Origin of the sequence: Rhizobium sp. R339 (genome assembly GCF_002211395.1) — a bacterium.
Classification (GTDB): Bacteria; Pseudomonadota; Alphaproteobacteria; order Rhizobiales; family Rhizobiaceae; genus Rhizobium.
Window position 1 is genome coordinate 562,798 of the sequence record NZ_LOKV01000001.1, and the last position, 57,053, is coordinate 619,850.

The 57,053-nt window shown below is 62.2% G+C and carries 50 protein-coding genes and 1 other RNA gene (1 of these 51 running past the window's edge); 40 read left to right on the forward strand and 11 right to left on the reverse strand.

The features are described from left to right. Nucleotides 1-200 precede the first annotated feature (200 nt). From ATY76_RS02720 to murB, 18 genes are all read left to right on the forward strand, one after another. Nucleotides 201-908, forward strand: a complete 708-nt coding sequence (locus ATY76_RS02720; RefSeq protein WP_088673226.1) for a DnaJ family molecular chaperone — start codon at nt 201-203, stop codon at nt 906-908. After that, nucleotides 905-1,666 carry an N-acetylmuramoyl-L-alanine amidase gene (locus ATY76_RS02725; protein WP_088673227.1) on the forward strand — a complete coding sequence of 254 codons (762 nt, stop codon included), beginning with the start codon at nt 905-907 and terminating at the stop codon, nt 1,664-1,666. The genes ATY76_RS02720 and ATY76_RS02725 overlap by 4 nt, the downstream gene beginning before the upstream one ends. 262 nt (nt 1,667-1,928) lie before the next feature. Beyond that, nucleotides 1,929-2,549, forward strand: a complete 621-nt coding sequence (locus ATY76_RS02730) for a lytic transglycosylase domain-containing protein (RefSeq protein WP_088673228.1) — start codon at nt 1,929-1,931, stop codon at nt 2,547-2,549. Between the two features lie 75 nt (nt 2,550-2,624). Then, nucleotides 2,625-3,812, forward strand: coding sequence for an FAD-dependent oxidoreductase (locus tag ATY76_RS02735; protein WP_088673229.1), 1,188 nt, complete (start codon nt 2,625-2,627; stop codon nt 3,810-3,812). A gap of 114 nt (nt 3,813-3,926) precedes the next feature. Further along, nucleotides 3,927-5,102, forward strand: coding sequence for an FAD-dependent oxidoreductase (locus ATY76_RS02740; protein WP_088673230.1), 1,176 nt, complete (start codon nt 3,927-3,929; stop codon nt 5,100-5,102). A gap of 55 nt (nt 5,103-5,157) precedes the next feature. Continuing rightward, nucleotides 5,158-5,555: RNase P RNA component class A (rnpB, locus tag ATY76_RS02745), an RNA gene on the forward strand. 415 nt (nt 5,556-5,970) lie between these two features. Further along, complete coding sequence (gene mraZ, locus ATY76_RS02750) at nt 5,971-6,408, forward strand: division/cell wall cluster transcriptional repressor MraZ (RefSeq protein WP_245309651.1); 438 nt, start codon at nt 5,971-5,973, stop codon at nt 6,406-6,408. A gap of 17 nt (nt 6,409-6,425) precedes the next feature. Beyond that, nucleotides 6,426-7,451 (forward strand): 16S rRNA (cytosine(1402)-N(4))-methyltransferase RsmH, encoded by a 1,026-nt coding sequence (gene rsmH, locus ATY76_RS02755; RefSeq protein ID WP_088673232.1) that lies wholly within the window; start codon nt 6,426-6,428, stop codon nt 7,449-7,451. A gap of 1 nt (nt 7,452) precedes the next feature. After that, complete coding sequence (locus ATY76_RS02760) at nt 7,453-7,944, forward strand: hypothetical protein (RefSeq protein WP_088673233.1); 492 nt, start codon at nt 7,453-7,455, stop codon at nt 7,942-7,944. Further along, entirely contained in the window at nt 7,944-9,701 is a 1,758-nt protein-coding gene (locus tag ATY76_RS02765; protein ID WP_088673234.1) for a penicillin-binding protein 2, read from the forward strand. Before ATY76_RS02760 ends, ATY76_RS02765 begins: the two co-directional genes overlap by 1 nt. 6 nt (nt 9,702-9,707) lie before the next feature. Next, nucleotides 9,708-11,228 carry a UDP-N-acetylmuramoyl-L-alanyl-D-glutamate--2,6-diaminopimelate ligase gene (locus tag ATY76_RS02770; protein ID WP_190233571.1) on the forward strand — a complete coding sequence of 507 codons (1,521 nt, stop codon included), beginning with the start codon at nt 9,708-9,710 and terminating at the stop codon, nt 11,226-11,228. Continuing rightward, a complete protein-coding gene (locus ATY76_RS02775; RefSeq protein WP_088673235.1) occupies nt 11,225-12,664 on the forward strand; it encodes a UDP-N-acetylmuramoylalanyl-D-glutamyl-2,6-diaminopimelate--D-alanyl-D-alanine ligase in 1,440 nt (479 codons plus the stop codon). Before ATY76_RS02770 ends, ATY76_RS02775 begins: the two co-directional genes overlap by 4 nt. 21 nt (nt 12,665-12,685) lie before the next feature. Continuing rightward, complete coding sequence (mraY, locus tag ATY76_RS02780; protein WP_085737793.1) at nt 12,686-13,786, forward strand: phospho-N-acetylmuramoyl-pentapeptide-transferase; 1,101 nt, start codon at nt 12,686-12,688, stop codon at nt 13,784-13,786. Nucleotides 13,787-13,793: 7 nt separating this feature from the next. Continuing rightward, nucleotides 13,794-15,206 carry a UDP-N-acetylmuramoyl-L-alanine--D-glutamate ligase gene (gene murD, locus ATY76_RS02785; RefSeq protein ID WP_088673236.1) on the forward strand — a complete coding sequence of 471 codons (1,413 nt, stop codon included), beginning with the start codon at nt 13,794-13,796 and terminating at the stop codon, nt 15,204-15,206. 1 nt (nt 15,207) lies between these two features. Further along, entirely contained in the window at nt 15,208-16,362 is a 1,155-nt protein-coding gene (gene ftsW / locus ATY76_RS02790) for a putative lipid II flippase FtsW (RefSeq protein WP_088673237.1), read from the forward strand. A gap of 6 nt (nt 16,363-16,368) precedes the next feature. Beyond that, nucleotides 16,369-17,493 carry an undecaprenyldiphospho-muramoylpentapeptide beta-N-acetylglucosaminyltransferase gene (gene murG / locus ATY76_RS02795; protein WP_088673238.1) on the forward strand — a complete coding sequence of 375 codons (1,125 nt, stop codon included), beginning with the start codon at nt 16,369-16,371 and terminating at the stop codon, nt 17,491-17,493. Further along, a complete protein-coding gene (murC, locus tag ATY76_RS02800) occupies nt 17,490-18,905 on the forward strand; it encodes a UDP-N-acetylmuramate--L-alanine ligase (protein ID WP_088673239.1) in 1,416 nt (471 codons plus the stop codon). The genes murG and murC overlap by 4 nt, the downstream gene beginning before the upstream one ends. After that, nucleotides 18,902-19,876 (forward strand): UDP-N-acetylmuramate dehydrogenase, encoded by a 975-nt coding sequence (gene murB / locus ATY76_RS02805; protein WP_088673240.1) that lies wholly within the window; start codon nt 18,902-18,904, stop codon nt 19,874-19,876. Before murC ends, murB begins: the two co-directional genes overlap by 4 nt. 3 nt (nt 19,877-19,879) lie before the next feature. On the opposite strand, the gene ATY76_RS02810 is transcribed toward murB, so the two are convergent. Next, nucleotides 19,880-20,809 (reverse strand): SDR family oxidoreductase, encoded by a 930-nt coding sequence (locus ATY76_RS02810; protein WP_088673241.1) that lies wholly within the window; start codon nt 20,807-20,809, stop codon nt 19,880-19,882. Between the two features lie 447 nt (nt 20,810-21,256). Between ATY76_RS02810 and ATY76_RS02815 the strand changes: the two genes are divergently transcribed. From ATY76_RS02815 to ligA, 9 genes are all read left to right on the forward strand, one after another. Beyond that, nucleotides 21,257-22,183: a D-alanine--D-alanine ligase gene (locus ATY76_RS02815; protein WP_088673242.1), complete on the forward strand. Its 927-nt coding sequence runs from the start codon at nt 21,257-21,259 to the stop codon at nt 22,181-22,183. After that, complete coding sequence (locus ATY76_RS02820) at nt 22,171-23,103, forward strand: cell division protein FtsQ/DivIB (RefSeq protein WP_088673243.1); 933 nt, start codon at nt 22,171-22,173, stop codon at nt 23,101-23,103. Before ATY76_RS02815 ends, ATY76_RS02820 begins: the two co-directional genes overlap by 13 nt. Next, nucleotides 23,100-24,431, forward strand: a complete 1,332-nt coding sequence (ftsA, locus tag ATY76_RS02825) for a cell division protein FtsA (RefSeq protein WP_011426086.1) — start codon at nt 23,100-23,102, stop codon at nt 24,429-24,431. Before ATY76_RS02820 ends, ftsA begins: the two co-directional genes overlap by 4 nt. Before the next feature lie 56 nt (nt 24,432-24,487). Continuing rightward, nucleotides 24,488-26,206 carry a cell division protein FtsZ gene (gene ftsZ, locus ATY76_RS02830; RefSeq protein ID WP_088673244.1) on the forward strand — a complete coding sequence of 573 codons (1,719 nt, stop codon included), beginning with the start codon at nt 24,488-24,490 and terminating at the stop codon, nt 26,204-26,206. A gap of 261 nt (nt 26,207-26,467) precedes the next feature. Next, nucleotides 26,468-27,424, forward strand: a complete 957-nt coding sequence (gene lpxC / locus ATY76_RS02835) for a UDP-3-O-acyl-N-acetylglucosamine deacetylase (protein ID WP_088673245.1) — start codon at nt 26,468-26,470, stop codon at nt 27,422-27,424. A 268-nt stretch (nt 27,425-27,692) separates the two neighbouring features. Beyond that, a complete protein-coding gene (locus ATY76_RS02840; protein ID WP_190233572.1) occupies nt 27,693-28,562 on the forward strand; it encodes an outer membrane protein assembly factor BamD in 870 nt (289 codons plus the stop codon). 5 nt (nt 28,563-28,567) lie between these two features. Further along, the gene (gene recN / locus ATY76_RS02845) at nt 28,568-30,241 is read left to right on the forward strand and encodes a DNA repair protein RecN (protein WP_088673247.1); all 1,674 of its coding nucleotides are present in this window, start codon (nt 28,568-28,570) and stop codon (nt 30,239-30,241) included. A 378-nt stretch (nt 30,242-30,619) separates the two neighbouring features. After that, nucleotides 30,620-31,147 carry a DUF6886 family protein gene (locus ATY76_RS02855; RefSeq protein ID WP_088673248.1) on the forward strand — a complete coding sequence of 176 codons (528 nt, stop codon included), beginning with the start codon at nt 30,620-30,622 and terminating at the stop codon, nt 31,145-31,147. A 421-nt stretch (nt 31,148-31,568) separates the two neighbouring features. After that, complete coding sequence (ligA, locus tag ATY76_RS02860; RefSeq protein ID WP_088673249.1) at nt 31,569-33,725, forward strand: NAD-dependent DNA ligase LigA; 2,157 nt, start codon at nt 31,569-31,571, stop codon at nt 33,723-33,725. A 131-nt stretch (nt 33,726-33,856) separates the two neighbouring features. Here the strand turns inward: ligA and ATY76_RS02865 are convergent, their stop codons facing one another. Next, entirely contained in the window at nt 33,857-34,393 is a 537-nt protein-coding gene (locus ATY76_RS02865) for a GNAT family N-acetyltransferase (RefSeq protein ID WP_088673250.1), read from the reverse strand. A gap of 270 nt (nt 34,394-34,663) precedes the next feature. On the opposite strand from ATY76_RS02865, the gene ATY76_RS02870 reads away from it, so the two are divergent. Further along, complete coding sequence (locus ATY76_RS02870; protein WP_088673251.1) at nt 34,664-35,254, forward strand: 3'-5' exonuclease; 591 nt, start codon at nt 34,664-34,666, stop codon at nt 35,252-35,254. Between the two features lie 108 nt (nt 35,255-35,362). Further along, the gene (locus ATY76_RS02875; RefSeq protein WP_088673252.1) at nt 35,363-35,854 is read left to right on the forward strand and encodes a CreA family protein; all 492 of its coding nucleotides are present in this window, start codon (nt 35,363-35,365) and stop codon (nt 35,852-35,854) included. Nucleotides 35,855-36,108: 254 nt separating this feature from the next. On the opposite strand, the gene ATY76_RS02880 is transcribed toward ATY76_RS02875, so the two are convergent. Both ATY76_RS02880 and ATY76_RS02885 read right to left on the reverse strand, forming a co-directional pair. Beyond that, the gene (locus tag ATY76_RS02880) at nt 36,109-36,576 is read right to left on the reverse strand and encodes a chemotaxis protein CheW (protein WP_088673253.1); all 468 of its coding nucleotides are present in this window, start codon (nt 36,574-36,576) and stop codon (nt 36,109-36,111) included. Between the two features lie 2 nt (nt 36,577-36,578). After that, nucleotides 36,579-38,543 carry a HAMP domain-containing methyl-accepting chemotaxis protein gene (locus tag ATY76_RS02885; protein ID WP_088673254.1) on the reverse strand — a complete coding sequence of 655 codons (1,965 nt, stop codon included), beginning with the start codon at nt 38,541-38,543 and terminating at the stop codon, nt 36,579-36,581. 491 nt (nt 38,544-39,034) lie between these two features. On the opposite strand from ATY76_RS02885, the gene ATY76_RS02890 reads away from it, so the two are divergent. Further along, on the forward strand, nt 39,035-39,637 hold the full coding sequence (locus ATY76_RS02890) for an SCO family protein (RefSeq protein WP_088673255.1): 603 nt from the start codon (nt 39,035-39,037) through the stop codon (nt 39,635-39,637). A gap of 54 nt (nt 39,638-39,691) precedes the next feature. Then, on the forward strand, nt 39,692-40,570 hold the full coding sequence (locus tag ATY76_RS02895) for a 50S ribosomal protein L11 methyltransferase (protein WP_088673256.1): 879 nt from the start codon (nt 39,692-39,694) through the stop codon (nt 40,568-40,570). Between the two features lie 358 nt (nt 40,571-40,928). On the opposite strand, the gene ATY76_RS33575 is transcribed toward ATY76_RS02895, so the two are convergent. After that, entirely contained in the window at nt 40,929-41,102 is a 174-nt protein-coding gene (locus ATY76_RS33575; protein ID WP_190233573.1) for a hypothetical protein, read from the reverse strand. Nucleotides 41,103-41,380: 278 nt separating this feature from the next. Between ATY76_RS33575 and ATY76_RS02900 the strand changes: the two genes are divergently transcribed. Further along, nucleotides 41,381-43,216 (forward strand): aminopeptidase P family protein, encoded by a 1,836-nt coding sequence (locus ATY76_RS02900; RefSeq protein ID WP_088673738.1) that lies wholly within the window; start codon nt 41,381-41,383, stop codon nt 43,214-43,216. Nucleotides 43,217-43,241: 25 nt separating this feature from the next. Here ATY76_RS02900 and ATY76_RS02905 read toward each other — a convergent pair whose 3' ends face one another. Both ATY76_RS02905 and ATY76_RS02910 read right to left on the reverse strand, forming a co-directional pair. Beyond that, on the reverse strand, nt 43,242-43,550 hold the full coding sequence (locus ATY76_RS02905) for an AzlD family protein (protein WP_088673257.1): 309 nt from the start codon (nt 43,548-43,550) through the stop codon (nt 43,242-43,244). A gap of 3 nt (nt 43,551-43,553) precedes the next feature. Further along, a complete protein-coding gene (locus ATY76_RS02910; RefSeq protein WP_088673258.1) occupies nt 43,554-44,285 on the reverse strand; it encodes an AzlC family ABC transporter permease in 732 nt (243 codons plus the stop codon). Between the two features lie 131 nt (nt 44,286-44,416). On the opposite strand from ATY76_RS02910, the gene ATY76_RS02915 reads away from it, so the two are divergent. Continuing rightward, on the forward strand, nt 44,417-44,662 hold the full coding sequence (locus ATY76_RS02915) for a DUF2164 domain-containing protein (protein ID WP_088673739.1): 246 nt from the start codon (nt 44,417-44,419) through the stop codon (nt 44,660-44,662). A 39-nt stretch (nt 44,663-44,701) separates the two neighbouring features. Here ATY76_RS02915 and ATY76_RS34030 read toward each other — a convergent pair whose 3' ends face one another. Next, on the reverse strand, nt 44,702-44,944 hold the full coding sequence (locus tag ATY76_RS34030; RefSeq protein WP_245309652.1) for a hypothetical protein: 243 nt from the start codon (nt 44,942-44,944) through the stop codon (nt 44,702-44,704). Here ATY76_RS34030 and ATY76_RS02920 point away from each other — a divergent pair. Next, entirely contained in the window at nt 44,834-46,348 is a 1,515-nt protein-coding gene (locus ATY76_RS02920) for a hypothetical protein (RefSeq protein WP_348627504.1), read from the forward strand. The genes ATY76_RS34030 and ATY76_RS02920 overlap by 111 nt on opposite strands. Nucleotides 46,349-46,396: 48 nt before the next feature. Here the strand turns inward: ATY76_RS02920 and ATY76_RS02925 are convergent, their stop codons facing one another. Beyond that, nucleotides 46,397-47,062, reverse strand: a complete 666-nt coding sequence (locus tag ATY76_RS02925) for a dihydrofolate reductase family protein (protein WP_088673260.1) — start codon at nt 47,060-47,062, stop codon at nt 46,397-46,399. A gap of 86 nt (nt 47,063-47,148) precedes the next feature. After that, complete coding sequence (gene pncA / locus ATY76_RS02930; protein ID WP_088673261.1) at nt 47,149-47,775, reverse strand: bifunctional nicotinamidase/pyrazinamidase; 627 nt, start codon at nt 47,773-47,775, stop codon at nt 47,149-47,151. Nucleotides 47,776-48,029: 254 nt separating this feature from the next. Between pncA and ATY76_RS02935 the strand changes: the two genes are divergently transcribed. Next, nucleotides 48,030-48,377, forward strand: a complete 348-nt coding sequence (locus tag ATY76_RS02935; protein ID WP_088673262.1) for a hypothetical protein — start codon at nt 48,030-48,032, stop codon at nt 48,375-48,377. A 30-nt stretch (nt 48,378-48,407) separates the two neighbouring features. Here the strand turns inward: ATY76_RS02935 and ATY76_RS02940 are convergent, their stop codons facing one another. Beyond that, a complete protein-coding gene (locus ATY76_RS02940) occupies nt 48,408-50,891 on the reverse strand; it encodes a UvrD-helicase domain-containing protein (protein WP_088673263.1) in 2,484 nt (827 codons plus the stop codon). A gap of 223 nt (nt 50,892-51,114) precedes the next feature. On the opposite strand from ATY76_RS02940, the gene ATY76_RS02945 reads away from it, so the two are divergent. The 5 genes from ATY76_RS02945 to ATY76_RS02965 all read left to right on the forward strand — a co-directional run. Then, on the forward strand, nt 51,115-51,591 hold the full coding sequence (locus ATY76_RS02945; RefSeq protein WP_088673264.1) for a VOC family protein: 477 nt from the start codon (nt 51,115-51,117) through the stop codon (nt 51,589-51,591). A gap of 386 nt (nt 51,592-51,977) precedes the next feature. Continuing rightward, a complete protein-coding gene (locus ATY76_RS02950; RefSeq protein WP_088673265.1) occupies nt 51,978-53,921 on the forward strand; it encodes a PrkA family serine protein kinase in 1,944 nt (647 codons plus the stop codon). A 12-nt stretch (nt 53,922-53,933) separates the two neighbouring features. Beyond that, nucleotides 53,934-55,208: a YeaH/YhbH family protein gene (locus tag ATY76_RS02955; protein ID WP_088673266.1), complete on the forward strand. Its 1,275-nt coding sequence runs from the start codon at nt 53,934-53,936 to the stop codon at nt 55,206-55,208. Continuing rightward, on the forward strand, nt 55,205-56,755 hold the full coding sequence (locus ATY76_RS02960) for a SpoVR family protein (protein WP_088673267.1): 1,551 nt from the start codon (nt 55,205-55,207) through the stop codon (nt 56,753-56,755). The genes ATY76_RS02955 and ATY76_RS02960 overlap by 4 nt, the downstream gene beginning before the upstream one ends. 77 nt (nt 56,756-56,832) lie before the next feature. After that, nucleotides 56,833-57,053 carry the 5' portion of an AbrB/MazE/SpoVT family DNA-binding domain-containing protein gene (locus ATY76_RS02965; protein WP_088673268.1) on the forward strand. The gene runs 43 nt beyond the window's last position, so the window shows 221 of its 264 coding nt (coding positions 1-221); it begins with the start codon at nt 56,833-56,835; its stop codon lies off the right edge, out of view.

Consider the following 57,053-nt stretch of genomic DNA (forward strand, 5'->3'; position numbering starts at 1 on the left):
GTTAAGCATTGAGCGAAGATGGCGACGGCTGTCCCGCTCACGCCAGATCAGGCGAAAGCGACCGATCGCTTGCTGCGGCGCAATAATTACCGAATCGTGAAAACTGTTTTCGCTCCTACGACCAATAGCCGCCTTGCAAAGGCTACGATTCTTTGGTCAAGCTGATTTCTCATACTTGACTAGCGTGCGAGAGATTTTCGATGTCCTTCTGGGAAAAACTGTTGAATGCCATTGGCAATACCGCGGGCAACGCGCTCTCCGCGGTGGTCGAGGCTATCCGGACGGTTTTCGAAGGCGATCCGGAAACCCGCCGCAAGGTGGCTTTTTCGGTGGCGATCATCGCGCTTTCGGCCAAGATGGCGAAGGCCGACGGCATCGTGAGCGAGAAAGAGGTCGAGGCCTTCCGCGAAATCTTCGAATTTCCCGAGGATCAGGCCAAGAACGTCGCAAGGCTCTATAATCTCGCACGCCAGGACGTCGCCGGCTACGAAGCCTATGCCGAGCGGCTCTCCACGCTCTGCGTTACCTGCGCGGCCAATTGCCCGGTGTTGGAAGACGTGCTCGACGGTCTCTTCCACATCGCCAAGGCCGATGGGCTGATCCATGAGAAGGAACTGAATTTCCTCGCTCATATCGCCGAGATCTTCCAGATGAGCGAGACCCGCTTCGAGCAGATCGCCGCCCGCCACGTCTCGTCCGGCGGCGATCCGTACAAGGTGCTCGGCGTATCGCCGTCGGACGATTTTCCGACGATCCGCCGCCGCTACTACGGCCTGGTCAGCGAACATCATCCGGACCGGCTGGTTTCGCGCGGCGTACCGAAGGAGTTCCATGTGATCGCCAATGAGCGCATGGCGGCGCTGAACGCCGCCTATGCGGCGATCGAGAAGGAACGCCGCGCCGCATGACCTCTTTCGAGGCCGATTACCGTGGTGCCCGCGTGCGGCCGTCGCCCAATCACGGCGAGCGGGCGGACGGACGCCGTCCCGACATGATCCTGCTGCACTATACCGGCATGCCGACGCCGGAGGGCGCGCTCGACTGGCTCTGTTGGGACGAGAGCCAGGTTTCCAGCCATTATTTCGTGCACGAGAATGGCGAGGTGATCCAACTCGTTCCGGAGGCGCGGCGCGCCTGGCATGCGGGCAAGAGCAGCTGGCACGGCGAGAGCGACATCAACTCGCTGTCGATCGGCATCGAAATCGCCAATGCCGGCCATCCCGGCGGCCTTCCCGACTTTCCGAAAGAGCAGATCGCCGCGGTGATCGAATTGTGTCGCGACTGTGTCAAACGTTGGTCGATCGCGCCGGAAAGGGTGCTCGGGCATTCCGATGTCGCCCCGATTCGCAAGGTTGATCCGGGTGAAAAGTTCCCCTGGGCGGAGCTCCACCGGGCGGGCATCGGGCACTGGGTCGAGCCGGCAACGATCACTGGCGGACGCTTCTTCCAGTGCGGCGATGCCGGCCAACCCGTCGAAGCACTGCAGTCGATGCTGTCGCTCTATGGTTACGGCACTGAAATCACGGGGCAATTTTCCGAAAAGACGGCAGGCGACGTGGAGGCTTTCCAGCGGCATTTTCGGCCCGAACGGATAGATGGCATCGCCGATTTCTCAACGATCGACACGTTGCACCGGCTACTGTCGGCTTTGCCGCGTTATTCTTGATTCCTCGGCAATTACTGAAACGCCGAATTTCGCACTGCAGCGCGAAATTCGGCCTGCCACATCATTTCCCTATTATCTCCTCATTGCGATGGTCTAAGAACCTCCGCCAAGCGGTACTCGGGGCTGTTTTCGAGTTAAACCACGGGCGCTATGTGAAACGATAAGAATTGCCGCGAATCCAGATCGGTAATTGATCTGGTATTCATTGTGACAGCGAGGCGCGCCGTCCGGAAATTCTTTGGGTCGGAGTGTTCAAGACTACATGAGAAAACTGATTGTTGTTGCTGCAACATGCGCTGGCATGATGCTGGCCGGAAATAGCTTTGCCTTTGCGAATGATTGGGGTGTGCGAGCTGATGCGCCGGTGAAGAAAGTCGAGCGTCCTTCGAAGAATACAGAGCGTCCGTTGAAGAAAGCGGAGCGTTCGGTCAAGCCGGCGAAGCGTCCGCTCAAGACGGCGGAACGCACACTGAAGACGGTCGAGCGCCAGAGCGGTTATCCCGTTGCCAATGTTTCCGGCAATTCCTATTCCGCACTGATCAGCAAATATGCGAACCAATATAATGTACCGGTTGCACTTGCGACCGCTGTCATCCGTATCGAAAGCAATTTCAATCCGAATGCGCGCGGCAGCCACGGTGAAATCGGCCTGATGCAGATAAAGCCTGCAACTGCCCGCATGATGGGCTATTCTGGCAGCGCCAAGGGCCTGTTCGATCCGGAAACCAACATTAAGTACGGCATGAAGTATCTGGCTGCCGCCCATGATCTCGGTGGTGGCGAGACCTGCAACACCATCCTCAAATACAATGCCGGTCATGGCGCCACGCGCATGAATCCGGTGTCCAAGTCCTATTGCGGCAAGGTTCTCGCAATGCTCTGAAGCGCTTATTCCTGACAAGAGCTGGATGATTCAAGACGATTGCCATGGTATCGCTGGAATTTAGCGAGGTGGGATATGGCAGTCGATTTCAGGTTCATCATCATCGGACGCGGCATGATGGGTGCCGCGGCCGCCCGGCATCTCTCTGCGATGGCCGACGGCATCGCGCTGATCGGCCCGCCGGAACCCGAGGAACGCAAGGCCCATCATGGTGTCTTTGCCAGCCATCATGACGAAGCGCGCATCACCCGCACCTTCGATGGCAATCTCGCCTGGGGCAGTTTCGCCGACCGGGCGCTCGACCGCTACCGGGACATCGAGGCGAAGAGCGGCATTTCCTTCTTTTCGGAAGTCGGCTGCCTCTTTGCCGGTCCGCCGCCCAGTGACGAGCAGGACTTTCTTCTCCGGGCGCAGACCGTCAGCCGGACGCTTGGCAGCAATATCGAGATCGTCGCGCCGGCAGACCTCCGTCGGCGTTTTCCCTATCTTAATGTCGGTTCCGATTTCAGCGGATATTTCGAGAGCAAGCGCGCCGGGCATATCAACCCGCGGGCGCTGGTGCGCGCGCAGGCGAGGCTTGCCGAACGGGGCGGCGTTTCCCTGATCGAAGAGACCGTGACATCGGTGCGCGACGCGGGTTCCCATGTCGAGGTGACGGCTGGCGATATTCGCTACACCGCCGAACGCGTGCTGGTCGCAGCCGGCGGCTTCAGCAATTTTCACGCCCTGCTGACGCGTCCCCTCGATCTCACCGTGAAGGCGCGCACGGTCGTCTTCTATGAAATCGGCGAGCGCGAGATGGCTGTGTTCGGTGACATGCCGTCGACGATCGTGCTCGGCGACCGGGAGGAGGACCACATCTATATCCTGCCGCCGGTGCGTTATCCCGATGGCAAGACCTATCTGAAGCTCGGCGGCGATACCGAAGCGCTTACCTTCGGCCGGCTGGAGGATGCCGGCGCGTGGTTCCGTTCCGAAGGCAGTGCGGCCGAGCGCGATCATCTCTCGGCAATCGCCCTGCAGCTGATGCCGGAGCTTGCCGGCTGCCCGGTCACCTCGGGGCCGTGCGTCGCGAATTTCACGCCGACCGGCTATCCCTATGCCGGATTCACCCAGTCGCCGCGCATCGCGGTGCTGACCGGCGGCAATTTTGTCGCCGCCAAATCATCCGACGAACTCGGGCGTCTGGGCGCCGTGCTTCTCAGGGAAGGGCGGCTCGGGGACGAGGATTTCGGCCGCGAGCTGGCTCCAGTCTTTGCCTAAAGCGCATCACGATCTTTCAGATTCGCTCGTTGCGCTTTAGCTTTTGTTTTTTCACGCATGTCCCTGCCGCAAAACCGCTGCACACTTTTGCGCGACATGCTCTAGAGGAATATCATGGCAGTCGATTTCAAATACATCGTCGTCGGCCGCGGGCTGATGGGAGCTGCCGCCGCGCGGCATCTGGCGCGCCAAGCGGAAGGCGTCGCGATCATCGGCCCGGACGAGCCCGATGATCGCAAGGCGCATGACGGCGTCTTCGCCAGCCATTACGACGAGGGCCGCATCACCCGCACCATCGATCCCGACCGCAACTGGGCGCTGCTCGCCAATCGTTCGATCGCCCGTTACGGCGAGATCGCGCGCGAGAGCGGCATCGATTTCTATCGCGAGGCCGGCTGCGTCGTCGTTGCGCCTGTTGGAAGCGATTATCTCGAAAGGACGGGGCGGGCCGCCGTTTCGCTCGGCGTCGAGACCAGCCTTCTCGACGAGGCCGGATTGAAGGCCGCCTTTCCTTTCTTTGCCTTTCCCGGCGCAAGTGCTGGTGTGTTCGAGGCGAGGGGCGCCGGGCATATCAGTCCGCGCAAGTTGGTCAAGGCGCAATCTATGATTGCGGAAAGGGCAGGCGCCGCGGTCATCCGGGATCATGTGGTCTCGATCCGCGAGGAGGGCGGGCTGGCGACCGTCAGGACTGCCGGGGGGCTCACCTATCGCGGTGAAAAGGTGCTGCTGGCGGCGGGCGGATTTTCCATTGCCGAGAATCTGTTGCCGCAGCCGGTTGCCATGACGGTTTATGGTCGGACCGTCACGCTGTTTGAAGCGAGCGAGGCAGATGCCGCCCGCCTTGCGGCGATGCCGTCGCTCATTCTCGACGTGCCCGGCATCCATATCTATCTGCTGCCGCCGATCCGTTATCCCGATGGCAAATTCTACCTGAAGATCGGCGGCGATCCCGATGATCTGGTTCTGCGAAGCGACGCGGAGATGCGGGCCTGGTTCAGAACCGAGGGGCGCGAGAGCGTGCGCTCGCATCTGCAACGCATCGTCGCCGGCCTCGTGCCCGATATGACGCCGCTTTCGATTTCGACGGCCGCCTGCGTCGTCTCGTTCACGGAAAGCAGCTATCCGATGATCGGCTATACCTCTTCGCCCGGGATCGCGGTGCTGACGGGCTGCGCCGGCACCTCGGCCAAGAGTTCGGACGAAATCGGCAGGTTGGGCGCGGAGCTGCTTTTGTCAGGCAGAATCAGCGAACAAGGCTACTCCACGGATTTCACACCGCAATTTCGTTAAGCGATATCGCTTATTTCGATGGCAATTGCGGGCTCTCTCGTTTATGGGAGCCCTGCCAGTTGGCCGGGCAGCCGCGCTTTACCAATGCCGAAAGGTGGTAGGGTGAGGAAAGTCCGGGCTCCACGGAAACACGGTGCCGGATAACGTCCGGCGAGGGCGACCTCAGGGAAAGTGCCACAGAAAGCAAACCGCCTGTCATGACAGGTAAGGGTGAAAGGGTGGGGTAAGAGCCCACCGCATCTCCGGCAACGGAAATGGCACGGTAAACCCCACCGGGAGCAAGACCGAATAGGGATGACGCGGCGGGCCGAAAGGTCCTCCGGCCGGTTTCCAGGCCAGTCATCCGGGTGGGTTGCGTGAGGCAGCGTGCGAGCGCTGTCCCAGAGGAATGGCTGCCACGTTCCGGCTCGCGCCGGAGCCATACAGAACCCGGCTTACAGGCCAACTGGCGATTATCATCCGAGCCGCGGCAGGGCTCGGATTTCCATTCTAAGCCACTGAAACAGAGCGTTTTCAAGCTGGTATTAATACAGCCTCCAGATGTATTATTATGCGGCGCCATCAGTGCGTGTCGCTTGTAAAATGGCGATGCTAACCCTTTGTTAAACTTAACAGCTTATAAATGTTTGATCATGCGCCCGTTGCGAAATGGGTGTATCCCATTGACGCCCATATGGTCCCATGCTATCCCAAATGCGCACTGCACCAGGGCAATCATTTGCCCATTTATCGCAAAGCAAAGACGTCTTCCGCTCCGGAAGCGTCGGGTGGGATTTGGCTCATCCGGCTTGCGAAGCTGTGCCTGATATTGGGAGTTTCGGGCGTTTCGATGATGTCCGGATCCCTGCGGGAACGGATGTTTCGTGTCATGAGCCGCTTCCTATCGAACGCGACCAACAGGATCGATGCCAAGGGCAGGGTTTCCGTGCCTTCGGCATTCCGTTCCGTGCTGGCGCAGCGCAACGTCCAGGAGCTTTACTGCTTCCAGGATTTTGTGTTTCCGGCGATCAGCGTCGGCGGTCCGGATCTTCTCGAAAGGTTCGAACGGCAGATCGCGGCGGAAGATCCGTTTTCGCCGGATGCGAATGCGATGTCGCTTCTGATCCACGGAGGCGGCGTCTTCATGAAGCTCGACGCCGAGGGGCGGTTGATGGTGACGGATTTCATCCGCGACTTCACCGGCATTTCGGACGAAGTGGCCTTCGTTGGTCGGGCGGATCATTTTCAGCTCTGGCAGCCGCAGGCATTTCAGGCCGCGCAGGCGCAGGCACGAGGGGAGCGCAAGCTGGCGGGCAAGCGTTCCTGAAAGGACGAGGGAACGGAATGGTGGCGAATCCTGGCGGAGGTTCAACTGATGCCGGTGGCGGACCGGTTCGTCACATTCCTGTTCTTCTCGATGAAGTCCTTGCGGCGCTGGCGCCCGCGCCCGGCAAGCTCATCCTCGACGGTACGTTCGGTGCGGGCGGTTACAGCTCGGCCATCCTTGCGGCCGGCGCCGAGGTGATTGCGCTCGATCGCGACCCCAGTGCGATTGCGGCAGGCCAACCGATGGTCGCCGCCCATGGCGGCCGTCTTCGGCTCATCCATTCGCAATTCTCGCATCTTGCCGATCATGCGCCGCAGGGCGGGCTCGACGGCGTCGTGCTCGATATCGGCGTGTCCTCCATGCAGATCGACGAAGCCGAGCGCGGCTTCTCCTTTCAGAAGAGCGGACCGCTCGACATGCGTATGTCGGCGGCAGGCGTTTCGGCCGCCGATGTCGTCAATCGCGCCAAGGTCGCCGACCTCATTCGCATCTTCCATTTTCTCGGTGAGGAAAATCAGGCGCCGCGCATCGCCCATGCGATCGAGAAGCGGCGCGAGGAAAAGCCCTTCGAAACGACGCGCGATCTCGCCGGCCTCATCGAGTTGGTCACGCCGCGCAAGATGAAGGACAAGATCCATCCGGCGACGCGCGTCTTCCAGGCCCTGCGTATCTTCGTGAACGACGAGCTCGGCGAGCTGGCGCAGGCGCTGTTTGCGGCGGAGCGAGCGCTGAAGCCCGGCGGGCGCCTCGTCGTCGTCACCTTCCATTCGCTCGAAGACCGCATCGTCAAGAAATTCTTCTCCGACCGCGCCGGCAAGGCGACGGGATCGCGGCACCTGCCGGCCGCGCATGAGCGGGCGGCGACGTTCACGGCGGTCGGCAAGCCGATGGTTTCGGCCAGCGAGGCGGAGGCCGAGGCCAATCCGCGCGCCCGCTCGGCCAAGCTGCGCGCCGGCCTCAGGACGGATGCCGCCGCCGAGGCTGCGGACATGTCGCTCTTCGGGTTTCCCAATCTTGCCACTCTCGGAAAGCTTGGAGGTTGATATGCTGAAGACGTTCGATCTCGTGCTCATCGGCGTCATGACGGCAGCTGCCGCCGTCACCTACACGATCAAGCATCGCGCCGAATTGAAGCTCGAGGAGGTTCATCGCCTCGAAGCAGAGATCAAGCTGGAGAAGGATACGATCGACCTTCTCAAGGCCGACTGGGCGCTGCAATCGCAGCCGAACCGGTTGGAGCGGCTGGTCAATGCCTACAATGCCGAGCTGCAGCTGCAGCCGACGGAATCGACGGCGCTCGTGCATGCCAAGGAGCTGCCGATGCTGAAATCGGAGGTTCCCGTGCCCGATGTGACGGAGGCCAAGGCCAGCGCCAAAGGCGCGACCGAGGCCGGCGCCAAGGGCACGACCGTGGCCAGCGCCAAAGGTGCCGCAAAGACTCAGCCCGTTCCGACGCCCGCTCCGCGCGGCGGCGTAACGCAGCATGGCGTCGTGGAAGATGAAGCAGACGAGATCGAAACGGGGTCGGTAGAATAATGTCGTTTCTTTCCCGCATCATGGTCCTGAAGAGCCAGGCGCATTTCTCCGCCGGCGTCTATAACCGCTTCGGCGGTCCTTCCGCCGGTCTGGCGATCGAGGGATCGCGCAAGAAAAAGTCCGGGCAGGCGAAAAGCCGCGTCGGTCTGCTGATCATGGGTTTCATGGGCGTCTACGCAGTCATCGGCGGCCGCCTGGTCGAATATGCGATGAAGGATCAGGAGGTCGTCTCCAGCATCCTGCCGCCCGACCGGCTGATGGCGTCGCGCCCCGATATCCTCGACCGCAACGGCGAGGTGCTGGCGACCGATATCCGCACCGTCTCGCTGTTTGCCGAGCCGAACAAGATCGTCGACGTCGATGAGGCGGTTGAGAAGCTTTCGACCGTGCTGCCCGAGCTCGACGCACGGGACACCTATAAGAAGCTCTCGGTCAAGACCTCGCATTTCGCCTGGCTGCGCCGGCAGCTCACGCCGAAGCAGCAGAGCCAGATCCTGGCGCTCGGCATTCCCGGCATCGGCTTCCGGCCGGAGAAGCGCCGCTTCTATCCGGGCGGGGCGACCGCCGCGCATATTCTCGGCTACGTCAACATCGACAATCGCGGTGTGGCCGGCATGGAGAAATATATCGACGACCAGGGGCTTGCCGATCTCGCCTCGGTCGGCATGACCAGCGATCAGCCGCTGGAGCCGGTGCGGCTGTCGATCGATCTGCGCGTACAGAACATCGTCCGCGATGCGGTCGTCAACGCCGTCAACAATTTCCAGTCCAAGGGCGCAGGCGCCGCCGTCATCGATGTGCATACCGGGGAAGTGCTCGGCATGGCATCGGCGCCGGACTTCGATCCGAACAATCCGCAGGAGGGCGCCAAGGAAGGCTGGCTCAACCGGATGACCAACGGCACCTTCGAAATGGGGTCGACCTTCAAGACCTTCTCGCTGGCGATGGCGCTCGACAGCGGCAAGGTGAAGATGTCCGACACCTTCGACGCCAGCAAACCGATTTATATCGGCGGCTTCACCATCCATGACTTTCACGGGCAGCGCCGCTGGCTGACCGTTCCCGAAATCTTCCAGTATTCCTCCAACATCGGCACGGCGCGCGTCATCGACCTCGTCGGCATCGATTCGCAGAAGGACTATCTGACCAAGCTCGGCCTCTTGACGAAACTGCAGACCGAGCTGCCCGAAGTGAAGATGCCGAGCCAGCCGCGCGTCTGGAAGAAGATCAATTCGATCACGATTTCCTTCGGCCACGGCGTTTCGACGACGGCGCTGCAGACCGGCGTGGCAGCAGCCGCTCTCGTCAACGGCGGCAAGCTGATCGAGCCGACATTCCTGCCGCGCACGCGCGAACAGGCTGATCAGATCGCTACGCAGGTTCTCAAGAAGTCGACCAGCGACGCGGTCCGCTATCTCCTCGATTTCAACGGTTACAAGGGCTCCGGGCGCGTGGCCCGCGTGCCGGGCTTCGGCGTCGGCAGCAAGACCGGCACCGCCGACAAGGTGGTGAACGGACGTTATTCCTCGACGCTGAACTTCAATTCCTTCATCGCCGCCTTCCCGATCGACAACCCCCGATATGCCGTCATCACCTTCTGCGACGAGCCGAAGACCGGCGAAAAGCAGTATGGCGGAACGATCTCCGCCGGTACGGCCGGCCCGATTGCCCGCGAGATCATCCGCCGCGCCGCCCCCATTCTCGGCATCGAGCCGAAATTTGGGGAGGGCGGATCGGCCTTGTTGGTGTCTTATTGAGCGTGAATGAATATCGGCGCCGATTCGCGAGGGGTGAACCGGCTTCAAGAGAGAAAAGTGCATTCGATGAAATTGCGAGACCTGGCCGGAGATCAGTTTCCGGAACTTGAAGCACAGCTCGAAGGCCCGGCAGGCTTGCTTGATATTTCAGGCCTGTCTTCGGACAGCCGCAAGGTGGCGCCGGGCAACGCTTTCGTCGCGGTCGCCGGTACCAAGGCGGACGGCGCGGGCTTCATCGCCGATGCCGCAAGCCGGGGGGCTGTCGTCGCGATCGCTTCCCAAGCCATCGAGGCTTCCATCCCTGTGCTTGCCGTCAAGGAGCCGCGCCGCTTCCTTTCCGTCGCCGCCTCGCATTTCTACGGCAGGCAGCCCGAGACCATGGTCGCCGTCACCGGCACGGCGGGCAAGACCTCCGTTGCCTCTTTCACCAGGCAGATCTGGGCGCATGCGGGCCATGCGGCCGCGATGATCGGCACGACGGGCGTGGTCTCCCCGACGCGCAACGAATATGGCGCGCTGACGACGCCCGATCCGGTTTCCCTGCACAACCTGCTCGCCGAGCTTTCCGACGAAGGCGTCACGCATGCGTCGATGGAGGCTTCTAGCCACGGCCTCGACCAGTGCCGGCTCGATGGCGTCAGGCTCGCCGCCGCCGCCTTCACCAATCTCGGCCGCGACCACATGGATTATCATCCCACGGTCGAGGCCTATATGGCCGCCAAGATGCGGCTTTTCGATACGCTGCTGCCGAAGGGCTCGCCGGCGGTGATCTTTGCCGACGACCCATGGTCGGCACAGGCGATCCAGGCTGCGGTCGATGCCGGTCACGATGTCCGCACCGTCGGGCGCAGGGGCGATTACCTCACGCTGAAACGCGTCGAGCATTTCCGCCACAAGCAGACGGCGGAAATCCATATCGGCGATGAGATCTTCGAGGTCGATATTCCGCTGGCCGGTGATTTCCAGGTCGCCAACGCGCTGGTCGCGGCAGGACTTGCCATGTCGACCGGCGTGTCGGCGAAGGCTGCGATGGCCGCGCTCGAAAAGCTCGTCGGCGCCTCCGGCCGTCTCGAACTCGTCGGCCATACCAAGGACGGCGCGCTTGCTTATGTCGATTACGCTCATAAACCGGATGCGCTGGAAAATGTGCTGAGCTCGGTCCGGCCCTTCACGACGGGCCGCGTCGTCGTCGTCTTCGGCTGCGGCGGCGACCGCGACCGCGGCAAGCGGCCGATCATGGGCGAAATCGCCTGCCGTCTTGCCGATGTCGTCATCGTCACCGACGACAATCCTCGTTCGGAAGAGCCGGCCTCGATCCGGGCGGAGATCATGGCGGCAGCAGGCTGCGCCTCCGAGATCGGCGACCGCGCCACGGCGATCCGCGAAGCCGTCGGCATGCTGAAATCGGGCGATACGCTGATCGTCGCCGGCAAGGGGCATGAGGAAGGGCAGACGATCGGGAGCGTCACATTGCCGTTCTCCGATCATGCGGAGGTGCGCAAGGCCTTGGAGGAACTGAAATCTTGAGCTGGCTCTGGACGACCGAAGACATGATAGCAGCGATGGCGGGGCGCCCCTTCGGCACTCCCCCTGAAGGCATCACCGGCATTTCCATCGACAGCCGCTCGATCAACCCGGGCGAGGCCTTCTTCGCAATCAAGGGCGACCGCGTCGACGGTCACGACTATGCGTCGATGGCGATGGCGAACGGTGCCGCCCTTCTCGTCGTCAGCGAAGCGAGGCTTCCGGCCATGGGCCGCCTGACGGTGCCGATGATCGTCGTCGACGACGTGCTCGCAGCACTCGTGCGTCTCGGGCAGGCTTCGCGCGAGCGTTCGCGGGCAAAGATCGTCGCCGTCACCGGCTCGGTCGGCAAGACCACCACCAAGGAGATGTTGCGGCACGTGCTGTCGCCCTCCGGCAAGGTGCATGCCTCCGTCGCCTCCTTCAACAATCACTGGGGCGTGCCGCTGACGCTGGCGCGCATGCCCGACGATACCGATTACGGGGTCTTCGAAGTCGGGATGAACCATCCGGGCGAGATCCGGCCGCTGGTGGCGATGATCCGCCCCCACGTCGCCGTCATCACGACGATCGCGCCGGCCCATCTCGGCAATTTCAAGAGCATCAAGGAGATCGCCGCCGCCAAGGCCGAGATCTTCGAGGGGCTGGAACCCGGCGGCCATGTCGTGCTCAACCGCGACAACGACCAGTTCAATTTCCTCGACCGGACGGCGCAGTCGCTCGGCATCGAGCAAATCCATTCCTTCGGGCAGCATGCGAAAGCCGAATACCGGCTCGCGGAATTCAACGGCTCGGACGAGAATTCGACGCTGTGGCTGACGATCGGTGGCGAGACGCTGGAGGTGGCGCTCGGCGCGCCGGGCCGCCACATCGCCGAGAATGCGCTGGCCGCACTCGGCGTCGTCAGGATCGTCGGCGCCGACATCGAGAAGGCGATTGCCGCACTTGCGACGCTGAAACCGGAAAAGGGCAGGGGCAAGCGCCACCGGCTTTCGATCGGCGGCGGCAACGGCAGCTTCACGCTGATCGACGAGAGCTACAATGCCAATCCGGCCTCGATGCGCGCGGCAATCGCGCTGCTGGCGGCCGCCGAGCCGACCGGCCGCGGACGCCGTATCGCCGTGCTCGGCGACATGCTCGAGATGGGCGAATATGCCGAGAAGGTCCACACCGACCTTGCCGGGCCGCTGCTCGCGGCCGGCATCGAACATGTCTGGCTCGCGGGCGCCGAGATGGCCGCGCTGAAGGAATCACTGCCGGAAAGCGTCCATGTCGAATACCGGGAAAAGACGGACGAATTGACGGACTACGTGTTGAACTCGGTCGTCCCGGGCGACGTGTTGATGGTGAAATCGTCTCTGGGGATCGGTTTCGGCAAGATCGTCGCCGCGCTTCTTGACAAATTCCCGGCATTTTCCGACACGCAACGCGAACTTTGATCGGGTAACAAGGGGCCCTGAATGCTGATCTGGCTTGTCGAACTGTCGGAATATTTCAAGTTTCTGAACCTGTTCAGATATATTACCTTCCGCACGGGCGCCGCTCTCTTCACCTCCGCGCTGATCGTCTTCCTGTTCGGGCCGACGATCATCAATTCGCTGCGCATCCGGCAAGGCAAGGGCCAGCCGATCCGCGCCGACGGGCCGCAGACGCATTTCAAGAAGGCCGGCACGCCGACGATGGGCGGGCTGATGATCCTTGCCGGCATCGTCGGGGCCTCGCTCCTCTGGGCCGATCTTTCCAACGTCTATGTCGTCGCCACGCTGCTCGTGACGCTGGGCTTCGGCGCCATCGGCTTCTACGACGATTATCTCAAGGTGACCAAGCAGAGCCATAAGGGCTTTTCCGGCAAGGCCCGTCTTGGCATCGAGTTCGTCATCGCCGGCATCGCCGTCTATTTCATGATGCGCACGGCCCTTGCCTCGGGGACTGCAGGCTCGACCTTCGGTTCCTCGATCGCCTTTCCGTTCTTCAAGGACTTCCTGATCAATCTCGGCATCATGTTCGTCGTCTTCGGCGGTTTCGTCATCGTCGGCGCCGGCAATGCCGTCAACCTGACGGACGGGCTCGACGGGCTCGCCATCGTGCCGGTGATGATCGCCGCCGCCTCCTTCGGCGTCATCGCCTATCTCGCCGGCAACGTCGTGTTTGCGAACTACCTGCAGATCAATTTCGTGCCCGGCACCGGTGAGCTTGCCGTCGTGCTCGGCGCCGTCATCGGCGCCGGTCTCGGCTTCCTCTGGTTCAACGCGCCGCCGGCCGCCATCTTCATGGGCGATACCGGCTCGCTGGCGCTCGGCGGCACGATCGGCACCGTCGCCGTCGCCACCAAGCACGAGATCGTCATGGCCATCATCGGCGGCCTCTTCGTCATGGAGACGCTGTCGGTCATCATCCAGGTCGGCTTCTTCAAGATGACCGGCCGGCGCGTCTTCCTGATGGCGCCGATCCACCATCACTTCGAGAAGAAGGGCTGGACCGAGAGCCAGGTGGTGATCCGCTTCTGGATCATCGCGGTCGGTCTTGCCATGCTCGGCCTCTCGACGCTGAAGCTGAGGTGAGGCGGCGATGATCCCGGTCACGACGCTCAAGGACATGAAGGTCGCGCTCTTCGGGCTCGGCGGCTCCGGTTTCGCCACCGCCCGCGCGCTGATCGCAGGCGGAGCCGATGTGACCGCCTGGGACGACAATCCCGACAGCGTCGCCAAGGCTTCGGCCGAAGGCATCCGGACGGAGGACCTGCATACGATCGACTGGAGCCAGCAGGCGCTGTTCGTGCTCTCACCCGGCGTGCCGCTCACCCATCCGAAGCCGCACTGGACCGTCGATCTGGCGCGGGCCGCGGGCGTCGACATCATCGGCGACGTCGAGCTCTTCGTGCGCGAGCGCCGTGCCCACGCGCCGGACTGCCCCTTTATCGCCATCACCGGCACCAACGGCAAGTCGACCACCACGGCGCTGATTGCCCATATCCTGAAATCGGCAGGTTACGACACGCAGCTCGGCGGCAATATCGGCACGGCCGTGCTGACGCTCGATCCGCCGAAGGCGGGACGTTATTACGTCGTCGAATGCTCCTCCTACCAGATCGATCTCGCGCCGACGCTGAACCCGTCCGCCGGCATCCTTCTCAACCTGACGCCCGATCACCTCGACCGCCACGGCACGATGCAGCACTATGCCGACGTCAAGGAGCGGCTGGTCGCCGGCAGCGATGTGGCGATCGTCGGCATCGACGACAGCCATTCGGCGCTAATCGCCGACCGCGTCGAGCGGGCGGGCGTCAAGGTAGTCCGCATCTCCCGCCGCAACGTGGTGGCCGACGGCATCTATGCCGAGGGCACAAAGCTCGTTCAGGCCGCCGGCGGCGCCATGCTGCCCTTCATCGATCTCGACGGCATCCAGACGCTGCGCGGCAGCCATAATGCGCAGAACGCCGCCGCTGCCGTCGCCGCCTGCCTTGCGGCTGGCGTTTCCGCCGACGACATCCGCGCCGGCCTTGCCTCCTTCCCCGGCCTCAAGCACCGCATGCAGCCGGTGGGCCAGCGCGGCCGCGTCGTTTTCGTCAACGATTCCAAGGCGACCAATGCCGATGCCGCGGCACCGGCGCTTTCGAGCTATGACCGCATCTACTGGATCGCCGGCGGTCTGCCGAAATCGGGCGGCATCACGACGCTCGCTCCCTATTTCCCGCGCATCGCCAAGGCCTATCTGATCGGCGAAGCGGCGGCGGAATTCGCAGCCACCCTAGGCGAGGCCGTGCCCTACGAGATTTCGGGCACGCTGGAGCGGGCGGTGGCGCATGCGGCGGCCGATGCGGAACAAGATGAGAGCGGCTCTTCGGCCGTGATGTTATCCCCGGCTTGCGCAAGCTTCGACCAGTATAAGAACTTCGAAGTCAGGGGCGATGCCTTCGTCAGCCACGTGGCGGCACTTGACGGAATGACGATGCTGATCGGTCCTGCAACAGGAGAGAAATGACATGGTAAGCCGCGCGGAACGTGGGCCTCTGGCCGATTGGTTCTGGACCATCGACCGCTTCTTCCTGGCGATGTTCATCTTCCTGATGGGCATCGGCTTCATGCTGTCCTTCGCGGCGTCTCCTGCAGTTGCCGAGCGCATCGGGCTCGAGCCCTTCCACTTTGTCAAGCGCCACGCGGCCTTCATGATCCCTTCGATCGGGGTGATGCTCGGGCTGTCGTTCCTGACCCCGCGCCAGGTGCGGCGGACCGCGATCCTGCTTTTGATCATCTCGCTCGCGATGATGGTGCTGGTTCTTTTCGTCGGGCAGGAGGTCAAGGGCGGCAGGCGCTGGATCTGGATCGCCGGCCTTTCCGTCCAGCCGTCGGAATTCATGAAGCCCGCCTTCGTCGTCGTCTGCGCCTGGCTGTTTGCCGAACATGCGCGACAGCCTGAAATTCCCGGCAATCTCTTCGCCATCATCCTGTTCGGCATCGTCGCCGCCCTTCTCGTCGCGCAGCCGGACCTCGGCCAGACCATCCTGACCACGGCGGTCTGGGGCGGGATGTTCTTCATGGCCGGCATGCCGTGGATCTGGATCGTGCTGCTCGGCATTGGCGGCGCCGGCGGCCTGCTCAGCGCCTATTACGTCTTTCCGCACGTTGCCGGGCGAATAGACAAGTTCATGACCGGCGAGGGCGACACGTTCCAGATCGATACCGCGCGCGAAGCGATCATCCGCGGCAGCTGGTTCGGCCAGGGACCGGGCGAAGGCATCGTCAAGCGCATCATTCCGGATGCCCATACCGACTTCATCTTCTCGGTCGCGGCCGAGGAATTCGGCATCGTCTTCTGCATGGCGCTCGTGGCGCTGTTCACCGTGCTGGTGCTGCGCGGCCTGTCGCACGCCTATCGCGAACGCAACGACTTCAACCGTTTTGCCGTCGCCGGCCTGGTGCTACAGATGGGCATCCAGTCGATCATCAATATCGGCGTCAATCTCGAGCTGCTGCCGGCAAAGGGCATGACGCTGCCGCTGATTTCCTACGGCGGCTCGTCTATGGTGGCGATCTGCGTCACCGCCGGTTTCATTCTGGCGCTGACGCGCCATCGCCCGGAAAAACGCGCGCAGGACCGGAGCCTTTTCCGCGTCCCGCACGGCATGCCGGCGGAGTAAGAGCTTATGAGCAAAGGCATCGTTCTGCTTGCCGCCGGGGGGACCGGCGGCCATGTGTTTCCGGCGGAGGCGCTCGCCTTCAAGCTGAAGGAACGCGGCTATTCGGTGCATCTCGTCACCGACAGCCGGGCGGAGCGTTATGCCGGCAAGTTCCCGGCCGAAGAGATCCATGTCGTGCCGTCGGCAACGATCGGCTCGAAGAACCCGGTGGCCGTCGCCCGTTCGCTGTGGACGCTCTGGAGCGGCATGCGGGCGGCAAAGAGACTGATCCAGCGGCTGAAGCCCGTCATCGTCGTCGGTTTCGGCGGTTATCCCACCGTGCCGCCGCTGCTTGCCGCCACAAGGCTCGGCGTGCCGGCGATGATCCATGAGCAGAATGCCGTGATGGGCCGCGCCAACAAGGCGCTCGCGACCCGCGTGCAGGGGATCGCCGGCGGTTTCCTGCCGGAGGGCGGCGCTGCTTTTCCTGACAAGACGGTGACGACGGGCAATCCGGTTCGCCCGGCGATCATCGCCGCGGCCGAGGTGCCTTATACGCCGTCGCATCCAGGCGAAGCCTTCAATCTGGTCGTCTTCGGCGGCAGCCAGGGCGCGCAATATTTCTCCAAGGCGCTGCCGACGGCGATCAGCCTGCTCGACGAAGCGTTTCGCCTTCGCCTGCGCATCACCCAGCAGGTGCGCCCGGAGGATATGGAGATGGTCAGCGGCTGCGTCGCCAAGCTGGATATGGGCGCCGATATCGCGCCCTTCTTCACCGACATGGCGGAGCGGCTGGCGAAAGCGCATCTGGTGATCTGCCGCTCCGGCGCTTCGACGGTTTCGGAAATCTCGGTCATCGGCCGTCCGGCCGTGCTGGTGCCTTATCCGCATGCGCTCGACCACGATCAGGCGGCCAATGCCGCCGCGCTCGCCGCGACCGGCGGAGCCAAGGTGATCCCGCAAGCGGAGCTTTCGCCGGAACGCATCGCCTCCATCCTGAGCCACGTGATGAACGACCCGGAAAAGCTCGCCGGCATGGCGGCTGCGGCAAAGCTCGCGGGAAAACCCGATGCCGCGAACTTGCTTGCCGACATGGTTGAGGCTATTGCCGCCGGACGGACAATAGCGGAATTCAAGAGGACACGCGCATGAAACTGCCGAAGGCGATCGGTCTCGTCCATTTCATCGGCATTGGCGGTATCGGCATGAGCGGTATCGCCGAGGTGCTGCACAATCTCGGCCACAAGGTGCAGGGGTCCGACCAGGCCGACAGCGCCAATGTCCAGCGCCTGCGTGACAAGGGCATCGAAGTCTCCGTCGGCCACCGGGCCGAAAACCTCGGCGATGCCGAAGTCGTCGTGGTTTCGACGGCAATCAAGAAGAGCAATCCGGAACTCATCGCGGCGCGCGAAAAACTGCTGCCGGTGGTGCGCCGCGCCGAGATGCTGGCCGAACTGATGCGCTTCCGCAATGCGATCGCCATCGGCGGCACCCACGGCAAGACGACCACCACATCGCTGGTGGCGACGCTGCTCGAAGCCGGCGGGCTCGACCCGACCGTCATCAACGGCGGCATCATCAACGCCTACGGCACCAATGCCCGCATGGGCGAGGGCGAGTGGATGGTGGTCGAGGCCGACGAATCCGACGGCACCTTCCTGAAGCTTCCGGCCGATGTCGCCGTCATCACCAATATCGATCCCGAGCATCTCGACCATTACGGCAATTTCGACGCCGTGCGCGCCGCCTTCCGGCAGTTCGTCGAGAACGTGCCGTTCTACGGCTTCGGCGTCATGTGCCTCGACCATCCCGAAGTGCAGTCGCTAGTCGGCCGCATCGAGGACCGCAAGATCATCACCTACGGCGAAAACCCGCAGGCCGACGTGCGCTTCAAGAATGTGCGCATCGACGGCACGCGCTCGATCTTCGACGTCGAGATCCGCCGCCGCCGCACCGGCCAGGTCATCCAGCTCAAGGAACTGGTCATGCCGATGCCCGGCCGTCACAATATTTCCAACGCCACGGCGGCGATCGCCGTTGCCAACCGGCTCGGCATTTCCCAGGAAGATATCGCCAAGGGCCTCGCCTCCTTCGGCGGCGTCAAGCGCCGCTTCACGCTGACCGGCGAATGGAGCGGCGTGCAGATCTTCGACGATTACGGCCACCACCCCGTCGAGATCAAGGCCGTGCTGCGCGCTGCCCGCGAAGCCTGCAAGGGGCGGATCATCGCCGTTCATCAGCCGCACCGCTACAGCCGCCTTTCGAGCCTGTTCGAAGAATTCGCCGCCTGCTTCAACGATGCCGACAGCATTTTCCTGGCGCCCGTCTATGCAGCAGGCGAGGATCCGATCGAAGGCATGGACTCCCTGTCGCTCGTCTCGCGCATCAAATCCGGCGGCCATCGCGACGCCCGCTTCCTCGCTTCGGCGGAGCTTCTGCCGCAGATGGTTGCAGAGGTTGCAAAGCCTGGTGATTTCGTGGTTCTGTTGGGGGCTGGAAGCATCACATCCTGGGCGGCGGCGCTGCCCAAACAACTGGAAGGCCTATCGGGAAAGTCCGCATGAAACAGGTGAATGGGGAAAAGCTTCTCGCGTCTCTCGGAGACGGTGTAAAGGATATCCGCGGCCGCATCACGCCGGATGCCCCCATGGACCGTGTCACCTGGTTCCGGGCGGGCGGGCTCGCCGAGCTGATGTTTCAGCCGCATGACGTCGACGACCTCATCGCCTTCCTGAAGATCCTGCCGGAAGAAGTGCCGCTGACCGTGGTCGGCGTCGGCTCCAACATCCTGGTGCGCGACGGCGGCATCCCAGGCGTCGTGCTGCGCCTGTCGGCCAAGGGCTTCGGCTTCGTCGAACTGGCCGGTGAAAACCGCATCCTCGCCGGCGCCATCTGCCCGGACAAGCATGTCGCGGCGATGGCGATGGACAACGGCATCGGCGGCTTCCATTTCTATTACGGCATCCCGGGCGGCATCGGCGGCGCAGCGCGCATGAACGCAGGCGCCAACGGCGTCGAGACGCGCGAGCGGCTGGTCGAGGTCAACGCGGTCGACCGCAAGGGCAACAAGCATGTGCTCTCCAATGCCGAGATGGGCTATTCCTACCGGAATTCCGCAGCCCCTGCCGACCTGATCTTCACCTCCGTGCTGTTCGAAGGCTATCCCGAGGACCGCGCCCAGATCCGCGCCGAAATGGATGCGGTGCGCAATCACCGCGAGACGGTGCAGCCGGTGCGCGAGAAGACCGGCGGCTCGACCTTCAAGAACCCGCCCGGCCATTCGGCCTGGAAGCTGATCGACGAGGCGGGCTGCCGCGGCCTCGTCATCGGCGGCGCGCAGATGTCGTCGCTTCACTGCAACTTCATGATCAACATGGGGCAGGCGACCGGTTACGATCTCGAATATCTCGGCGAGCAGGTGCGCCGCGAGGTCTTCGAGAAAGAGGGCATCAAGCTCGAATGGGAAATCAAGCGCATCGGCGTCTTCATGCCCGGCCGCGAAGTGCGTCCGTTCCAGGGCGTGACCACCGAGTAGCGGTTACTTCACCGCCAGTTTCAAGCCTTCGCGCGGCGTGACGACGGGCGACCAGCCGAGAACGTTCCGCGCCTGGGATATGTCGACCTGCAGCGAACCGCAAAGGCGCTGATAGACGGCTTCCTTCCCGACAGCCTTTGCCGCCATGTGCAGCATTGCGGGCGGGAAGGGCAGCAGCATCGGCTTGACGCCGAGCCCCGCGGCAATTCCGCTGATGAGCTCCGGCGTCGAGAGGTCCTCGCCATCTCCGGCAAGGAAAATCTCGCCGGCGGCGGCGGGTTGCGCCATGCAGGTGATGATCAGATCGACGAGGTTCTGCACCGCGACCAAGGTGCGGCGGTTCTTCAGCGAAGCGAAAGGCAGCGGTATACGCTTGCGGACGAGCCCGACGAGAAGAGCGAAGTTGCCTCTCGCGCCGGGGCCATAGACCAGCGGCGGGCGGATGATGACGACGTCCATGCCGGTGCGGGCAGCGATTTCGCGCAAGCCGGTTTCGCTTTCCAGCTTCGAAATGCCGTAGGGATCGATCGGCTTCGGCGTGTCGTCGTGCCGGAACGGCCTGTCGTTCTCTTCGCCATTGACCTTGATGGTGCTGACGAAGACGAATCTCTTCACGCCGGCGCGGGCGGCCTGTTCGGCGAGATTGAGCGTGGCGGCGGTGTTCGTCCGGCGGAATTCCGCCAGCGGATCGGCCGCGCGGTCGTTCATGATGTGAACGCGGGCGGCAAGGTGAACGATGACATCGACGCCTTCGAGCGCTGCCGCCCAGTCGGTACTGTCGGTTATTTCGATCGGAACATGCCTGACATCTTCAGGAAAAGCAGGGGTTGCGGATCTGGTGGTGACCACGAGATCGCAAACCTTCTCTTCGTGCAGCCGTTTGACAAGCGGGCTGCCGACGAAGCCGGCGGCGCCGGTGACGAGGCATCGCATGATCTTCTCCCTGCTGTTTCCTGGCCTTGGCTAACCGGAAGTGGGACTCGCATCAACAGAAAAGCGGGAATGACGGGGCGTCGCGGCGCTTCGCATTAATCTATCAAGGCGCCGGCCCCCGCCTCAGTGTTGCCGGTATCGGGTTGAGGAATGACGTCGGAAACCCTTGGCTGATTCCGTCGCGGGTGAGCGCCCATACGATATCTCGTTGAACAAATAGGCTTTTTCGATCGTGCTCGAGCTTGCCTCCGAACGGTCTGGGAATGGCTGCGAGATGAGCAAAAGGTAAAGGGCCGGGAACTTCCGGGCAAAGAGTTAACGAAAGTAAACACTTCATTAACCATAATGATGCTCTAATGCAGGCAAGCCGGACAAAGGCCTGAAACGGCGCGGACAGCTTCGCGCAAGCGTCGATTTCAAAAGTGGAAGTTATTTTTGGGGGTGTTGATGAGTCGCAAGCATGTTGCTGTCCTGATGGGCGGATTTTCCTCGGAGAGGCCCGTCAGCCTTTCCTCGGGAAAGGCTTGCGCAGAAGCCCTCGAAGCGGAAGGCTTCAAGGTGACGTGCATCGATGTCGCTCGCGACGTTTCCGAAAAGCTTGCCGCGCTGAAGCCGGATGTCGTCTTCAATGCCCTTCACGGGCCTTTCGGCGAAGACGGCACGATCCAGGGCATCCTGGAATATCTGGAGATTCCCTATACGCATTCGGGCGTGCTCGCCTCGGCGCTGGCGATGGACAAGGACAAGGCGAAGCTTGTCGCTGCCGCTGCCGGCATTCCGGTGGCCGAATCGCAGACGATCAATCGTTTCGCCTTCCCTTCGACGCACCCGATGAAGCCGCCCTATGTGGTGAAGCCGGTGCGTGAGGGATCGAGCTTCGGCGTCGTCATCGTCACGGAAGATCAGGCGCATCCGCCGCAGGTCGTCAGTTCGCCCGAGTGGCGTTACGGCGAAGAGGTGCTGGTCGAGCGCTATGTCTATGGCCGCGAACTTACCTGCGGCGTGATGGGCGATGTCGCGCTCGGCGTCACGGAAGTGGTGCCGCAGGGCCACAATTTCTATGATTACGATTCCAAGTATGCGGCAGGCGGTTCAAAACACGTCATCCCGGCGAAAATTTCACCGAATATTTACCAAAAAATACAAACATTGGCCCTAAGGGCGCATCAGGCAATCGGTTGCCGCGGCGTCAGTCGGTCCGACTTTCGTTACGACGATCGTTTCTCCGAAGACGGCGAAATCATCTGGCTGGAGGTCAACACCCAGCCCGGCATGACTCCAACCTCGCTCGTGCCCGAAATGGCCGGTCATGCCGGCTATTCATTTGGTCAGTTTCTCCGGTGGATGGTGGAGGACGCGTCTTGTTTGCGTTGACGGTCAAGAGGATTGGGCGCCCTAGCCATCATGTCGCGCTTCCCATGGTGGAAGCCGAGGAGCGGTTCGTTCTGCCGCGCCCGCTGCGCCGCGTCACCCGTTTCCTGATCAGCCTCGGCAGCGGCCGCATCGATATTCCGGCCCATACGGGCACGGTTTCGGCGCTCGCCTTCCTGGCTGCGACCGGCCTCTACGGCATGTCGCTCGGCGGCCATACGGAAGCCGTCGCGCAAGCGACGACGACGGCCGCTGGCTTTGCGATCGAGGACGTGAAGGTTTCCGGCAATTCCGAAACCTCCGAAATCGAGATCCTGCAGCTGATTGGCCTCGACGGCACGACCTCGCTGGTCGCGCTCGATGTCGATGCGGCCCGCCGGAAGATCGCGCATCTTCCCTGGGTCGAGAATGTCGAGGTCCGCAAGATCTACCCGAAGACGATCGAGGTGAAGCTCAAGGAGCGTCAAGCCTATGCGATCTGGCAGCATGGGCAGGAGCTTTCGCTGATCGAGAAGAACGGCAGCGTCATTGCGCCGCTGCGCGACAACAAGTTTTCGGCGCTGCCGCTCGTCGTCGGCCGCGATGCCGAAACGGCGGCTGCTTCGCTCGACGAGGCCTTCTCGAAATGGCCTGACGTGAAGGCCCGTGTGAGGGCCTATGTCTGGATATCGGGCCGCCGCTGGGATCTGCACATGGATAACGGCGTCATCGTCAAGCTGCCGGAAGACGGCATCGACCAGGCGCTGGCCACACTTTCGAAGTTCGACAAGCAGCACCAGCTCCTGGAGCGCGATATCGCTGCCGTCGATCTGAGATTGCCTGACAGGACCGCAATCCAGCTGACGCCGGAAGCGGCGGTCCGCAGACAGGCGGCGGTGACGGAGCGTACGAAAGAATTGAAGAAGTCGGGGCAGAATATATGAGCTTGTTCGGTTCATCCCATTTCGGACTGCCGCGCCTGAAGCCGCTTTCGTCGAAGCGGTCGCATATCGTTTCGGTGCTCGACATCGGCTCGACCAAGGTCGTCTGCATGATCGGCCGGCTGACGCCGCGCGAGGAAAGCCAGATCCTGCCTGGTCGCACCCACAATATCGAGATCATCGGCATCGGCCATCAGCGTTCCCGCGGCATCAAGACCGGCGTCATCGCCGATCTCGACGCGCTGGAAGGCGTCATCCGCCTTGCCGTCGATGCGGCCGAGCGCATGGCGGGGCTGACCGTCGAGAGCCTGATCGTCAACTTGACGGCCGGCCGGCTCGGCAGCGACATCTATACCGCGACGATCGATCTCGGCGGCCAGGAAGTCGAACTCAACGATCTGAAGAAGGTGCTGTCGGCGGCCTGCCAGCAGTCGCTGCGCCAGGACCGCTCGGTGCTGCATTCGCTGGCGACCGGTTTCTCGCTCGACGGCGAGCGCGGCATCCGCGATCCGCTGGCGATGTACGGCGATGCGCTCGGCGTCGACATGCATGTCGTCACCGCGGAGCGCTCGGCGCTGAAGAACCTCGAGCTCAGCGTCAACCGCGCGCATCTTTCAGTCGAAGGCATCGTCGCGACCCCTTATGCATCCGGCCTTGCGGCTCTCGTCGACGACGAAGTCGAGCTCGGCTGCGCTGCGATCGACATGGGCGGCGGCACGACGACGATCTCGGTTTTTGCCGAAGGCAAGCTCGTTCATACCGATGCCGTCGGCCTCGGCGGCCATCATGTCACCACCGATCTGGCGCGCGGTCTTTCGACCCGCATCGAGGATGCGGAGCGGCTGAAGGTCGTGCATGCCTCGGCGTTGCTGAATTCCTCCGACGAGCGCGAGCTGATCTCGATCCCGCCGATCGGCGAGGATGATCGCGACCAGCCGTCGCAGGTGCCGCGGGCCCTGGTTTCGCGCATCGTATCGGCCCGAATCGAAGAAACGATGGAACTGATCCGCGACCGGATCCAGCGTTCCGGTTTCAGCCCGATCGTCGGCAAGCGCGTCGTGTTGACGGGCGGCGCCAGCCAGCTGACCGGCCTTGCCGAAGTGGCGCGGCGCATCCTTGCCCGCAACGTCCGCATCGGCCGCCCGATGGGCGTCTCGGGCCTGCCGACGGCGGCCAAGGGCCCGGCCTTTTCGACGGCCGTCGGCCTGATGATCTATCCGCAGGTCGCGGACATGGAGACACATGCGTCACAGAGCGGTCTGCTCATGTCGCTTGGGGGAAATAACAGCCGCATAGCCCGGATGGGCCAGTGGCTGAAGGAAAGCTTCTGAAATTCGAGTAATTGGCCGGCGTGGCGATGCGGCCAGAGAGAGAAGGAACAGGTACCATGACCATCAAGCTGCAAAAGCCTGACATCACAGAGCTGAAGCCGCGCATCACGGTGTTCGGCGTGGGCGGCGGCGGCGGCAATGCCGTCAACAACATGATCACCGCCGGTCTCCAGGGCGTCGACTTCGTCGTCGCCAACACGGATGCGCAGGCGCTGACGATGACGAAGGCCGAGCGCATCATCCAGCTCGGCGCCAATGTCACCGAAGGCCTCGGCGCCGGTTCGCAGCCGGAAGTCGGCCGCGCGGCCGCCGAAGAGTGCATCGACGAGATCATCGATCACCTGAACGGCACGCATATGTGCTTCGTCACCGCCGGCATGGGCGGCGGCACCGGCACGGGCGCTGCGCCCGTCGTCGCACAGGCCGCCCGCAACAAGGGCATCCTGACGGTCGGCGTCGTCACCAAGCCGTTTCATTTCGAAGGCGGCCGCCGCATGCGTCTGGCCGAGATGGGCATTCAGGAACTGCAGAAGTCTGTCGATACGCTGATCGTCATTCCGAACCAGAACCTATTCCGTATCGCCAACGACAAGACGACCTTCGCCGACGCTTTCGCCATGGCCGACCAGGTTCTCTATTCGGGCGTCGCCTGCATCACCGACCTGATGGTGAAGGAAGGCCTCATCAACCTCGACTTCGCCGACGTCCGCTCGGTGATGCGTGAGATGGGCCGCGCTATGATGGGCACCGGCGAAGCTTCCGGCTCCGGCCGCGCGCTGCAGGCAGCCGAAGCGGCAATCGCCAACCCGCTGCTCGACGAAACCTCGATGAAGGGCGCCCAAGGCCTGCTGATTTCCATCACCGGCGGCCGCGACCTGACCCTGTTCGAAGTCGACGAAGCTGCGACCCGCATCCGCGAAGAAGTCGATCCCGACGCCAACATCATCCTCGGCGCCACGTTCGACGAATCGCTCGAAGGCATCATCCGCGTCTCGGTCGTCGCGACCGGCATCGACCGGGCGATCAGCGAAGCCGCCGAGCGCAGCTTCCAGCCGGTTGCAAAGCCCGCTATCCGTCCTTCCGCGGCTGCTGCTCCGGCAGCGGCCGCAGTTCAGCCTGCTCCCGTAATGCAGGCACCGAAGGCCATCGATCCGATCGCGCAGACCATCCGCGAAGCCGAGATGGAACGCGAGCTCGAAATCCCGGCCCCGCGTGCCAGCGCCCCCGTGCAGCAGCCGGCGGTTCAGCAGGAAGCCTTCCGCCCGCAGAGCAAGATCTTCGCGCCTGCACAGGAAGCTCCCGTGATCCGTCCGGCACCCGTGCAGCCGGCGCCGGCTCCGGTCATGAGCCAGCCGGTTCAGCAGCAGCCGATCCAGCAGCACCAGCCGGTCCGGCAGGAGCCGATCATCCGCCAGGCGCCCGAGCCGATGCGCATGCCGAAGGTCGAAGACTTCCCGCCGGTCGTCCAGGCCGAGCTCGACCACCGCACGCAGCCGGCTTCGGCGCATCAGCAGGAAGAGCGCGGTCCGATGGGCCTGCTCAAGCGAATCACCAATTCGCTTGGCCGCCGTGACGACGACGCCGTTGCCGCCGACATGACGGCCGTACCGCCCGCCGCTTCGCAGCAGCGCCGTCCGCTGTCGCCGGAGGCAAGCCTCTACGCACCGCGCCGCGGCAACCTCGACGACCAGGGCCGCGCGGTTCCGCAGGCCCGCATGATGCAGGAAGACGACCAGCTGGAAATCCCGGCATTCCTGCGCCGCCAGTCGAACTGAGGCTGCGATTCGACACCGTTCATGCCCGGGATTCACGTCCCGGGCATTTGCGTTTTTCAGCCTGAAATTGCCGAGCGATATCAATCGTGTGACTTCGTAACAAAACGAAAGAAACAGTGATTTGGATTGGAGCGCCGGCACACGTAAGTATGGTGCAAGAAAACTGCCCTAGGAGACTCCTCGAAGAGGCTCCTTCTGCAGAAGGAATGAAAACCGCACCGTGAGACGAACCACTGGAGCGGAAAAATAAAGGCAGATTTTATGGCAATTGGCTTGCTGGGTTTTCAAACGACGGTATCGCGTCCCGTGACGCTTTCGGGCATCGGGGTTCATTCGGGCGCAGAAGTCTCGATCACCCTGAACCCGGCCGAGTCGGACACCGGCGTCGTTTTCCAGCGCCTGCATGACAATGGCGACGTCACCGAACTCAAGGCCGTCTCCTCGCAGGTCGGCAATACCGACCTCTGCACCGTACTCGGTTTCTCGCCCGCCCATTCGGTCGCGACGATCGAACATGTCATGGCCGCCATCTATGCGCTCGGCCTCGACAACGTGGTGATCGAAGTGCAGGGCGCCGAAATGCCGATCATGGACGGCAGCTCGCTGCCCTTCGTCGAAGCGATCGAGCAGGTCGGCCTCGTTTCTCTTGGCGTCAAGCGCCGCTATATCCGCATCACCAAGCCGGTGCGCATCGAGCACGGCGGCTCTTGGAGCGAATTCCGCCCCTATGACGGCACGCGGTTCGAAGTCGAGATCGATTTCGAATGCCCGCTGATCGGCCGGCAGAAATGGGCCGGCGACATGAGCGCTTCCGTCTTCAAGACCGAGCTTTCGCGCGCCCGCACCTTCGGCTTCATGCGCGACGTCGAGCGTCTCTGGGCATCGGGTCACGCGCTTGGCTCCTCGCTTGAAAATTCCGTCGTCATCTCCGACGACAATACCGTCATCAACGTCGAAGGGCTGCGTTACGCCAAGGACGAATTCGTCCGCCACAAGACGCTCGATGCCGTCGGCGACCTGTCGCTTGCCGGCGCCCAGTTCATCGGCTGCTACCGTTCCTATCGCGGCGGCCACAAGATGAACGCCAATGCGCTGAAGGCGCTGCTCGCCGATCCCACCGCCTATGAGGTTGTGGAGACGTCGACGCCGCGCCAGCGCGTCGCCGCCCGCGAGATGATCGCGGTCAGCGCTTCGGAATTCGCTCCCTGGTCGGCATGACCTCCAGCATATTCTTAAGACCAGGCCGCCTCTTTCCCAGGGGCGGTTTTTTTATGTCGTTCCGAGGCTGCGGCGATAGGCATTTTGCGGCAGGTGCTTAGCTGCAACAGGTCGGAAAGAAGGTGAAAAGCCGGTCATTCCGGCCGTGGCTGCCACAAAAATGCGTTAATGCCTTATCATTGCGTTGCTCTTGATGCACATTTGTGGCTAGAAACGCCAGCGAGGCGTGGCTGCCGTGGAGCGAGCGGCGGCAGTGGGGTTCTTTCGAATGGCTTATGCAGGATCTGAAGGTATGATGAAGACAGCGCGCGCTTTGTTCGCATCGCTTCTGGTGCTCAGCGCAGGCGCCTCTATATCCGGTTGCCAGTCGGACCCCGATATCGACATCACCAAGCTTGGCCTCGAAACCGATCCGCCCGACGTGCTCTACAATCAGGGCCTTGCCAATATGAAGGCCGGCAATATGGCGGAAGCGGCGCGCAAGTTCGACGCGATCGACCGCGAGAACCCGTTCTCCGAATGGGCGCGCAAGGCGCTTGTGATGAGCACCTTCGTCAAATACCGCCAGGGCCGTCTCGACGATGCGCTCGCCTCCGGCAACCGCTACATGGCGCAATATCCGAAGTCCCCGGATGCGGCCTATGTACAGTACCTGATCGGACTGGCTTATTCCAAGCAGATCGTCGACGTGACGCAGGACCAGCGCGCCGCCGCCAAGACGATCGAAGCGATGCAGGCCGTCGTCGACAATTACCCGAACTCCGAATATGTCGACGACGCGCAGGCCAAGATGCGCTTCGCGCGCGACCAGCTCGCCGGCAAGGAAATGCAGATCGGCCGCTACTATATGGAGCGGAAGGAATATCTCGCCGCGATCTCGCGCTTCCGCATCGTCGTCGAGAAATATCCGAACACCAACCAGATCGAAGAGGCGCTCGCGCGCCTCGTCGAGGCTTATTACGCCATGGGCATCGTCGACGAGGCCCAGACGGCGGCTGCCGTTCTCGGCCACAATTATCCCGACAGCCAGTGGTATGCCGATTCCTACAAGCTGCTGCAGACCGGCGGCGCCGAGCCGCGGGAAAACAAGGGCTCGTGGATCGCTGCGGCAGGCAAGAAACTCCTGCTCGGTTCATAAAACCTATGCTGATCCAGCTTTCGATCCGCGATATCGTCCTGATCGAGCGGCTGGATCTTGCCTTCGAGACGGGTCTTTCCGTGCTGACGGGCGAGACCGGGGCGGGCAAATCCATCCTGCTCGATAGCCTGTCGCTGGCGCTCGGCGGGCGCGGCGATGGCGGCCTGGTGCGCCATGGCGAGGACAAAGGCCAGGTGACGGCGGTGTTCGACGTCGGCATGGACCACGGCGCGCGCGCGCTGCTCAGAGAAAACGGCATTGACGACGAGGGCGACCTGATCTTCCGCCGCCAGCAATCGGCGGACGGGCGCACCAAAGCCTATGTCAACGATCAGCCGGTCAGCGTGCAGCTGATGCGGCAGGCCGGCCAGATGCTGGTCGAAATCCACGGCCAGCACGACGATCGCGCCCTTGTCGATACCAATGCCCACCGCACCTTGCTCGATGCCTTTGCCGGCCTGACCGATGAGGTTGCCGAGGTCGCCCGGCTCTATCGCCTATGGCGGGACAGCGAGCGGACGCTGAAGAAGCACCGCGAGAAGGTGGAGAGTGCGGCGCGCGAAGCCGATTACCTCCGCTCTTCCGTCGAGGAACTCGAGAAGCTCTCGCCGCAGGACGGCGAGGAGGACGAACTTGCCGACCGCCGGCAGAAGATGATGAAGGCTGAGCGGATCGCCGGCGATATCGCCGAGGCATCCGAATTCCTGAATGGCAATGCCTCGCCCGTGCCGCATATTGCCTCGCTGGTGCGCCGGCTGGAGCGCAAGAGCCATGAGGCGCCGGGATTGCTGGAGGAGACGGTGGCGCTGCTCGATGCCGCGCTCGACCAGCTTTCCAATGCGCAGATGGAAGTCGAGGCGGCGCTGCGCAAGACCGAATACGATCCGCGTGAGCTGGAGCGGGTGGAGGAGCGGCTTTTCGCGCTCAGGGCCGCCTCGCGCAAATATTCCGTTCCCGTCACCGAGCTGCCGGCGCTTGCCGTGCGCATGATCGCCGATCTCGCCGATCTCGATGCGGGCGAGGAGAAGCTTGCCCGTCTCGAAGCCGAGGTCGGCCTGGCGCGGGAGAGTTACGATGCGGCGGCGCGCACGCTGTCCGAGAAGCGCCATCACGCCGGCACCGCATTGGCAGCCGCCGTCATGACCGAGCTGCCGGCGCTGAAGCTCGAGCGCGCGCGCTTCATGGTGGAGATCACCACGGATGCGGGCGAAGCGCTTGCCGAAGGCATCGACGTCGTCGAGTTCCATGTCCAGACCAACCCGGGCACGCGGCCGGGCTCGATCATGAAGGTCGCCTCCGGCGGCGAACTCTCGCGGTTCCTGCTGGCCCTGAAAGTTGCGCTCGCCGATCGCGGATCGGCCCCGACGCTGGTCTTCGACGAAATCGATACCGGTGTCGGCGGCGCCGTCGCCGATGCGATCGGCCAGCGACTGAAGCGGCTCTCCGAGCGCGTGCAGGTGCTGTCGGTCACGCATGCGCCGCAGGTGGCAGCAAGGGCGGCAACGCACCTGCTGATCTCCAAGGGACCGGCCACAGACGGCTCCGAAAAGATCGCGACCCGCGTCGCGACCATGGCGCAGAAGGACCGCACCGAGGAAATCGCCCGCATGCTCGCCGGCGCTTCGGTGACCGAAGAGGCGAGGGCGGCCGCAAAGCGGCTGCTGGCCGGCAACGGATGATCCGCCTGAACCACCTGTAGGGTCGACAGCGGCGACAAGTGTTTCGGCTTCGCGTTATGTGCATCAATCCGATCAGCATCTTCAATTCAGCGATTAGGTTTGGCGCGAACGTTCAACTCTATCTCCCTCATCCCTGTGCTTGTCACAGGGATCCAGCAAGCCCAAGTCCTTGGGCGCGGAAGATTCCCGTTTCCGATAAGAGTTATTCACCGCGCAGACGCGCGGTGGCTGGATTCCTGTGACAGGCACAGGAATGAGGAGGAGAGATGGGCGCTCCACCTCGAGTCGATGAGACTTCCGGCATGCTATAAATGCAACGGTGACAAACATTCCGCTTCACATTATGCCGGTCACTCCGATCAACGGCGATCCCTCGCCATGCGCCTTTTCCATTTCAGCGATGATCCCGATATCGCGATCTTCGAACCGCGCCCCGTTCGCGTGCCCTCCGAACGCCCGGCCGGTCGGGAATGGCTGAACGGTCCGCTCGTCTGGGCGATCGATGGCGATCATGATTTCATGTATCTCTTCCCGCGTGACTGCCCGCGTATCCTGATCTGGGCGAGGCCGGATACGTCGGAGGCCGAACGGCGGCATTGGCTTGGCGACTGGCGAGCCGTGGCCTTCATCGAGCGCGGGTGGCTGGAACGGCTCGAAGCGGAGACAATCCATCGCTATGAGCTGCCAGTGGAGGATTTCGAGGAGTTGGGCGATGCGGGCATGTGGATCTCTCGCGGACGTGTAATACCCATGGAGAGGGTTGCTATCGCAAGGCTCGATCAGGGGTTCGAGCCGCGTGGGGTGGAGCTTCGGGTGGTCGAGAGCCTGCGACCGCTGAAGAGCCTGTGGAATACGAGCGTGCATGTCAGCGGTATTCGGCTGCGCAATGCGCGGGAGTGGGATTAGGGCGGGTAGACGGCGAGTTGTCACGCATTATTACCCGGTCAACGACGGTAGTAGCGTTCCTTGCACGCGAAGTGTCACGCGAGCGCTCACCTCAACCTCCCTCATCCCTGTGCTCGTCACAGGGATCCAGCGCGCCCAAGTCCTTGGGCGGGAGAGACTCCGTTGCCTTTTAAAAGTCATTCACGGCGCAGAAGCGCCTGGCTGGATCCCTGTGACGAGCACAGGGATGAGGGCGGAGAGGTGGGCACTCTTGGCGATGGTGGGCCATCCTGCACGCTATGCGCTGCATCGGTGCGCTCGACTGGCAGTAGGTCGAGCAATGCATTCTTCCCGATTAGGCATATTCACCCTCCCTTTTCATCCGGCGATTTTGCTCTAAAAACAATGCAGTTTCTGGCCAGATTCTCTGGAGTGAGGTTCCATGTCCACCGAAGGTTCCGCCGTCGATATGTTGACGATCGAAGAGGCTGCCGCCGAGCTCGAGCGGCTGGCGAAGGAGATCGCGCATCACGATGCGCTCTATCACGGCAAGGATCGTCCGGAGATTTCGGATGCGGATTACGACGCGCTGAAGCGCCGCAACGATGCGCTGGAGGCACGGTTTCCCGAGTTGATCCGGGAGGACAGCCCGTCGCGGCGTGTCGGCGCGGCACCTTCCGTCACCTTCTCGCCGGTCGTTCATGCGCGGCCGATGCTGTCGCTCGACAATACGTTTTCGCAGGAAGACGTGCAGGATTTCGTCGCAAGCGTCTATCGCTTCCTCGGCCGCCTGCCGGACCAGTCGATCGCCTTCACAGCCGAGCCGAAGATCGACGGGCTATCGATGTCGATCCGCTATGAGAACGGCAGGCTGGTGACGGCGGCCACGCGCGGCGACGGCACGACGGGGGAGAATGTCACCGCCAATATCAGGACCATCGCCGAGATCCCGAACCAGTTGCCGAAGGGCGTTCCGGCGGTCGTCGAAATCCGCGGCGAGGTCTATATGGCCAAGAGCGACTTCCTGGCGCTGAACCGGCAGATGGAGGCGGAGGGCAAGCAGACCTATGTCAATCCGCGCAACACCGCCGCCGGATCGCTGCGCCAGCTGGACGCGAAGGTGACGGCGAGCCGCAAGCTGAAATTCTTCGCCTATGCCTGGGGCGAGATGTCGGAGATGCCGGAAGATACGCAATTCGGCATGGTGCAGACCTTCAAGGAATGGGGTTTCCCCGTCAATCCGCTGATGAAGCGGCTGAGTTCGGTGGCCGACATCCTGGCGCATTACGATGAGATCGGCCTCGAACGTCCGGATCTCGATTACGACATCGACGGCGTCGTCTACAAGGTCGACAGCCTCGAACTGCAGCAGCGCCTCGGCTTTCGCTCGCGCAGCCCACGCTGGGCGACGGCGCACAAATTCCCGGCCGAGCAGGCCTTCACCGAGGTCGAGAAGATCGAGATCCAGGTCGGCCGCACGGGAGCGCTGACGCCGGTGGCGCGGCTGAAGCCGGTCACGGTCGGCGGCGTCGTCGTCACCAATGCGACGCTGCACAACGAGGATTACATCAAGGGCATCGGCAATAGCGGCGAGCGTATCCGGCCCGAGGAGCACGATATCCGCGAGGGCGATACGGTCATCGTCCAGCGCGCCGGCGACGTCATCCCGCAGATCCTCGACGTGGTGATGGAAAAGCGTCTGGCGGAGGCAACGCCCTATGAATTCCCGAAGACCTGCCCGGTTTGCGGTTCGCATGCCGTACGCGAGGTCAACGAGAAGACGGGAAAGATGGATTCGGTGCGCCGCTGCACCGGCGGCTTCATCTGCCGGGCGCAGGCGACGGAGCATTTGAAGCATTTCGTCTCGCGCAATGCCTTCGATATCGAGGGCCTCGGCTCGAAGCAGATCGATTTCTTCTTCGAAAGCGAGGATCCGTCGCTGCAGATCCGAACGGCGCCGGAGATCTTCACGTTGGAGAAGCGCCAGCAGCAATCGATCACCAAGCTGGAGAATATCGACGGCTTCGGCAAGGTCAGCGTCGGCAAGCTCTATGCGGCGATCAACGAAAGGCGGAGCATCGCGCTCCACCGTTTCATCTATGCGCTCGGCATCCGCCATGTCGGTGAAACTACGGCGAAGCTGCTGGCTCGCTCCTACGGCACCTATGAGGCCTTTGCGACGGCGATGAGGGAGGCCGCTCCACTTTCCGGCGATGCCTGGAACGATCTCAACGCCATCGAGGGCATCGGCGAGGTCGTGGCGCGTGCCATGGTCGAGTTCTACAAGGAGCCGCGCAATGTCGAGGTGATCGGCCGCCTGCTGGAAGAAGTTACGCCCGCGGAGGCCGAACAGCCGGTCACATCCGGCAGCCCCGTCGCGGGCAAGACGGTGGTCTTCACCGGCTCGCTCGAAAAATTCACCCGCGACGAAGCCAAGGCGAGGGCAGAGAGCCTCGGCGCCAAGGTGGCGGGATCGGTCTCGAAAAAGACCGACATCGTCGTCGCCGGTCCGGGCGCCGGTTCCAAACTCGACAAGGCGCGCGAACTCGGGGTCCAGACGATGGACGAGGACGAGTGGCTGGCGCTGATCGGCGGGTGAGGTAGGCAGGCGTTAGATGCCTGCTTTCTGTTCGACGTCATCCTCGGCCTTGTGCCGAGGATCTGCTACGCCGGTTGCAGATGCTCGGGACAAGCCCGAGCATGACGAGGAAGGGTATAGACTCGTCCGACTTAGGCCCTCAACCGCGCCATCGTATAGGCGTCGACATATTGGCCGGCGCGATATCCGAAAGCGCGCAGAAGCCCTTCCTTTTCGAAGCCGAACTTTTCGTAAAGCCGGATGGCGGTGTCGTTGTCGGTGTAGACGGTCAGTTCCAGCCGCTTGATATCGAGCCAGTCGTCGGCGGCCTCGACCATGGCGCCGAGCAGGATGCGGCCGAAGCCGCGGCCGGTGAAATCGTCGTGCACGCCCATGCCGATGCTGGCGACGTGCTGACGGCGGCCGCCGAGGCGGTTGAGGCCGCAATTGCCGACGATCCTGCCGTCGAGTGTGACGACGAGGTTGAGCGCGCCGGGCGAGGGGTTTTCCATGTTCTTTCGAACCTCTTCGACCCGCTGGTACGGCGGCCGCAGGGTGCCGGCCCGATAGCCCGGCAAATTGATGAGATCGGTGATCTCGTCGGCATCGGAAAGGCGCACGGCGCGCACGGCGACGCCATCCGGCAGGCGCGCTCGGTCGCGGGGTTCATTCTCTTCGTTTTCAGACATTGGATGCTCTCCTTCGGTTTCAGGAGGAGAGCCGGATCTTCGAAAACCCTGCTCGCCTCGGCAGGGTTTCGGGATGATCGGACGGCTAGTGACGCACCATCGCTCCCGCGCACCCTTCAAGGGTCGAGGCGATATGATGCATGGTTGATGTCACAGAGTTGATCATGTGCAAAAGTTTCCCCATTTGCGTGCAGATGTCAACAGGCCGGAATTTGCCTTCGCACGCGGCTATGATTATTCCGGTAAGGGCAGACGATTCGGATAGTGCCCTTGAAGACCATCGCCATCGATTTCGAGACAGCCAACGAGCAGCGCGGCAGCGCCTGCTCGGTCGGACTTGCCTGGATCGAGGAGGGCAGGGTGACGCGCGTCGAGGAGCGGCTCATTCGCCCCAGGGACATGCGCTTTTCCGGGATGAACATCGCAATCCACGGCATCCGGCCGGAGCATGTCGAGGATGCGCCGGAGTTTCCCGAGGTGATGGACGAGTTCTACGATGATTTCAGGGGCGCGACGATGATCGCGCATAATGCCGCCTTCGATTTCAGCGTCTGGCGGGCGAGCCTCGATCTCTACCGGCAATCCTATCCTGAACTGACCTATCTCTGCAGCCTGAAGATGGCGCAGCGGATCTGGCCGCATTTCCTCTCGCACCGGCTGAACCTGATCGCCGAACATCTCGGCCTGCGTTTCATGCATCACAATGCCGCCGAGGATGCGGCGGTCTGCGCGGCCGCGGCGATCGAGATGGCGAAGGCGGTCAAGGCGAAAGCCGTGGAAGCGATCCCGGCGCTGATCGGCATGACGCCAGGGCGGCTGACGGCGGGCGGCTATGCGCCCTGTACCTGCCGGAAGGCCTAAAGCGGTTTCTTGCAAAGCGGGGGCGCGTGCTTATCTAGAAAGCGCCGATCAAGCGATAGAGCGCCTTTGGCGCGTCCCGTCGGACGCGCGGCGCTCCAGGGAGCCGCCATGTCCAAGCCGCGCAATCTTTTCTTCGCTGCCCTCTCTCTTTTCGCGCTTTCAGCGGGCGCCGTCTCCGCCGAGGTTGTCGGCAAGGTCGGGGTCGACTGGATCGGCAACGACATTATCGTCGAGGCGGTCTCCGATCCCGAGGTCAAAGGCGTCACCTGCCATGTCACCTATTTCGATCGCAGCCTGATCGACCGGTTCAAGAATGGCAACTGGTTCGAGGATCCCTCCAACAATTCCATCGCCTGCCGGCAGACGGGACCGATCGAGGTCGGCAATATCGACCTCTCCAAGGATGGCAGCGAGGTGTTCCGCCAGGGCATGTCGCTGATCTGGAAGACACTGGTCGTCAACCGCATCTATGACAAGACGAACGATACGCTGATCTATCTGGCCCACTCCAGGGAGCTGACGGATGGCTCGGCGAAAATGTCGATTTCGACGATTCCCTTGTATGGGCAGAACGTGACCTGGAAGAATGGGAAGCCGTAGGACTTAGGAACGCCAGATACGCGGTTTCTCCTTGATGAAGACCCCGCCCCAAACCCCTCCCCACAAGGGGGAGGGGCTTAACTTGCCGCGCCGGTTTTCCAGATATTCGACGTTTCGGAAGGAGCGAGGCGGAGACCCAGATTAGTCCCTCCCCCTTGTGGGGAGGGGTTTTCCTTAGGCCGGCCAGCAGCTCCCACATCAAACGAAAAAGGCCCGGACGAGCCGGGCCTTTGCATTCCGTTTGGCGATAAGGATCAAGCCGCCTGCGACAGCTCGTCGGCAATGACGGTGTCGAGGTTGAGGAAGCAGACCATGGTCTTCTCAAGCGCGACGATGCCGCGGCAGAAGGCGCGCTGGGCTTCCGGGATGATTTCCGGCGGCGGCTGCAAGTCTTCGCTCTTGATGGTCATCATGTCGGACACCTGCTCGACCAGCAGGCCGACCAGCTTGCCGGCGATGTCGGTGACGATGATCGCCGAGCGCTCGGAGGGCTCGGTCATCTTCATGCCGAGACGGCAGGCCATGTCGATGACCGGGATGACCGCGCCGCGCAGGTTGATGAGGCCCAGCACGTAAGGCGGGGTATGCGGCATCGGCGTCACCGGCGCCCAGCCGCGGATTTCGCGGATGGCCATGATGTCGATGCAGAATTCCTGGTCGCCCAGGTGGAACGAGACGATTTCGAGATAGGCGCCCGACTGCTTGATGGCACTGTTGTTCATGATCAGAATTCTTCCCAGTTGTCCCCGGCGGGAGAAGCGATGGCTTTGGCGGCGGCGCCGCCGTTGAATGCGCCCGCGACTTTGCCGATCAGGCTGCGTGCGGGAGAAGGTCTCGAATGCGAGGCGGCGGTTGCCTCTCGCGGCGTTTGCCGGGCGCTCATGCCCTCGCCGATCTTGAATTGCTTCACCAGCTGCGTCAGGTTCTCCGCGTCGACGGCGAGCGTATGGCTTGCGGCATTCGTCTCTTCCACCATGGCCGCGTTCTTCTGCGTGACCTGATCCATCTGGCTGATGGATGTATTGATTTCGTTCAATCCCACCGATTGTTCGCGCGCAGAGGTTACGATTGATTTAACGTGTTCGTCGATGCGCAGAACATCTTCGCCGATCTGGCGCAGCGCCTCGCCGGCGGCCGTCACCAATTCGCTGCCGATCTTTACTTCATCGCCGGATTTTCCGATCAAGGCCTTGATATCCTTGGCAGCACCTGCGGCGCGGCCGGCGAGTTCGCGCACTTCCTGGGCGACGACGGCAAAGCCCTTGCCGGCTTCGCCGGCGCGGGCGGCCTCGACGCCGGCATTGAGCGCCAGGAGGTTCGTCTGGAAGGCGATCTCGTCGATAACGTTGATGATCTTGCCGATCTCTCGCGAAGCGCCTTCGATTCGCTGCATGGCGGCCATCGCATCGCCGACGACGACGTCGGACTTGGCGGTATTCTCGCGGGTGTGGCTGACCATGTGGCCGACTTCTTCGGCCCGGCTGGTCGCGTTGCGGACGGTGGCGGTGATCTGGTCGAGGGCGGCGGAGGTTTCTTCGAGGGACGCGGCCTGCTGCTCGGTGCGCTTGGCGAGGTCGTCGGCGGCGGAGCGCATCTGACGGCTGTTGGCCTCGATCGAGCTGCTGTTGACGACGATGTCGCTCATTGCCTTGCGCAGCGTCGCGGTCGTCTGGTTGAAGTCGAGGCGCAGGCGTTCCAGTTCCTCGCGGAAAGGCTGGTCGATCGTCACGGTCACGTCGCCTGCCGACAGACGGGTGAGGCCGGCGCCGAGGGCCGTGACGGCGGCGTTGAGCGCTTCGGCATCGGCGAGCTTGGCCGCTTCACGCGCCCGGTGCTCGGCGTCGCTGCGCTGCCTGTCGCTCTGGCTCTGGACCTCGAGATCGCGCTTTTCGATCGCGGCGAGACGGAAGGCGTCGGCGGCGCGGGCCATGTCGCCGATCTCGTCGCCTCGGGCCTTTTCCGCAACGTTGCTGGTGAGATCGCCGCTCATGATGCGCCGCATGCTTTCGCTTACGGCCGCGATGCCGCGGCGGATCGATCCGCCATGGATATATTGCAGGACGCCCATGGTGAGGATGGCGAGGAGGCCGAGCCCGATCTGCAGGAAGAGGGCGCGTTGCGATATGGCATTGGCGGTCTGGACATGCTGGTGCGCGAAAGCGGCGCCATCGGTGGCGAGCTTGTCGAGCGTCTTCGTCAATTCCTCGCCGGCGCCGTCGATCGTGTCGTCGATCTTATCGAATTCCGCGTCGGGCGCACCTTGCTGGACCATGGCGACGAGATCGGTCTGGATCGCCTTGCCCATCTCGGCGACGTCGGCGTCGTAGCTCTTCAGCAGGGTGCCGGCATTTATTTCGTCGGCAAGCAGACGTATGTCTTTCGAGCCGTTGGAGAGTGCGGCCAGAGAATCGGCGATCAGCTTGATGCGCTCCGGCGCGACCGCCTTGTCATCCTTGTCGACGATGATGTCCATGGCGGCCAGCACCATCGTCAGGTTGGCAAGCCGCATGTCGTTGATATGGTCGACGCTCGCCTGGATCTCGCTCGCGCGGCGCAGGCCGGCGTCGATGCGCGTGTTTTCATACCAGCCGACGCCGAGCATCGTTCCGAAACCGATAAAGGCGGCGCCGCCGAGCGTCCAGAGCCGCTGGCTGACCGACAGGCTCTTGCGCACTGCTGAATTCGTCATGAAAAGACCCCTCCACAAACCGCTCGGGTTTATGCTTCTTTACCCTCATGCGGATGTCCGGGGTTTTCGCCACTCGGCAGACTTCATGTCAGAACGGCACGGCGGCCGACGCACTGCTAAATATAGATATGGCGGCTTAAGTCTTTCCTAACGATATGCATCTTCGGCCTGCTCGTTCCGTCCTCGGACAAGCCATTAAAAACATGAGGCTTTTTGGCCTGGAGCAATTGCGGTGAGAAGCTTTTTCGGCAGGGAAGGTCTCACGCGCTGAGACAATTAATCACGGGTCAGAAAACGCATTCTTGAATTGCGTGCATTCGGTCGAGACTATAATCACGCAAAACGCGCAAGCGCGTTGGATCTTTCAGATTCGCTCCTCGCGCTTTCGCTCTTTGTTTTACGCATGTCGTGATCGCAAAACCGCTGCACATTTTTGCGCGACATGCTTGGGGGTGGGCGGCGCATATCCGTCCGGATCGAGGTTCATGCCAATGAAGACATTCCGTATCGTCATCTGGGTCGCCGTGCTGTTTCTCGCCGGGGCTCTCGGCGTGTTGACGCTCTATCCGATGAAATCGCGCGAGGTGGTGTCGGAAGCGCCCTTCGGCGTGCCCTTTACCTTGGTCTCGCAGAGCGGTCAGCCGATCACCGAGCAGGCGCTGCGCGGCAAGCCGACAGCGCTGTTCTTCGGCTTCACGCATTGCCCCGAGGTCTGCCCGACGACCCTCTTCGAGCTGGATGGCTGGATGCAGAAGGTCGATCCCGACGGCAGCAAGCTGCAGGCCTATTTCGTTACCGTCGATCCCGAGCGCGACACGCCGGAAATCATGAACGAGTATGTTTCCAACGTGTCCAAGCGCATCACCGGCATTTCAGGCCCTCCGGACAAGATCGCCGAGGTCATCAAGGGTTATCGCGTCTACGCCAAGAAGGTGCCGGTCGACGAGAAGGATCCGAACGGCGACTATACGATGGATCACACCGCCTCGGTCTTCCTGCTCGATTCGGCCGGGCGTTTTTCCGGAACGATCGCCTATGGCGAAAATCCGGACACGGCGATAAAGAAGCTTGAGAATCTCGCCAGCAAGGGGTGAACGGGCGCTGGCCCGACCGGCGGCGGGCAAGAGAAACGGGAAAGACCGCCAATCGTGAGTGAAATCCGCCTTTACGTGTCGACGACCGAGAGCGAGGCCGAACGGATCCTCGACCTTTTGAGCGAAATCTTCGGCGAAGAAGACTTCGCCATCGGCACCACCGAGATCGACGAGAAGAAGGATATCTGGGAGGCTTCGGTCTATGTGATGGCCGAGGACGAGGCGGATGTGCGCTCGCGCACCGAGGCGGCGCTGAAGATCGCCTTTCCCGACGCCCGGCTGCAGCGCGAGGTCATCCCGGATGTCGATTGGGTGGTGAAATCGCTGGAGGGGCTGAAGCCCGTCCGGGCTGGGCGCTTCCTGGTGCACGGATCGCATGACCGCGACAAGGTCCGCTCCGGCGACATCGCCATCGAAATCGATGCCGGCCAGGCCTTCGGCACCGGCCACCACGGCACGACGGCCGGCTGCCTCGAGGTCATCGACAGCGTGGTGCGCTCGCGCCGCGTCCGCAATGCGCTCGATCTCGGCACCGGCAGCGGCGTGCTGGCGATTGCGGTGCGCAAGCTGAAGAACATTCCGGTGCTCGCGACCGACATCGATCCGGTTGCGACCCGCGTTGCCGCCGAAAACGTCCGCCGCAACGGCATCGCGTCCGGCATCGTCACCCGAACTGCGCCCGGCTTTCACTCGACCGCTTTTTCCGAGCATGGACCTTTCGATCTCATCATCGCCAACATTCTCGCCCGACCGCTGATCCGCATGGCGCCGCAACTCGCCGCGCATCTTGCGCCCGGCGGTTCGGTGGTTCTTTCGGGGATCCTTGCCGCGCAACGGTGGAAGGTGATTGCAGCCTATAGCGGGGCGAGGCTTCGGCATGTCAGGACGATCTGGCGGAACGGCTGGGTGACGATCCATTTGGATCGGCTTTGAGTTCTGCTTAGGTGAGGGGCTCGGCCTGCTGCACGCTTGCTTAGGGTGCCGGCTTTCCTGCTTTTCCCTCATTCCTGTGCTCGTCACAGGAATCCAGCCACGGCGCGTCCGCGCCGTGAATGACTTGATATGACGTTCAAAAAAGTCCGCGCCCAAGGACTTGGGCGCGCTGGATCCCTGTGACGAGCACAGGGATGAGGGAGGAGAGGCAACAAAAAAGGCGGCGCCAATGGCACCGCCTTGGACCGGTCTATCCGGTCAATGCCCGCGAGCTCGAAGGAGGAGGAGTGCTCGAGCGGGCGTCTACTGCATTCCAATAGGCCGGTCCGGGAGGGAGGAGACGGACGGGCTTTCAGGCTTAGAACGCGTAGCTGGTGGTGCCCTGGTGGCGGGTCACACGCTGGCCGGCGCCGAGCAGCTTGAGGCTGTCTTCGCTCTGCGGGCGGCGGGCGCCGATGACGTGACGCACGGTCTGGCGTTCGCCAGCCTGTACCGGGCTGCTGTATGCGAAGCGCGAGAGAGAGGCGGTCATTTCAAAAAATCCTTTGGTTGCTGGTTCGTCCGAACCGTTCGATGGCGTCTATATAGCTATTCTGAAAAGCGGAGGCAGAGGGTTTCGCTCATGGGAGCCATGCGGCCACTGCATAAAGCGTGCCAAATTAACTTTTGCCGTCACAGTTCTGTCAAAATGCTGAGCGGGCTCAACGGTTTCGACTCGTTTCGTCGCTTTTTCTCCCCATCGATTGAAATTTCGCTAACATGGCCGCCATCCCATTAACCGGATTCGTCTCAACCATTCGGGTTTTCAGTATGTTTCAGTCCTTCGACGTCACCTCCACGCCGCATTTCGGCAGGGATCGGGTATCGGCGCTGCGCGCGACTTTCGATTCGCTCGGCATCGACGCCTTCCTCGTGCCCCGAGCCGATGAATTCAACGGCGAATATGTTCCCGCCTGCTCGGAGCGGCTGGCATGGCTGACGGGCTTCACCGGTTCGGCGGGCGTCGCGCTCATCTTGCGCGCGCAGGCGATTGTCTTCGTCGACGGACGCTATGTCACGCAGCTTGCCGAACAGGTCGATGGTTCGGTCTTTTCCGGCGGCGATCTCGTCAACGAGCCGCCGCATGTCTGGCTTGCCGCAAACGGCGCCAAGGGACTGAGACTCGGTATCGATCCCTGGCTGCATTCCGGCGCCGAGGTTCGCCGCCTGGAAAAGGCGCTTGCTGAGATCGGCGGAACGCTCATCTTCCTGCCGCACAATCCGCTCGACAGGCTCTGGAGCGACCGTCCGGCCGAGCCGCTCGGCGCAGTCACCATCCAGAATGTCGCCCAGGCCGGGGTGCTGGCCAGCGACAAGATCGCGACGATCGCCTCCGCCCTTGCCAAGAAGAACCTTGCGGCGGTGCTGATTGCCGATCCCTCCTCGGTCGCCTGGGCCTTCAACATCCGCGGCGCCGACGTGCCGCATACGCCGCATCCGCTGGCGCGCGCCATCATTCATGCCGACGGGCGAGCCGAACTCTTCCTCGACAAGCGCAAGACCGGCATCGAGCCGGAAGCCTATCTCGGGCAGATCGCGGCGCAGCTGCCGCCTTCGGCGCTGGAGGAGAGGCTGGCTTCCGTTTCCAAAGATGGCGGCCGCGTGCTGATCGATCCTGATATTGCTTCCTACGCGCTGGCCGAGATCATCCGCAAGGCGGGCGGCGAGGCGGTGGAGGGGTCCGATCCCGCCAAGCTGCCGCGCGCGGTGAAGAATGACGTCGAGATCAACGGCTCGGCCGCCGCGCATCTGCAGGACGGGGCGGCCATGGTGGAATTCCTCTACTGGCTGTCGCAGGAAAAGCCCGGCACGGTGAGCGAGATCGCCGCCGCCGAGCGGCTCGAAGCGGCGCGCGCCCGCGTCGGGCAAAGCATGCAGAACCCGCTGAAGGACATTTCCTTCGATACGATATCAGGTGCGGGCGAACATGCGGCGATCATGCATTATCGCGTGACGACCGAGAGCAACCGGATGATCCAGGCCGGTGAGCTGTTCCTGATCGATTCCGGCGCGCAATATATCAACGGCACGACCGACATCACCCGCACTGTCGGCATCGGGGCGGTTTCGGAGGAGCATCGCCGCTTCTTCACGCTGGTGCTGAAGGGCATGATCGAGATCAGCACGGCGCGTTTTCCGAAAGGGACGCGCGGCTGCGACCTCGATCCGCTGGCGCGCATCGCGCTGTGGCGGGCAGGGGCTGATTTTGCCCATGGCACGGGCCATGGCGTCGGTTCCTATCTCTCGGTGCATGAGGGGCCGCAGCGCATCTCCAGGCTTTCGACGCAGGAACTGCTGCCCGGCATGATCCTTTCGAACGAACCGGGCTATTACCGGCCCGGCAGCTTCGGCATCCGCATCGAAAACCTGATCTATGTGCGCGGCGCCGAGGAGATCGAGGGCGGCGACATGGCCATGCTCGGCTTCGAAACGCTGACCTTCTGCCCGATCGACCGCAGCCTCGTCATCCCTGAGCTTCTGACCCATGACCAGCTGCACTGGTTCAACGATTATCACCGCCGCACCCGCGAGGCGCTGATGCCGCTGATCCATGATCGCGACGTCAGGGCATGGCTCGAAAACGCGACGCTGCCGCTGGAATATTAGGATAATGGCGCCATGCCCGCCGACGTCAGATACCGGCGCTGTGGCGCCAGAGCATGACGACGATCCAGGCGGCGACCAGCATCCATGTGTGGCTGAAACGCAGGCCTACGAAGAGGGCGACTGCGAGCGCCAGCTTCGAATCCCAGCCGCCGATGAAGAAGGCAGGCGCGACCAGCGTCGTCAGAACGGCGGCTGGAACGGCATTCAGCGCGGCCTCCATGCGCGGCGGGATGCTCTTCATCCGGGTGATGAGGATGTAGCCGCCGATGCGGGTGGCGAAGGTCGCGGCTGCGGCGGCGAGGATGACGAGCGCCATGTGAAGATCGAATTCCATGGCTCAGACCTCGTGCACTTCGGATTGCAGGGCGTCGGCCTCGAGATCGGGCTCCTGCGGCGGCAATGGCAGCAGGGCGGCGAGCACGATGCCGGCGGCCGCACCGAGGCTCACATGCCAGGGCGAGCCGACATAGCGATAGGCGAGCACGGATGCCACCGCGCTGACGAGCGCCACGGGCAGGAAATTGTCGCGCTTGCGGAAGCCGAGGACGATGCCGAGGAAATAGGCCGGCAGCAGGATATCGAGGCCGATCGCCTTGGGGTCGCCGATGAAGCCGCCGAGCATGCCGCCGGCGACGCTGATCAGCACCCAGGGAATGTAGATGATGATGCCGAAGCCGAAATACCAGGCGAAGGTCAGCGGTTTGCCGGCCTCGCTGCGCTTCACCGCTTCGGCAAATTGCGGATCGACGAGCAGGAAGAAGGTGAAGAATTTCTGCACCGGCGTGAAATGGCCGATATAGCGCGCCAGGGCCGCCGAATAGAGCACGTGGCGGAAATTGACGGCGAGGATCGACAGCACGATCAGCCAGGCGTGGACGTTATGGCCGAAGAGCTCGATGCCGACCATCTGGCTGGCGCCGGCATAGACGGTGGCGCTCATGAAGGCGGCTTCGGAAAGCGACATGCCGTTTTCGACCGCGAGCGCCCCGAACAAAGCGCCAAAGGGCGCCGACGCCAGCGCAACGGCGGAGCCGCCCCGCAAACCTTCAACAAAGTCGGCGCGATTCATATGGGTGATCCTATTGGAATTTCAGGTTTCACTTATGGGCTAAGACCTGTCGCGGCAATTGAATTTCGTTGATTGACCAATCGATTTCGCTGAAGCATCAAAGCCTGATCGCATCCGGCGGAGAGACCCTCATGAAGAAGATCGAGTTTTCGAAAGAAGAAAAGGCCGAAATCGTTTCGCGCATCCGCGCCTATTTCGACCGGGAACTCGACCCCATCGGCGCCTTGCCGGCCGAATTCCTGCTCGATTTCTTCACCGAGGAGGTCGGGCCATACTTCTACAATCGCGGGCTAAGAGACGCCCATGCCGCTTTATTGAAGAGAATGGAAGACATGGCCGAGGATATCCATCTTCTCGAGCGCGAGGAGAAATCCTAGCGCCTGGAAATCAAATCAGAGCCTTCATTTAACGCCAAATTATGTCCAGGCCGATATGGTCATCGCGCTTTCTTTCACCGGGTTGCGTGTCAATTGGCCTCGATTGTCTCTGTTGTTGATGAATCCCGTTCGGCGAAGCTCGGCAAGACGGTGATCTTTTTGATCTGGCTTGTGCTGGCCTCTGCGCTTTGCTGGTCCGAAACCGTCTGGCGTGATGAAGTTCGCGCATTGTCGTTGGCCCTCCAGGGAGACAATTTCGCCGATATGCTTCGCCAGATGCATGGCGAGGGTCATCCTGCCATCTGGTATATCCTGCTGCGCGCCGCCCATGTCGTGGTCGGCTCGCCCGTCGTTTTGAAGGTCGTGGCGCTGACGATTGCGGCGGCTGCGGCCTATCTTCTCGTCTTCAGGCTGAAACTGCCTCTTTCCATCATGCTGCTGTCGCTGTTCGGCAGTTTTTCGGTTTTCGAATACGCCGCGATGTCGCGAAACTACGGCATCAGCATGCTGATAATCTTTGTGATCGTCCTGGCGTGGCAGAAGGGAGCGCGCAACGGCATATTGAGCGGCCTGCTGTTTGCCTTGCTGGCGAATACCAATGTGCATTCTGTCGTTCTTGTCGGCGGCTTCCTGGCTTATTGGTTTTTTGATTTGGTCCTGGCGCGGCCAAGACCTCCTTTGCGGGACTATCGAGGCTTTGCGACAGCCGCAGCCCTGGCCGCGGTTGGAGTTGTTCTGTGCTTCCTCACGGTCTATCCGACCTTCAACGATACCGGGCAGAACGATCTCAGCGGCGAGAATTTCGCTTTACTCGCCCTTCGTGCTCTTACGCTCGCCAGTTCGCATTTTCTGTCCTTCTATCCCGACAGCATCCCCGGACTGATGGTGGCCGATCCGTTGGCTTTCCGCGTCTTCGCAGCTTTGATGTCGGTGCTCATCTACGGCAGCCTGTTGGCGCTGGCGAACCGACGGCCGGCCATGATCGCCGCGGCGCTGGTGCTACTAGGGCTCTCGCTGCTGTTTACCCTGGTTTATCCCGGCGGATACAGACATCAGGCGCTCTGGCTGGTTTTCATGATCGCGATGACCGCCTTGACCGCGGACATTCAGCGTGAAGGGACGGGCGTTACCGGCACCACGGCTGCCGGCCGCATCGTAAAGTTCGGCCGCCTGTGCTTCCTGATATTGCTGGCGCTGCAGGTTGTCTCCGCTGTCGAAAAGGTCAATCGGACCTTCGTGGCCGAAATACCTTTCAGCCGGAGCAAGGATTTCGGTGCGTTCATTCAATCGCGCCCCGATCTCAAGGACGCGATCGTCATGGCGGATCCCGATTATCTCGTCGAAGCGCTGCCTTACTATGTTTCCAATCGCACCTATCTTCTGCGGGAGGAGCGGTTCGGCGCCATCGTGCGATATACCCGCAACGCGCGGCTTTCGCTCAGCCTTGCCGACATCCTCCAATCGGCACGGCGATTGCAGCAGAGTGAGAAGGTGCCCGTCATCATTCTTCTTTCGCAGCGGCTCGATCAGATCACCGGGCCGGTCTCCTTGCGTGAAAGCTATGTCTGGCGGCTGTCTCTGACGCCTGAGGATATTTCGGCTTTCCAAAGCGCGACAGAGCTCGTCGAACGCTTCGGCCCGACCGCCGGAAGCGATGAAACCTACGACGCCTATGTGTTGAAATAAGAAGCCGCACAGCAGCTTGCCTGGCCTCTGCTCTTTCGCCTCAGCTTCTCAGCCCTCGCGCTTCATCCGCTCCCGGCGCTCGAGTTCGGCCTGCGAGGGCTCCGACATCGCGAAGCTGCCGGGTTTGACCTCGCCGGCACGCTCGTAGACGCTCATGATGACGCCTGTCGTCGAAACCGAGCTGGCGATGAGCTTCAGCGCCTCCGGCTTGGCGCCATGGCCGAACAGGCGCTTGCCGGGACCGAGGATCACGGGGAAGGTCAGCAGCCGGAGTTCGTCGATCAGGTCGTGCGCGAGCAGGGTTTGCAGCAGGCCGCTGCTGCCCTGCGTGAGGAGTTCGGGACCGTCCTCCCGCTTCAACCGGGCGATTTCGGCGGCGGCGTCGCCGCGCAGCGGAACGGTATTTTCCCAGGTGAGCGGCTCTTTTGACGTGGTCGCGACATATTTGGTGGCGGCATTGAAGGCCTTGCCGATGGGGTCGTCTTTTCCGACATAGGGCCAATGGGCGGCGAAGATTTCGTATGTCTTGCGGCCGAGCAGCAGCGCGAAGGGATCGGTGAAGATCCCGTCCATGAACTCGCCCATCGCCTCGTCCCAGTAGTTGACGGTCCAGCCGCCGAGGGTGAAGCCGCCGGTCGGATCCTCCTCAGGCGCGCCGGGCGCCTGCATGACGCCATCCAGGCTCACAAAGGCTGCGGTCACAAGTTTTCTCATCTCTTGGCTCCCACGGTTGGTGTGTTCAGAGCCAAGGACGAATGGGCGTGCGCCGATCCGGCATTCCCGCGTTATTTTCGCGCGAGTTAGCCGGCCAGAGCCTTGGCGCTGTCGACAATCGCGATGCCATGCGCCCGCATCTCGTCGATGGCGGCGGCGACGCCTTCGGGGGTGATGCCGCGGCTGGCATCCTCGATGAAGCGCACCCGTATGCCCGGCATCATTTCCAGCGCGTCGAGCGCGGAGAATTTGACGCAATAGTCGGTGGCGAGGCCGCAGACATCGAGATCGGTGACGCCCTGGTCTTCGAGGAAATCGGAAAGGCCGGTCGAGGCATCCCGGTCATTATCCCGGAAGGCCGAATAGCTGTCGATCCTGGGATCCTCGCCCTTCTGCTGGATCAGGTCGATCTCTTCGGATTTGAGCGCGGGATGCAGTTCGGCGTCGAGCGTGCCCTGGATGCAGTGGTCCGGCCACATCATCTGCGGCTTGCCGGAAAGTTCGCCCATCTCGAAGGGGGCGGCGCCCGGATGGGCGGAGGCGAAACTGCCGTGGCCTGGCGGATGCCAGTCCTGCGAGGCGACGATGAGATCGTATCTGCCGCTGTCGATCAGCCTGTTTGCGACGGGAACCACCTTGTCGCCCTCCGGCACCGGCAGGTTGCCGCCCGGACAGAAGCCGTTCTGGATATCGACAAGCAGCAGCGCTTTCATCAAGGCCAAGTCCTTCGCTTAATCGCAATGCAAGATGCCAATGCACACTCGATGCATCAACTAGTGAATTCCCGAAGGCCCGCATGCAAGCGTTAATTCCGTCACCGGTGGTAGTAGTCGCCCGAAAAAGAATATGCTAATGCAACCAATGCGATAGGGTGCGGTTGTGTGAGAGCGACATGCAAAGAGGCCGGTCTTGCCGGCCGCCCTGATTTCTGCCTTTCTTGCCTGAGACGCAAGCCGGAACCGAAGCCATGTCCGAGCCTCAACCCGATGAAAAGATCGATGCGACGTTCCGCAACGGCTCGCTGACGGCGACCGGGATCATCCTTGGTTTCTCGCTCAACTTCATCAGTCTGTGGGTGTCCAATCCAAATGACTGGAGCAGTGTCGATCTGTTACCGATGTCGTTCCTGACGGTCGGCATCGCCATTCAGGTGAAAGTTTTCGCCGATCTCCTGGCGCGCGACTCGCTGCTCGCAGCCAAATATGACCGGTCTCGGCGGCTCTTCCTGATCGGGCTGTCGATCGTCGCCGTCGGAATGGGCATCGCCCTACTGAACGACATTCTCGGTCTCAGCAGTATGCGGATGTTCGGGTGACGATTCACCCCACGCGGCATCGCCGCGCGGTCAGACGCGCTCGACGAAGCCGTCCAAAACTCGCTTCTGGCCGGCGCGATCGAATTCGATCGTCAGCTTGTTGCCTTCGATGCCGGTGATGTTGCCGTTGCCGAATTTCAGGTGGAAGACGCGGTCGCCGAGGGTGAAGCGCGACGGTTCGGAGGAGGTGGATTTCGCCACCAGTTCGCCCTCGATCGTGCGCCCCTTCGGGCCGCTTTCGCCGTAGCCGATGCGCTCGACGGCGTGGCCGGAGCGGGTGCCCCAATTGTCGCGGGTGGCGTCGGTCTTGTTGGCCTGGGCGCGTTTCCAGCCGGGCGTGGAATAGGAGTTGGAGAAGGGGTCGGCCTTGTCGAAGCGGGACTGGCCGTAGCCGCCGCGGCCGTAGCCGCCGTAGCTCTGTTCCATTTCGGCGACCTCGACATGGCTTTCCGGCAGTTCGTCGAGGAAACGCGAGGGCAGGGTCGATTGCCAGAGGCCGTGGATGCGGCGGTTGGAAACGAACCAGATATGGCAGCGGCGCTTGGCGCGGGTGATGCCGACATAGGCGAGCCGCCGTTCTTCTTCCAGGCCGGCGCGGCCGCTTTCATCCAGCGAGCGCTGATGGGGGAAGAGGCCTTCCTCCCAGCCGGGCAGGAAGACGGTGTCGAATTCCAGGCCCTTGGCCGAGTGCAGCGTCATGATCGAGACGGCGTCGAGGTTCTCGTTGGTCTCGGCGTCCATGACGAGGGAGACGTGCTCGAGGAAGCCGCGCATCGACTCGAAGCTTTCCATCGAGCGGATCAGTTCCTTGAGGTTTTCGAGGCGGCCCGGCGCTTCGGCGCTCTTGTCGTTCTTCCACATATCGGTATAGCCGGACTCTTCGAGGATCTGCTCGGCAAGTTCCGTATGCGGTGTGTTTTCAAGCAGTTCCTGCCATCGGCGGAAAGATTGAATCACGTCGAAGAGGGCTTTGCGCGCCTTCGGCTTCAGTTCGTCCGTCTCGATGATGTCGGCGGCGGCGGCCAGCATCGGGATGTCGCGGGCGCGGGCATAGTCATGCAGGGCGCGCGCAGTCGTATCGCCGAGGCCGCGCTTCGGCGTGTTGATGATGCGCTCGAAGGCGAGGTCGTCGGCCGGCTGCGCGACCAGGCGGAAATAGGCCATGGCATCGCGGATTTCGAGGCGCTCATAGAAACGCGGGCCGCCGATGACGCGGTAGTTGAGACCGAGGGTAACGAAGCGGTCTTCGAATTCGCGCATCTGGAAGGAGGCGCGCACCAGGATCGCCATGTCGTTCAGCAGGTGCTTGTCGCGCTGAAGCTGCTCGATCTCCTCGCCGATGGCGCGGGCTTCCTCCTCCGAATCCCAGGAGGCGTGGACCTGCACCTTGACGTCCTCGGGATCGGCGCGGTCGGTGAACAGCGTCTTGCCCAGGCGGCCTTCATTATGAGCGATCAGATGGGCGGCGGCACCGAGAATATGTTCGGTCGAGCGGTAGTTGCGCTCCAGCTTGATCACCTTGGCGCCGGGGAAATCCTTCTCGAAGCGCAGGATATTATCGACCTCAGCGCCGCGCCAGCCATAGATCGACTGGTCGTCGTCGCCGACGCAGCAGACATTCTGCGGCTCGCCCTTGGGGCGCTGGGCGAGAAGCCGCAGCCACATATATTGCGCGGTGTTGGTGTCCTGGTACTCGTCGACGAGAATATAGCGGAAGCGGCCGTGATACTCCTTCAGAAGATCCGGGTTCTTGCGGAAGATCGCGATCGGATGCATCAGCAAGTCGCCGAAATCGCAGGCGTTCAGCGTCGTCAGGCGCGCCTGGTAGGCGAAATAGAGATCGCGGCCGCGGCCGTTGGCGAAGGCGCGGGCATCGCCCTCGGGAATATCGGCGGGGCCGAGCCCCTTGTTCTTCCAGGTGTCGATCATGCCGGCGAACTGCTTGGCCGGCCAGCGTTTGTCGTCGAGACCTTCAGCCTGGATCAGCTGCTTGATGAGGCGCACCACGTCGTCGGTGTCGAGAATGGTAAAGTCGGAGCGCAGGCCGACGAGTTCGCCGTGGCGGCGCAGGAGCTTGACGCCGATCGAGTGGAAGGTGCCGAGCCAGGGCATGCCTTCGACGGCGCCGCCGACGAGGAGCGCGATGCGCTCCTTCATCTCGCGGGCGGCCTTGTTGGTGAAGGTGACGGCGAGAATCTGCGAGGGAAAGGCGCGGCCGCTCGACAGGATATGGGCGATGCGGGTCGTCAGCACGCGGGTCTTGCCGGTGCCGGCGCCGGCGAGCACGAGCACCGGGCCTTCCAGCGCTTCGACGGCTTCGGTCTGCTCGGGATTCAGGCCGGCCAGATAATCCGGCCGTTTGCCGCCGTCGCGGGCCGCCATGGCGCGGGCGGCGATGCCGCCGGATGCAATGCTTCCCGAGGCCGGCGCCTTTTCCGACGGCGCCTGCGGCTTGCGCGGCATCTCGCCCGGCTCTTCATCGAAGAAGGGAATATCGTCGAAACTGTTGCTCATGGCGCGTAATGTAGTGATTCGGGAGGGAAAGACCAGAAAAGATGTTCTGCTTTCATTCCCGAGCCGCCGGCTATCCCAAGGGGTTTGCCCAGGGCGGCAGGGCCACCGAGCGAGGCAGGGCGGAAAATTCGAGCCGCGGCCTGTCGGAATCCACGCCTTCGGCGCGTCCTTGGAGCATCGGGCCTAAGCGTCCGGACCAAAGCTCGTCAACAAGGAGGCTGCCATGCCGAAGATCGTTTCAACTCTCTGGTTCGCCGAGGAAGCGCGCGAAGCCGTCGAATTCTACGTGTCGACTATTCCGGACTCCCGGATCGGCCGCACCACCATATTGCCGGCCGAGACGCCGAGCGGGCCTCCCGGCAGCGTCGAGCTGATCGAATTCACGCTTGCCGGCCAGACCTTCGTGGCGATGAAAGCCGGCCCGTTCGACAGCTTCAATCATTCCTTCTCGGTTGCCGTTCTGCTCGACAGCCAGGCCGAGATCGATCGGATCTGGGATGCTTTTCTCGCCAATGGCGGCACGCCGGAGGCCTGCGGCTGGCTCAAGGACCGCTGGGGCCTCTCCTGGCAGATCGTGCCGCGCGCGCTTTCCGAGATGGTCGCCGACAGTGACCGCGAGCGGGCCAAACGCGTCACCGAGGTGATGCTCGGCATGGTCAAGATCGATATATCAGCGCTGGAGAAAGCGTTCGCCGGCTGAGGCGCGATTCCGTTCAAGGTTTGGGGAGCAATATCCTGAATTTCCGGGCGGGCGCGCTGGCCGTAGCAGAGACGCTCGCCCGACCGGTGCTGCCGGCCGGCGTTTTCGCCGGAACTCGAATCACGGGCGACATTGCACACCTTTTTGACATTCATGTCACGTCGCGAAATGTGCTGATACCGCAATACCCCCGTTCTCAACTAGAATAATAAACAGTTTCGCAGAGTTCAAAAAAGATCCGGTGCATGCACATCTTTGTGCATTGCCAGAAACAGCCGGTGAGCGTGGAATATACCTACGAAACTATTGATTCTCAGGAACGCTGTGGCCATCTCGATGGTTATAGGGACACCTGGAGCCTGTGGCAGAACCTTATTGGAGGGCCCATGCTGAGTGAATCCGTATTCGATGCGTTCACCCGCAGTTACGAAGCACGCCGCGAAACCGACATGTCGGTGGCGGAATATCTCGATCTCTGCAAAAAAGAACCGATCGCCTATGCCAATGCGACCGAGCGCCTGCTCGCCGCGATAGGCGAGCCGCAGATGATCGATACCGCCAAGGACGCGCGCCTTGGCCGGATCTTCATGAACAGGACGATCCGGGTCTATCCGGCTTTTGCTGGCTTCCACGGCATGGAAGAGACGATCGAGCGTATCGTTTCCTTCTTCCGCCACGCCGCTCAAGGGCTCGAAGAACGCAAGCAGATCCTTTATCTCCTCGGTCCCGTCGGCGGCGGCAAGTCGTCCCTGGCGGAACGGCTGAAGCAGCTGATGGAGGTTCATCCGATCTACGTCCTGAAGGCAGGCGATGAGATCAGCCCGGTTTTTGAGAGCCCGCTGAACCTCTTCGATCCCGAGACGATGGGATCTCTGCTACAGGAGCAATACGGCATTCCGCAGCGACGCCTGAGCGGGCTGATGAGCCCGTGGTGCGTGAAGCGGCTCGATGATTTCGGCGGCGATATTTCCCGCTTCCGCGTCGTCAGGATCCAGCCGTCGCGGCTGCGCCAGATCGCCATCGCCAAGACCGAGCCCGGCGATGAGAACAACCAGGACATCTCCTCGCTGGTCGGCAAGGTCGATATCCGCAAGCTGGAGACCTATTCGCAGAACGACCCCGACGCCTACAGCTATTCGGGCGGGCTCAACCGCGCCAACCAGGGCATTCTCGAATTCGTCGAGATGTTCAAGGCGCCGATCAAGATGCTGCATCCGCTGCTGACCTCGACGCAGGAAGGCAACTACATCGGCACCGAGAATATCGGCGCCATACCCTTCTCGGGCATCGTGCTCGCGCATTCGAACGAGGCGGAATGGCAGACCTTCAAGGCCAACAAGAACAATGAGGCCTTCATCGACCGCATCTGCGTGATCAAGGTGCCTTACTGTCTGCGGGTGACGGAAGAGCAGAAGATCTACGAGAAGCTGATCGAGGGATCGGAACTTGCGGATGCGCCATGCGCGCCTGCGACGCTCGAAATGCTCGCCCGCTTCTCCGTGCTTTCGCGCCTGCGCAAGCACGAGAACTCGACCTTCTTCTCGAAGATGCGCACCTATGACGGCGAAAGCCTGAAGGAAACCGACCCGCGCGCCCGCAGCGTGCAGGAATATCGGGATGCCGCCGGCATCGACGAGGGCATGGACGGGATCTCGACCCGCTTTGCCTTCAAGGTGCTCGCTTCGACCTTCAACCACGACACGACCGATATCGGCGCCGATCCTGTACATCTGATGTATGTGCTCGAGCAGGCGATCCGCCGGGAGCAGTTTTCCGACGATACCGAGAAGCGCTATCTGGAGTTCATCAAGGCCGATCTTGCGCCTCGTTACGCAGAGTTCATTGGAAATGAAATCCAGAAGGCTTATCTTGAGTCCTATGCGGACTACGGACAGAACCTGTTCGACCGCTATGTGGATTATGCCGATGCCTGGATCGAAGATGTGGACTTCAAGGATCCCGATACCGGCCAGCTTCTCGATCGCGAGCTCCTCAATCAGGAACTGACGAAAATCGAAAAGCCTGCCGGGATCGCCAATCCGAAGGATTTCCGCAACGAAATCGTCAAGTTCTGCTTGAGATCGCGGGCAGCCAACGGCGGAAAGAATCCGTCATGGACGAGCTACGAGAAAATCCGGGAAGTCATCGAAAAGCGAATGTTCTCGCAGGTCGAGGATCTTTTGCCGGTCATTTCCTTTGGATCGAAGAAGGATTCCGAAACAGAGAAGAAGCACAGCGAATTCGTCTCGCGCATGGCCGCGCGGGGATACACGGAACGGCAGGTTCGGCGCCTTGTCGAGTGGTACATGCGCGTCAAACAGGCAAGCTAATGCGGAGCCATTATGCACATTGTCGACCGGCGGTTAAATCCGCGCGGTAAAAGTCTGGAAAATCGGCAGCGGTTCCTTCGACGCATGAAGGGCGCCGTGCAGCAGGCGGTCAAACGTTCTCTGCAAAACCGAAACATTCGAGATGTGCTCGACGGCGGGGAAATCAGCCTGCCGATCGATGGAATGGCCGAACCGAGCTTGAGAAGGGGCGACGGCGGCATCAGCGACCATATCCTGCCTGGCAACAGGGCCTTCGTGGAAGGCGATATCCTTCCACGCCCGCCGGGCGGCAAGGGCGGGAAACCCAAGGATGCCGGCGAGGGCGACGGCGAGGACGGCTTCCGCTTCGTGCTGACGCGCGAGGAGTTTCTCGATGTTTTCCTCGACGATCTGGAACTGCCCGATCTCGCCAAGCGGCGGCTTGCCGAGACCGAGGAGGAAACGCCTTTCCGGGCCGGCTATTCCGTCTCGGGATCGCCGTCCAACATCGCCGTCGGCCGCACGACGCGGCTGGCGATGATGCGCCGCATCGCGCTGCGCCGCCCGCGTCCTCAGGAAATCGAAGACCTGCAGCGGCAGGTCGAGGAATGCGAGGACGAGGAAATCCGCCTGGGACTTGAGGCAAAGCTCAAGACCCTGGAGGAAAAAAGCCGGCGCATTCCGTACATCGATCCCCTCGACGTTCGGTACCGGCGCTTCGAAAACGAGCCGAAGCCGGTGGCGAAGGCCGTGATGTTCTGCCTCATGGACGTCTCGGGCTCCATGTCGGAACACATGAAGGACCTGGCGAAGCGGTTCTATTTGCTGCTCTATCTCTTCCTGTCGAAGCGCTACAAGAAGGTGGAAATCGTCTTCATCCGCCACACCGACAGGGCCGAGGAGGTAGACGAGGAAACCTTCTTCTACGGCCCGGCGACGGGCGGCACGCTGGTCTCGAGCGCGCTGGCGGCGATGCGCGGGATCATCGCGGCGCGGTTCGACCCGACCGAGTGGAACATTTACGGCGCCCAGGCCTCGGACGGTGACAACGCCCATTCTGACGGCAGCTTGAGCGGCCAGCTGTTGCGGGAGATTTTGCCGCTCTGCCAGTATTTCGCCTATATCGAAGTCGGCGAAGAGGGCGGCGACTCCTCCATATCCCGTTCGCCGCTTTGGACGCTCTACGAGGGCATCCGCTCCGAACTCCTGCCGCTTTCGATGCGTAAGGTCTGCCGGCGAAGCGAGATCTTCCCGGTTTTCCACGATCTCTTCCAGAAACGTGAGGCACAATCGAAGGTGACACCATGACCACGACGCTGAGGGCGAAAGAGCTGCTGCTGTTCGAAGGCGCCGACTGGGACTTCACGACACTGCAGCGCATTCACGATGCCTGCGAGGACATTGCGATCGGCGAACTCGGTCTCGACGTTTATCCGAACCAGATCGAGGTTATCACCTCCGAGCAGATGCTGGACGCCTATTCCTCGACCGGCATGCCGCTCTTCTATCGCCACTGGTCCTTCGGCAAGCATTTCGCCCATCACGAAGCCTTCTATCGCCGCGGCATGCGCGATCTTGCCTATGAGATCGTCATCAACAGCTCGCCCTGCATCTCCTATCTGATGGAAGAGAACACGGCGACGATGCAGACGCTCGTCATCGCGCATGCGGCCTTCGGCCATAACCATTTCTTCAAGAACAACTATCTCTTCAAGCTCTGGACCGATGCGGAAGGCATCCTCGACTATCTCGATTTCGCCAAGGGCTATATCGCCCGCTGCGAGGAACGTTACGGCGAAGTGGCCGTCGAACGTACGCTCGACGCCGCCCATGCGCTGATGTCGCACGGGGTGCACCGCTACGCGGGCAAGAATACCGTCGATCTTCGCCAGGAGGAGAAGCGGCAGCAGGAGCGCCGCGCCCATGAAGAGAAGATGTACAATGATCTCTGGCGCACCGTGCCCGTCGGCAAGGCGAAGAAGGCGGGGGACATCGGGCTGGAAAAGCGGCGGGCGGCACTCGGCCTTCCGCAGGACAATATCCTCTATTTCCTCGAAAAAACCGCCCCGCGGCTGCAGCCATGGCAGCGCGAGATCCTGCGCATCGTCCGCCATGTCGCCCAATATTTCCATCCGCAGCGGCAGACCAAGGTGATGAACGAGGGAACCGCCACCTATGTCCATTACCAGATCATGAACCGGCTTCATGATCGCGGGCAGATCAGCGACGGAAACTTCCTGGAATTCCTGAAATCGCATGCCAATGTCGTGTTCCAGCCGAATTACGACGACCGGCGGTTCTCGGGCTTCAATCCCTATGCGCTCGGTTTTGCGATGATGCAGGATATCGAGCGGATCGTGACGTCGCCGACGGAAGAGGACCGCGCATGGTTTCCCGATATCGCGGGACGCGGCGATGCGATGGGCGTGCTGCGCGACATCTGGGCCAATTACCGGGACGAGAGCTTCATCAGCCAGTTTCTGAGCCCCAATCTGATGCGGCAGCTCAGGCTGTTCCATCTTTATGACGATCCGGAGCAGACCGAAGGCATACTGGTCTCGGCGATCCATAACGAGCGCGGCTATCTCCGCATCCGCCGCCAGCTCTCCCGCGAATACGATATCGGCTGGACCGATCCGGCCATCGACATCGTCGATGTCGACCTCGCCGGCGACCGACGCCTGCTCTTGCAGCACATCGTCATGAACGGCTGCTATCTCCAGGAAACCGACATGAAGCAGGTGCTGCAGCATCTCGCCGATCTCTGGGGCTACGACGTCCTGCTTCAGGAAATCGACGGCTCGAACGTCGTGGCAAGGGAGCATACGGCAAGCCCGCGCAAGATCGTTCAGTGATGGCCTGTCGGTAAAACTCTTGTTCGGTATTGGTCGGCGGTATATACCATGGTAGCTATCCTGATCCGGAGGCCATCATGGCAACAAGAACAGCCAAGATTTTTACAACTGGTCGCAGCCAGGCTGTCAGACTCCCCGCGGAGTTCCGCTTCGAGGGGAACGAAGTCTTCGTCCGTCGCGATCCAAAAACCGGCGACGTCATTCTGTCACGCAAGCCGGATTCGTGGGATGGTCTGTTCGAACTCTATGGCAAGGATCCGGTTCCGGACGATTTTCTAGGGGCAGACGACCGTCGGCA

What these genes read in the sequence shown, in the direction of transcription:
- ATY76_RS02720 (WP_088673226.1), top strand. Translation starts at nt 201, where the DNA reads ATGTCCTTCTGGGAAAAACTGTTGAATGCCATTGGCAATACCGCGGGC.
- ATY76_RS02725 (WP_088673227.1), top strand. Translation starts at nt 905, where the DNA reads ATGACCTCTTTCGAGGCCGATTACCGTGGTGCCCGCGTGCGGCCGTCG.
- ATY76_RS02730 (WP_088673228.1), top strand. Translation starts at nt 1,929, where the DNA reads ATGAGAAAACTGATTGTTGTTGCTGCAACATGCGCTGGCATGATGCTG.
- ATY76_RS02735 (WP_088673229.1), top strand. Translation starts at nt 2,625, where the DNA reads ATGGCAGTCGATTTCAGGTTCATCATCATCGGACGCGGCATGATGGGT.
- ATY76_RS02740 (WP_088673230.1), top strand. Translation starts at nt 3,927, where the DNA reads ATGGCAGTCGATTTCAAATACATCGTCGTCGGCCGCGGGCTGATGGGA.
- mraZ (WP_245309651.1), top strand. Translation starts at nt 5,971, where the DNA reads ATGAGCCGCTTCCTATCGAACGCGACCAACAGGATCGATGCCAAGGGC.
- rsmH (WP_088673232.1), top strand. Translation starts at nt 6,426, where the DNA reads ATGGTGGCGAATCCTGGCGGAGGTTCAACTGATGCCGGTGGCGGACCG.
- ATY76_RS02760 (WP_088673233.1), top strand. Translation starts at nt 7,453, where the DNA reads ATGCTGAAGACGTTCGATCTCGTGCTCATCGGCGTCATGACGGCAGCT.
- ATY76_RS02765 (WP_088673234.1), top strand. Translation starts at nt 7,944, where the DNA reads ATGTCGTTTCTTTCCCGCATCATGGTCCTGAAGAGCCAGGCGCATTTC.
- ATY76_RS02770 (WP_190233571.1), top strand. Translation starts at nt 9,708, where the DNA reads ATGAATATCGGCGCCGATTCGCGAGGGGTGAACCGGCTTCAAGAGAGA.
- mraY (WP_085737793.1), top strand. Translation starts at nt 12,686, where the DNA reads ATGCTGATCTGGCTTGTCGAACTGTCGGAATATTTCAAGTTTCTGAAC.
- murD (WP_088673236.1), top strand. Translation starts at nt 13,794, where the DNA reads ATGATCCCGGTCACGACGCTCAAGGACATGAAGGTCGCGCTCTTCGGG.
- ftsW (WP_088673237.1), top strand. Translation starts at nt 15,208, where the DNA reads ATGGTAAGCCGCGCGGAACGTGGGCCTCTGGCCGATTGGTTCTGGACC.
- murG (WP_088673238.1), top strand. Translation starts at nt 16,369, where the DNA reads ATGAGCAAAGGCATCGTTCTGCTTGCCGCCGGGGGGACCGGCGGCCAT.
- murC (WP_088673239.1), top strand. Translation starts at nt 17,490, where the DNA reads ATGAAACTGCCGAAGGCGATCGGTCTCGTCCATTTCATCGGCATTGGC.
- murB (WP_088673240.1), top strand. Translation starts at nt 18,902, where the DNA reads ATGAAACAGGTGAATGGGGAAAAGCTTCTCGCGTCTCTCGGAGACGGT.
- ATY76_RS02810 (WP_088673241.1), bottom strand. Translation starts at nt 20,809, where the DNA reads ATGCGATGCCTCGTCACCGGCGCCGCCGGCTTCGTCGGCAGCCCGCTT.
- ATY76_RS02815 (WP_088673242.1), top strand. Translation starts at nt 21,257, where the DNA reads ATGAGTCGCAAGCATGTTGCTGTCCTGATGGGCGGATTTTCCTCGGAG.
- ftsA (WP_011426086.1), top strand. Translation starts at nt 23,100, where the DNA reads ATGAGCTTGTTCGGTTCATCCCATTTCGGACTGCCGCGCCTGAAGCCG.
- ftsZ (WP_088673244.1), top strand. Translation starts at nt 24,488, where the DNA reads ATGACCATCAAGCTGCAAAAGCCTGACATCACAGAGCTGAAGCCGCGC.
- lpxC (WP_088673245.1), top strand. Translation starts at nt 26,468, where the DNA reads ATGGCAATTGGCTTGCTGGGTTTTCAAACGACGGTATCGCGTCCCGTG.
- ATY76_RS02840 (WP_190233572.1), top strand. Translation starts at nt 27,693, where the DNA reads ATGGCTTATGCAGGATCTGAAGGTATGATGAAGACAGCGCGCGCTTTG.
- recN (WP_088673247.1), top strand. Translation starts at nt 28,568, where the DNA reads ATGCTGATCCAGCTTTCGATCCGCGATATCGTCCTGATCGAGCGGCTG.
- ATY76_RS02855 (WP_088673248.1), top strand. Translation starts at nt 30,620, where the DNA reads ATGCGCCTTTTCCATTTCAGCGATGATCCCGATATCGCGATCTTCGAA.
- ligA (WP_088673249.1), top strand. Translation starts at nt 31,569, where the DNA reads ATGTCCACCGAAGGTTCCGCCGTCGATATGTTGACGATCGAAGAGGCT.
- ATY76_RS02865 (WP_088673250.1), bottom strand. Translation starts at nt 34,393, where the DNA reads ATGTCTGAAAACGAAGAGAATGAACCCCGCGACCGAGCGCGCCTGCCG.
- ATY76_RS02875 (WP_088673252.1), top strand. Translation starts at nt 35,363, where the DNA reads ATGTCCAAGCCGCGCAATCTTTTCTTCGCTGCCCTCTCTCTTTTCGCG.
- ATY76_RS02880 (WP_088673253.1), bottom strand. Translation starts at nt 36,576, where the DNA reads ATGAACAACAGTGCCATCAAGCAGTCGGGCGCCTATCTCGAAATCGTC.
- ATY76_RS02885 (WP_088673254.1), bottom strand. Translation starts at nt 38,543, where the DNA reads ATGACGAATTCAGCAGTGCGCAAGAGCCTGTCGGTCAGCCAGCGGCTC.
- ATY76_RS02890 (WP_088673255.1), top strand. Translation starts at nt 39,035, where the DNA reads ATGAAGACATTCCGTATCGTCATCTGGGTCGCCGTGCTGTTTCTCGCC.
- ATY76_RS33575 (WP_190233573.1), bottom strand. Translation starts at nt 41,102, where the DNA reads ATGACCGCCTCTCTCTCGCGCTTCGCATACAGCAGCCCGGTACAGGCT.
- ATY76_RS02900 (WP_088673738.1), top strand. Translation starts at nt 41,381, where the DNA reads ATGTTTCAGTCCTTCGACGTCACCTCCACGCCGCATTTCGGCAGGGAT.
- ATY76_RS02905 (WP_088673257.1), bottom strand. Translation starts at nt 43,550, where the DNA reads ATGGAATTCGATCTTCACATGGCGCTCGTCATCCTCGCCGCCGCAGCC.
- ATY76_RS02910 (WP_088673258.1), bottom strand. Translation starts at nt 44,285, where the DNA reads ATGAATCGCGCCGACTTTGTTGAAGGTTTGCGGGGCGGCTCCGCCGTT.
- ATY76_RS02915 (WP_088673739.1), top strand. Translation starts at nt 44,417, where the DNA reads ATGAAGAAGATCGAGTTTTCGAAAGAAGAAAAGGCCGAAATCGTTTCG.
- ATY76_RS34030 (WP_245309652.1), bottom strand. Translation starts at nt 44,944, where the DNA reads ATGCATCTGGCGAAGCATATCGGCGAAATTGTCTCCCTGGAGGGCCAA.
- ATY76_RS02925 (WP_088673260.1), bottom strand. Translation starts at nt 47,062, where the DNA reads ATGAGAAAACTTGTGACCGCAGCCTTTGTGAGCCTGGATGGCGTCATG.
- pncA (WP_088673261.1), bottom strand. Translation starts at nt 47,775, where the DNA reads ATGAAAGCGCTGCTGCTTGTCGATATCCAGAACGGCTTCTGTCCGGGC.
- ATY76_RS02935 (WP_088673262.1), top strand. Translation starts at nt 48,030, where the DNA reads ATGTCCGAGCCTCAACCCGATGAAAAGATCGATGCGACGTTCCGCAAC.
- ATY76_RS02940 (WP_088673263.1), bottom strand. Translation starts at nt 50,891, where the DNA reads ATGAGCAACAGTTTCGACGATATTCCCTTCTTCGATGAAGAGCCGGGC.
- ATY76_RS02945 (WP_088673264.1), top strand. Translation starts at nt 51,115, where the DNA reads ATGCCGAAGATCGTTTCAACTCTCTGGTTCGCCGAGGAAGCGCGCGAA.
- ATY76_RS02950 (WP_088673265.1), top strand. Translation starts at nt 51,978, where the DNA reads ATGCTGAGTGAATCCGTATTCGATGCGTTCACCCGCAGTTACGAAGCA.
- ATY76_RS02955 (WP_088673266.1), top strand. Translation starts at nt 53,934, where the DNA reads ATGCACATTGTCGACCGGCGGTTAAATCCGCGCGGTAAAAGTCTGGAA.
- ATY76_RS02960 (WP_088673267.1), top strand. Translation starts at nt 55,205, where the DNA reads ATGACCACGACGCTGAGGGCGAAAGAGCTGCTGCTGTTCGAAGGCGCC.